At 56.4% G+C, this 45019-nt stretch carries 25 protein-coding genes; 12 read left to right on the top strand and 13 right to left on the bottom strand.

Features of this window, described 5'->3' with window-relative positions; all coding sequences use genetic code 11:
• On the bottom strand, window positions 1–565 hold a 565-nt coding region (locus RSSM_RS12215), incomplete at its 3' end, for a helix-hairpin-helix domain-containing protein (RefSeq protein ID WP_008678752.1).
• A 424-nt stretch (window positions 566–989) separates the two neighbouring features.
• Window positions 990–6248 carry a PAS domain S-box protein gene (locus tag RSSM_RS12210; protein ID WP_008678750.1) on the bottom strand — a complete coding sequence of 1753 codons (5259 nt, stop codon included), beginning with the start codon at window positions 6246–6248 and terminating at the stop codon, window positions 990–992.
• A 703-nt stretch (window positions 6249–6951) separates the two neighbouring features.
• Between RSSM_RS12210 and RSSM_RS12200 the strand changes: the two genes are divergently transcribed.
• Window positions 6952–8910: an ATP-binding protein gene (locus tag RSSM_RS12200; RefSeq protein WP_008678744.1), complete on the top strand. Its 1959-nt coding sequence runs from the start codon at window positions 6952–6954 to the stop codon at window positions 8908–8910.
• 322 nt (window positions 8911–9232) lie between these two features.
• On the opposite strand, the gene RSSM_RS12195 is transcribed toward RSSM_RS12200, so the two are convergent.
• From RSSM_RS12195 to RSSM_RS12185, 3 genes are read right to left on the bottom strand one after another with little or no spacing between them, the layout of a single operon-like run.
• Complete coding sequence (locus tag RSSM_RS12195; protein ID WP_008678742.1) at window positions 9233–10636, bottom strand: hypothetical protein; 1404 nt, start codon at window positions 10634–10636, stop codon at window positions 9233–9235.
• A complete protein-coding gene (locus RSSM_RS12190; protein ID WP_008678740.1) occupies window positions 10633–13146 on the bottom strand; it encodes a serine/threonine-protein kinase in 2514 nt (837 codons plus the stop codon). The genes RSSM_RS12195 and RSSM_RS12190 overlap by 4 nt, the downstream gene beginning before the upstream one ends.
• A 44-nt stretch (window positions 13147–13190) precedes the next feature.
• On the bottom strand, window positions 13191–13850 hold the full coding sequence (locus RSSM_RS12185) for a sigma-70 family RNA polymerase sigma factor (protein WP_008678739.1): 660 nt from the start codon (window positions 13848–13850) through the stop codon (window positions 13191–13193).
• 342 nt (window positions 13851–14192) lie between these two features.
• Between RSSM_RS12185 and RSSM_RS12180 the strand changes: the two genes are divergently transcribed.
• Window positions 14193–14768 carry a hypothetical protein gene (locus RSSM_RS12180; protein WP_008678737.1) on the top strand — a complete coding sequence of 192 codons (576 nt, stop codon included), beginning with the start codon at window positions 14193–14195 and terminating at the stop codon, window positions 14766–14768.
• A gap of 102 nt (window positions 14769–14870) precedes the next feature.
• Here RSSM_RS12180 and RSSM_RS12175 read toward each other — a convergent pair whose 3' ends face one another.
• The 5 genes from RSSM_RS12175 to RSSM_RS12155 all read right to left on the bottom strand — a co-directional run bounded on the left by RSSM_RS12175 (window position 14871) and on the right by RSSM_RS12155 (window position 21532).
• Window positions 14871–15593: a YebC/PmpR family DNA-binding transcriptional regulator gene (locus RSSM_RS12175; RefSeq protein WP_008678734.1), complete on the bottom strand. Its 723-nt coding sequence runs from the start codon at window positions 15591–15593 to the stop codon at window positions 14871–14873.
• A 143-nt stretch (window positions 15594–15736) separates the two neighbouring features.
• Window positions 15737–16171, bottom strand: a complete 435-nt coding sequence (locus RSSM_RS12170; RefSeq protein ID WP_236621104.1) for a response regulator — start codon at window positions 16169–16171, stop codon at window positions 15737–15739.
• A 26-nt stretch (window positions 16172–16197) separates the two neighbouring features.
• Window positions 16198–18219 carry a sensor histidine kinase gene (locus tag RSSM_RS12165; protein WP_236621103.1) on the bottom strand — a complete coding sequence of 674 codons (2022 nt, stop codon included), beginning with the start codon at window positions 18217–18219 and terminating at the stop codon, window positions 16198–16200.
• Window positions 18220–18353: 134 nt separating this feature from the next.
• Complete coding sequence (locus RSSM_RS12160; RefSeq protein WP_008678727.1) at window positions 18354–19631, bottom strand: ABC transporter substrate-binding protein; 1278 nt, start codon at window positions 19629–19631, stop codon at window positions 18354–18356.
• 503 nt (window positions 19632–20134) lie between these two features.
• Window positions 20135–21532 carry an SAM-dependent methyltransferase gene (locus RSSM_RS12155; RefSeq protein ID WP_008678725.1) on the bottom strand — a complete coding sequence of 466 codons (1398 nt, stop codon included), beginning with the start codon at window positions 21530–21532 and terminating at the stop codon, window positions 20135–20137.
• Window positions 21533–21841: 309 nt separating this feature from the next.
• Here RSSM_RS12155 and RSSM_RS12150 point away from each other — a divergent pair, with 309 nt between their 5' ends.
• From RSSM_RS12150 to arsJ, 5 genes are all read left to right on the top strand, one after another.
• Complete coding sequence (locus RSSM_RS12150; RefSeq protein ID WP_008678722.1) at window positions 21842–27796, top strand: hybrid sensor histidine kinase/response regulator; 5955 nt, start codon at window positions 21842–21844, stop codon at window positions 27794–27796.
• Between the two features lie 318 nt (window positions 27797–28114).
• The gene (locus RSSM_RS12145) at window positions 28115–29026 is read left to right on the top strand and encodes a dihydrodipicolinate synthase family protein (RefSeq protein ID WP_008678720.1); all 912 of its coding nucleotides are present in this window, start codon (window positions 28115–28117) and stop codon (window positions 29024–29026) included.
• Between the two features lie 198 nt (window positions 29027–29224).
• Window positions 29225–29596, top strand: a complete 372-nt coding sequence (locus RSSM_RS12140; protein WP_044302394.1) for an ArsR/SmtB family transcription factor — start codon at window positions 29225–29227, stop codon at window positions 29594–29596.
• A 5-nt stretch (window positions 29597–29601) separates the two neighbouring features.
• Entirely contained in the window at window positions 29602–30615 is a 1014-nt protein-coding gene (locus tag RSSM_RS12135) for an ArsJ-associated glyceraldehyde-3-phosphate dehydrogenase (RefSeq protein ID WP_008678714.1), read from the top strand.
• 246 nt (window positions 30616–30861) lie between these two features.
• Window positions 30862–32064, top strand: a complete 1203-nt coding sequence (arsJ, locus tag RSSM_RS12130; protein ID WP_008678712.1) for an organoarsenical effux MFS transporter ArsJ — start codon at window positions 30862–30864, stop codon at window positions 32062–32064.
• 93 nt (window positions 32065–32157) lie between these two features.
• Here arsJ and RSSM_RS12125 read toward each other — a convergent pair whose 3' ends face one another.
• Window positions 32158–32679 (bottom strand): hypothetical protein, encoded by a 522-nt coding sequence (locus tag RSSM_RS12125; RefSeq protein WP_044302398.1) that lies wholly within the window; start codon window positions 32677–32679, stop codon window positions 32158–32160.
• Window positions 32680–33097: 418 nt separating this feature from the next.
• On the opposite strand from RSSM_RS12125, the gene RSSM_RS12120 reads away from it, so the two are divergent.
• Both RSSM_RS12120 and RSSM_RS31635 read left to right on the top strand, forming a co-directional pair.
• Window positions 33098–34162 carry a lipid-binding SYLF domain-containing protein gene (locus RSSM_RS12120; protein ID WP_008678707.1) on the top strand — a complete coding sequence of 355 codons (1065 nt, stop codon included), beginning with the start codon at window positions 33098–33100 and terminating at the stop codon, window positions 34160–34162.
• Window positions 34163–34398: 236 nt separating this feature from the next.
• On the top strand, window positions 34399–37689 hold the full coding sequence (locus RSSM_RS31635; RefSeq protein ID WP_081613759.1) for a peroxidase family protein: 3291 nt from the start codon (window positions 34399–34401) through the stop codon (window positions 37687–37689).
• Between the two features lie 318 nt (window positions 37690–38007).
• On the opposite strand, the gene RSSM_RS12110 is transcribed toward RSSM_RS31635, so the two are convergent.
• Entirely contained in the window at window positions 38008–40215 is a 2208-nt protein-coding gene (locus RSSM_RS12110; RefSeq protein ID WP_081613758.1) for a caspase family protein, read from the bottom strand.
• Between the two features lie 227 nt (window positions 40216–40442).
• A complete protein-coding gene (locus tag RSSM_RS12105) occupies window positions 40443–40829 on the bottom strand; it encodes a hypothetical protein (RefSeq protein WP_008678699.1) in 387 nt (128 codons plus the stop codon).
• A gap of 335 nt (window positions 40830–41164) precedes the next feature.
• Here RSSM_RS12105 and RSSM_RS12100 point away from each other — a divergent pair, with 335 nt between their 5' ends.
• From RSSM_RS12100 to RSSM_RS12090, 3 genes are all read left to right on the top strand, one after another.
• Window positions 41165–42325 carry a transposase gene (locus RSSM_RS12100; protein WP_008678695.1) on the top strand — a complete coding sequence of 387 codons (1161 nt, stop codon included), beginning with the start codon at window positions 41165–41167 and terminating at the stop codon, window positions 42323–42325.
• Between the two features lie 936 nt (window positions 42326–43261).
• Window positions 43262–44491 (top strand): DUF1559 domain-containing protein, encoded by a 1230-nt coding sequence (locus RSSM_RS12095; RefSeq protein ID WP_008678693.1) that lies wholly within the window; start codon window positions 43262–43264, stop codon window positions 44489–44491.
• 242 nt (window positions 44492–44733) lie between these two features.
• The gene (locus RSSM_RS12090; RefSeq protein WP_008678691.1) at window positions 44734–44913 is read left to right on the top strand and encodes a hypothetical protein; all 180 of its coding nucleotides are present in this window, start codon (window positions 44734–44736) and stop codon (window positions 44911–44913) included.
• Window positions 44914–45019 lie beyond the last annotated feature (106 nt).

Raw genomic sequence — 45019 nt, 5'->3', positions numbered from 1 at the left:
CGGCATTCGTTTTCGTGTCTTTCTCAGTTGCGGCGTCGGACATGCCTTTGGCGAACCTGATCGCCAATGCGTCTTTGATTGATTGGACGCGTTTGGCGCCGATCCCGGGAACCTGTTCGAGTTTGCCTTCCCAGGCCGCGGCGTCGAGTTCACACAATGTTTCGATGTGCAGGTGTTCGTGAATGCGGTGGGCCAATTCACGGCCGATCCCCGGCACGGTAGTGAACAAGGCCTCGCAGTGCGATTCGCCACGCAGCCGATCCAACAGAGACATGTGTCCGGTTTGGAGGTACTGATGAATCAGGTTCGCGATTGATTTGCCGATGGTTGGCAATGCGATCAATCCTTCGATGCCGTCGTGTTCGACCATCGCTCTGAGCGAGGTGGGCAAACTGCGAATCGTGTTTGCGGCGGCGTGATAGGCACGCACGCGAAACTCATTCGCCTTTTGGTCGTGCAGCAGTTGGGCCGTTTCGTCGAGCGCTTTCGCCACGTTCTGATTTTCGTGAAGCGACTCGATCTCGGTTCCCGCGTGCAACGGGTCGGAGGAGTTAATGACCGCCATGACGTTTCCCTCGAGTGAGAGTTTGGCCTCGTTCGCCTTATTCGGGCGATACAGAAGTCAACCGACGATGCAGTCGAGGGTGTGTGCGGTTTGACACAAACCAAACGAGAGACCGATGCGGTTGTCTCCGATTGGGCATATTGGCACGTCCGCCGGAGTACCTTGGCTGTTCGTCGACAACGGGGGTTGTCGCCGAGTCCGCCGTTAAAGGTGTCCATCGCGGGTTTGTGCGAGGGTAGCGAGTGTTCGCCGCCCCTATATGCATTGTTGCCGTCGCGTGAGCGAAAGGCAAATCTTCGTTATGCATCTGGTCTATGCAAACGTTGTACCGCCGCATCCAAACGCTGCATCAGGGCGATGTGTCACGAATGTGTGCCACCGGGGCGCGCCCTAGCGGTCTCAAACGCACCGTTTGTAAAGAAATCTAACCGCCGGTCAGTTTGGCCACGCGGCTGACCAAATCGACCGCATCGACCGGTTTGGCGACGAACTCGGTGCAACCCGATGCGAGGGCGTCGTTGATTTCCTCCGACGTCGCACCCGCGGTGAGTGCGATGATCGGGATGGTGATTCCGTGGTTGCGAATCTGCTGCGTCGCTTGTCGTCCGTCGAGTTCGGGCATTTGCATGTCCATCAAGACACAAGCAAACGGACGCCCTTCTCGTTCAGCATCGCGTACCGCTTTGATGGCCTCGGCACCGTTGACGACTTCGGAAACGTCCGCGCCGGCGCGTGCCAGGAATCGTGTCGTCACGAGCCGAATGTCACGTGCGTCATCGGCAACGAGGATGCGAGCGTTGATCCTGTCGAGGTTCATGCCACCGGCGCGGCGAGGTCGCAAGTCCGCTTCGGTGGGTCGGACCATCTCTTCGGATTCGTCGACCGGTAAGGAGAGCGTGAATTCGCTGCCGCGACCTTCGACGCTGGTCACCGTAATGTTTCCGCCGAGAAGGTTCGCGAGCCGTTGGCTGATCACCAATCCCAGCCCGGTTCCCTCCATGCCGACGATCTTTCGATCGTGCACCTGAGTGAAGGTTTGGAAGAGACGTTCGACGTTCGCGGGCGAGATGCCGATTCCGGTATCGATGACGCGGAAGCAGACCGTTGTCGGGTCGTCCTGGTCCATTTCGGTGACGACCCGGACGCTCCCTTGCGGGGTAAATTTCAGCGCGTTGCCGATCAAGTTGACGAGGATCTGTTCGACACGCGATCGATCGCTCCGCAGCCGTTGTGGGATCTCGGCAACGAATTCAAAATGGAGCGGAACGCCAGACGATTCGCTGCGGTGCCGCATCAGCTCGTTGATGTCGGCCAGCATCGGGACGAGTTTGAAGCGAGAACGTCGTACGTCGAGCTTGCCCGCCTCGACTTTCGACAGGTCAAGAATGTCGTTGATGATCCGCAACAAGAAACGGCCGTTTCGGATAACGGTTTCCAAGTGCATCGCGTCGACCGGTTTTCCTTCGCGGAGGTCGCGGAGCGAGAGGTCGGCAAATCCGAGAATCGCGGACATCGGAGACCGGATCTCATGACTCATATTGGTCAGGAAATTGCTCTTCGCTTGGCTGGCTTCTTCCGCCGCGATGCGTGCGGCTTCCAGGTAGGCCTCCGTTTCCTTGCGTCCGGTGACGTCGGTCATGTAAACCGCGGCACCGTCGTCGACCGGGAACACGCGAGCGTCGTACCAACGCTGCAGTTCGCGTGAATAGTACTCCGTGGTTTCGCCCTTCTGAGACAGGTGAACTCGCGCGAGGGCTGCGACCAACGGTGCTTCGGCGTGATTGGAAAAGAGCTCGGAATATTGCATGCCGACGAGGTCTCTCTCGACGCCCGAGAGTTGCCGCGCGGCATGGTTGGCGAACTGAATCACGCCTTCTTTGTCGAAACTGATGAACGGGTCGTGGCTTTGTTCGATCACCTCGGTAATGATCGCACGCGACGCGGCGAGTTTCTGTTCGGTCAGTTTGCGCTCGGTGATGTCCTCGACCAACGAGATGCAGCATTCGAGTTTGCCTTCGACGTCACGGCGCAGCGACGTGGTCAGATTGGTCCAGACGGTTTCGCCGTCAGCCCGGATGTAGCGTTTCTCGAGCGTGTAGCCTGGGATGTCGCCACGCTTCATCTGTGCGAACAGATGCATGTCTTTTTGAAGATCGTCGGGATGCGTGATGTCTTGAAACGTCTTCGACTTCAGTTCCTCGAGCGGGCGGCCGAGGATTTGACAGAGTTTCTCGTTTGCGTGGATCCATTCTCCATCGAGACCCACGTGGGCAATACCGATCGCGGCGTTCTCGAAAGTGGTGCGATATTCGATCTCGCTGTTTCGCAGCGCGATGTTTGCTTCGACGACTTCCGTAACGTCGCTTTGGATGCCAACGAAGTGCGTGACGCGATCGTTGACATCGCAAACCGGGGTGACGATCAAGTCGTTGTAGAACGGCTCTCCGTTGCGACGATAATTCAGAATTGTCACGCGACAACTCTCCTGATTCGCGATCGCATCGCGAATCTTCTGAACGTCGGCAGGGTCGGTTATGGGCCCTTGAAGGAAGCGGCAGTTCCGTCCCGTGATGTCTTCGAGTCGGTAACCCGTCAGGGTTTCGAACCCTTGGTTGGCGTACACGATCGGCATGTCATCACGCTGCGCGTCAACGATCAGGAACCCGTTGCTAGCGGCATCGATTGCGCGAGTACGCAGCCGCAGTTGCTCTTCCGCCATTCGCATTTTGGTGATGTCGTAGAGCGTGATCGCGGCGCCGGAAACCCGTTCGTAATCATCCAGGATGGGCGTCGCACGAATTTGCAGGGTGAGTTGGCGGTCACCGACTTTCGTGTTTAGTTCCCTTTCGCCGGTTACACCCTTGCGCAAAAGTTCACGAAGCAAAGCCTCGCAAACGTCGCTCACGTCTTCGGGCAACACATCGCTGAGTTGCATCTGATGGGATACCTGAGCGTCCAGGTCGAGATCGACGTTGAACAGACGACTGGCTCCCCGGTTCCAACTGGTGATCGTGGATTTCAAGTCGACACCGATGATCGCGTCGGTGCTGTCTTGGACGATCGACGTGAGTTTTCGAAGTTTGTCGGCCGTTTCCCGAACGCTCTTGAGATTCGTCATCGTCAAGATGAATCCCTCACGCTCTCGGTACGGGGCTGCACGCACGAGGATTGGGTCATTGCGTCGATCGACTGCCTCACACTCGACCGGTCGGTTCTCGGTCTCAACCCTGCGAATCATTTCGACCAGATTGATGCCCTCAAACGCGCGTGCGTAGTCAGAGAGTTTCTCGCCGTCGACTTCGTTGCGCCGGATGAGAAGAATGTCGGCGGCTGCGGGAGTCACACGGCGGATATTCAATTCGCCGTCGATTAGAACGATCCCGATGTCACTTTCCCGCATCACGTTCTCGAGATCGCGGGTCATTTCGGTCAGCAACTGCAGTCGCCGGCTGCTTTCGGCGTTGGTCGTGTGCAGTTCCTCGTTGAGGCTGTGTAGTTCCTCGTTCGTGCTCTGCAGTTCTTCGTTGCTGCTGGTGAGTTCCTCGTTGCTCGATTGCAGTTCTTCGTTGGTGGTCTCAACTTCTTCGATCGTTGCCTGCAGGTTTTCTCGAGTGAAATCGAGATCCATTTCCAGCATGCGGATCCGTTCTTCTGACAACGTGCTGCGTTGAAACGCGGCCGAGTCGATCTTGCCTTCGCCGTTTGCTTCCGGCGTGGGATCGCCTTCGGCCGGCAAATTCGCAACTGGCCGGATTGTTTGCACCGCCGCCGGAAGCTGACGCGACTCCTCGGTGAACGAGATGAAGTAGTGAGTCTCCGACTGTGTCGGGTGATGCATCGAACGAACCGATACCGTTACCCGCTCGCCGTCAACGACACCGCTCTCGGTCATCATCGCAGCTTGCTGGAACCGAAGACGTTGCACCGTGACTGCAACGGGAAGGCGGAGCGATTCGATCAGCAAATCGTCGATCGTTCCATTGAGTCGCCCGGCACGTGTTTTGGTGAACCGCGAAACGTCTCCAAAAATTTGCAACGGCCGCATCGAATCGTCGATCAAAATGCCCGCCGGGGCATACTGTTCGAGCAGGCGGTCGTACGAACTGATCAACGCCGCCGACGGTGCTCGCGAGGACCGTGTCCGCAACGACAACGATGCGTTCGTCGGCGGACGTTTCCGCAGTCGGAGGTCGAGCGGCAGACGTGTCTCGCGCTCTTTTTGAAAGATCCGCCATTGTTTGTCCAACACCGCGAAGTCATCGTCCAGGTCGCCGGGCGTTTCGCTCGGTCCGAGCCATAGAACCCCACGCGACCGCATCGCATGGGTGAACATGTTCAGTACCCGAGACTGTGCGTCGTCGACCAAATAGATCAGCAGGTTCCGACACGAAATCAGGTCCATGTTGGTGAACGGCGCATCCTGCAAAACATCGTGCCGGGCGAAGACGATCGAATTGCGAATTGTTGATTCGATCTCAAAACCCTCGTCGAGTTGCACCAAATACTTGTCGCGAAACTCGATGGGGATTTCCGCGAGAGAACTGTCGGGGAAAATCCCTCGCTGAGCGAATCGGATGGCGTCGGGATGCACATCGGTGGCAAAGATTTTGATTGCGAAATCGATTCCCAGTTTCTCGCGTTCATGATGGATCAACATCGCGATGCTGTAGGCTTCCTGCCCGGTTGCGCATCCCGCGATCCACGCCCGGAATTCGTCGCCCTCGGCTTTGCTGCTCGCCGCGGTTCGGATGCAGCGGTTGGCAAGGCGATGGTAGCCGTCGGGGTCACGAAAGAACCGCGTCACACCGATCATCAGGTCGTCCGCCAAACGCGAAAGCTCCGCCGGTTCACGTTCGAGGTAATCGACATACTGATCGAGTTGGTCGATCTTCGATAACATCATCCGCCGCGACAGCCGACGCGTGAACGTGCCGTGTTTGTACTGGCCGAAGTCGATGCCGCATGCTTTCTCGAGTTGTTTGTAAACCGGTGCGAGATCATTGCGTTCGATCGATGGGGCGGTTTGCGCGACCACCGAATCCACCGCAGCGCCGCCGAGATACTGCACCAGTGAATCGGCGAGCTCGGGGACCGGTGCGACGACGTGAACGGACCCAGTCCTGATCGCGTTGAGTGGCATGCTGTTGAACTGAGCACTGTCCTCGTCCTGCGAGATGACCAGTCCACCTGCCTTGCCAACGCTGACAATTCCTTCGCTGCCGTCGCTGCCGGTGCCGGATAGCACGACGGCTGCGATTCGTCGCTTGTCTTCGGCGGCGAGTGAATGGAAGAACTTGTCGATTGGCAAGTTCAACTCGCCGTCATCTTCCCGTTCCTGCAAACGCAACATCCCGTTCTGCAACACCACGTGCTTGCCGGGCGGCAGCAGGTAAACCGTGTTCGGTTCGGGGATGGTTCGCTCGGCCACCTGGCACGTGTTCATTTTGGTGCGCCGGCCGAGCAGCTCGCTCATGTGGCTTTGGTATGCCGGCGATAGATGCTGGACCACGACGAACGCGCCGCCTGTGGTCGCCGGCAACTGCTCGAACAGGGTTTCCAATGCGTTCAAACCGCCAGCCGAGGCACCGATGCCAACGATGGGAATTTTCACGGGCGTCTGATCATTGCCGCCCTCGGTTTCCGGGGCGGTGATGGAAGCATCGATCGTGCTGGAATCTGCCATGGGCGGTGACTTCGGCGTCTCTGCGCGTCGGCGAGACGTATCTATGATCAGCGGGTGAGTTAGTTGAAAAATTTACAGGTAAACAATGAATCGGGAAACAGGCGAGCCATTCGGTGAACAAGCTAGACACCTGTTCGTTTCGCTGGTTCCGCGTGGATCTCGCGAATCGTTGCAACGACACTAGGAAGACGCGATCGCGTCTTGGCACGTTGCCACCGCAAGGGGGGGGGCTGATCGTTCGCCGAGCAGTTTGGTGGATTAGCGATCGTCCCTGCGATTGTACAACGGTTGGGTTGGAGAAAACGATGTTTTTCATGCGGGAACTGTCGATAGGGGATGATTCCGGCGAAAATCTAGACACCATTGAAACACTGCCGGACATCGAACAAGATGTTCGCAGCATTGGGAAAACACGTGTGTCTGCGCCGTGCCGGTACCTCGCGTCGTAGGCTTAGCAAACTCGATGCCAGTGTGGCTTTCGGGCAATTGTCCGTGTCGATGCAGGTCTGCGGCGGGACGTGCTCAGCGATTGTTTTGAGTGGCATTGCTGAATGATGGTCGTCGCATATTCTTCCATGTGTTTGTTTTCCCTTTGGCGACTCGTCTGCCCCGTCGTGTTTTCGCTCCGGTTCTGATCGATTGTGTGGTCGGATCGGGCAACTTCGCAATCGCTTTGAGTTCCGATCAGATCTAGGCCATATTCGTGAGATCCAATAACACGAGCGAAGAACGTTTACGGCTCGCCGTTTCGGTCGCCGAATTCGGCATCATCGAGATCGACTACGACGACAACACCGCCGTCGCGGACGCCAAGGCGGGCGAACTGTTTGACATCATCCCGGATACCAGACTGACTCGCGAAGAGGTCCATCAGCGGATTCACCCAGAGGACGTCGCCGAGGTGGAGCACCGTGTCAAAGAATCGCTGCGTGCGGACGGAACCGGTGAGTTCACGATGCAGCACCGGGTCGTACACCGTGACGGGAACGTCAAGTGGGTGAACGTTCGCAAACGAATCTTCTTCGAAACCGTGGATGGCAAACGAGTCCCGGTCAGCGGGATGGTTGCGGCGGTGGACATCACCGAGCAACAGATCGCCGAGGAAGAGATTCGATCGAAAGAATACCGGTTGAACGTCGCCGCCAAGGCTGCCGAGTTTGGAACATACGATCTCGACGCCCGGACCAGCGAAACGGTTTGGTCGGATGAAATCTATCAGATCTTTGGTGTCGACAGCGCCGACGTGTTCACGCGTGCCGACATGTTCGAACTGATCCATCCCCACGATCGTGACCGCTATCGAGATCTGTTTCAGAGTTTGCTGTGTACTGACGCACCCAAAACTTTCAAACTCGAACATCGAGTCATTCGACCGAGTGGCGAGATCCGGTGGGTCGTGAACTCGGGGTGTGTGATTTTCGGGCAAGGTCAGTCGAATCGTTTGCCGTCGCGGGTGATCGGGACGATGCAAGACATCACCGATCGAAAGCTGTTCGAACAATCGTTGCAGCGTGCGAAGCGGGCGGCAGAGGCGGCGAACCGATCCCGAGGTGAGTTCTTGGCGAACATGTCGCATGAGATCCGAACTCCGATGGCGGCGATCATTGGCCACGCGGACATCCTGCGAGATCACTTGAAAGATCCTGATAACCTGCAGGTGGTTGAGACGATACGCAGAAACGGCAATTTTCTGCTCGGTATCATCAACGACATTTTGGATCTTTCAAAGATCGATGCCGGCAAACTCGAAATCGAGCGACAGCCCGTTCGTCCGGAGGCGATTGTCGCGGAAGTCCGTTCCCTGATGGACGTCCGTGCGGCCGAAAAGAAGCTGCCGCTGCGGGTGGCGTTCAACGGTCCGGTGCCGGCCAGTGTGAACACCGATGCGATTCGAATTCGTCAAATCCTAGTCAACCTCGTGGGCAACGCGATCAAGTTCACGGATGAAGGTCACGTGAAGTTGACGGTGGATTTTGACCAGAAAACCAACCGTCTGCATTTCGCGGTGGCCGACACGGGCATCGGAATCCATGAGGAAGATCACGAGACTTTGTTCAACCCGTTCGTGCAGGCCGACAATACCTCAACACGATCATTCGGCGGTACCGGATTGGGGCTGGCGATTTGCCAACGACTCGCCAACGCACTCGGCGGTGAGGTAACGGTGGAAAGTTCACCGGGTGTGGGCAGCGTGTTCACGTTGTCGATTGAGGTCGCCAATGGGGTTCCTCTGATTCAACCTGATCTGTCGCTCGACATGACATCGGAGGAACGGGGCGACGAAATCGAACTGTCGGCGAAGGTGTTGGTTGTTGATGATCGGCGTGATATTCGATACCTGGCTCAGCACTTCATCGAAAAAGCGGGCGGCGAAGTTTTAACAGCCACCAACGGCAGGGAAGCGGTCGACTTTATCTCGAACGAATCGAAACCCGATGTCGATTTGATCGTGATGGATATGCAAATGCCCATCATGGATGGCTACGACGCGACGAGCGAACTACGCCGACGCGGCTGCGACCTGCCAATCATCGCCCTGACGGCCAACGCGATGAAAAGCGACCGTGACGCATGTCTCGCTGCGGGGTGCACGGACTACACGACCAAACCACTCAACAGTCAAAAGTTGATCGGGATGATTGATCGATTGGTCAATGCCTAGATCGATTTGAAAAACAACGTAGCCGATATCAGCTCTGTGTCCGGGTAGGCGGTAGTGGATCTTGTGAAAAATCCTGGTTACCCACAAGTCTCTTTACGCCGAGGGCATTTTCGCAACTGGCAGGCGGTCGAGCGAAGCGATCACCTTCGGGGCCGTCAGAACTGCGTATGTTCGATCTCCCCGGGTGCGTTGACGCGACCTGGGGCGAATGGCGTGAAATCCCTCCGGGATAAACACCCACCTATGGGCAATCGATCGTTTGTCAAAGATCCCGCAGCATGAGGATCTTTAACAAGATCCGCCACAGATCGTGGGCGACCGTTTACGACCGAGTTGCTGTTGCTTCGCTTTGAGTACGGTGTTTGAAACGTTGTCTCGCTGCGACCGCGGTTGCGATCGACACGGCGGCCGCGATCGCCGAGTAACCCGAAATTCGAATGCGCGTTGGGATGGCGTCCGCGATTGGTTGCTGTGGCAATTCAGCGGCCGCGTCGATCGATGCCATGATCGCATCGAGGACTGGCCCCGATAAAGGTGGTACCGAACCCGTGGCGACCATTGCGAGCGACCGGTGTAGCATCACTGCGGATTCCAACTGCACGTCGATCGAAAGGTTTTCAACGGAAACCGATGGTGTCGGCAGAAGGACTCGGTCGAGCGAGATCAATCCACCCGGACCGCTGAACCAGTTTCTCATCAAATCGTCCGCAATTTCGACTCGCTCGCTCGGAGACGCTTCGACAATGCTGCGCAGCAGCGGCAGCGTGGCACGTCGCAGTTGCCAGGGCGATTGATCGACGGGATCGCTTGTGTCGGATTGACCGAAGCTCCAAAGCGGTACCCACGGTTGCCATCCACTTTCGCCCTGCGAATCCTCTTCGTTGTTTTCGTAAAAGGAATACTCGGACGTGTTCTGATCGTTGTTCTCAACCGTTTGATCGGTAACGATTGCTTCTTCGTCGACGGTCGTTACCGAGTCCTGCGAAGAAACGATGTTTGTCCCCGCAGACGATTCGGCGTTTGTCAATGAACTGATCGCCGCATCGGTCGCCGCGAGTACGCGTTCGTTAACGAGCGGCGTCTGTTGAGCGATCGGCTCAGACGCTGCGGGGCTGTTGAACACCGTGCCGCCACCGCTGTTGCCTCCCGTCGCGACGGTGAATGTGAGTCGGTTGTCGCTCGTCGAAGGAGTCTCAGAAACCGAATCCGACGGGTTGCTTTGCAGTGAGTTGCCCGTAGAACCGGATGCCGACGTGCTCGACGTCGTGCTATCGCCGACCGTTAAATTGTCGGAGATGGATTCCGCTGTCCCGCGATCATTGGTTCCCGAACGGCGATCGCCGGAACGCTGCACCGGGTCGTGACTACTACGTCCTTGGACGCCGCGTGGGCTTCGTTCGCCGGCCTCACGTTCCTGTGATGGACGTGATTGTTGCCCATCGAAACTGCGGATTTGATCGTTGGTCGACCGATCGGTACCGCGGTCGTTGGACCGTGCGGCTTGATTGTTCGATACGCGACGCCCCTCAGCGGATCGCGACGCGGCATCGTTGTTGTCTGCGGTCTGACGAGATGAACTGGATTCGATCGCAGTTGCATCGTCCGACGATTGCGTGCGATCAACGGAGTCCAAACCGGAATCAAAGCTGACCAGGTCGCCTGCGAACAGGGTACGCGATTCCAATCGCTCGAGTCGCAGTATCCGCGAGTCGTCTTGCGTGCTCATGATTCGCCTCCTAGGTCGTGCAGGTTGGTTTGGTGTTTTTGTAAGAATGCTTGGTATCGGGGAACCTGAGGAGCCAACGAGACCGCTTTCTTTTGTTGTTCGATCGCCCGAGCGAAATAGTCGCGAGCATTCTGTCGTTCTCCGAGTTGTTCGCTCAGGAAGCCGAGATTGTTCAGTATGCCGCCGCTCATACTGCGAATTTCTGCATCGTTGGGAAACGATTGCTGCAGCACGACCGCGTGTTCATTGGCCCTGTCGAACGCTTCGAGTGCGTACTGCAGTTTCCCAATCGCGGCGAGCGAGAGGCCGAGATGGTTCAAGCTAATCCCTAGGTCGCGTCGGTAGATCGGTTGTTCCGGCCATCGTGCCCGCAACTGCTGCGAAACGTCGATCGCCTGCCGCAGCGTCTCGATCGCTTCGCGGTGCTTGGATTGTTTGGCTTGCGACGTCGCGAGCGTGTTGAGCGTGAGGATAACACGCGTGGCTGCCTCAGCGTCGCCTGGGTTTTTCTCGAGTCGAGCGATTTGCGCGTCGAGAGAACGTCGGGCGAGGATACAGGCCTGTGCCGGATCTCGTTTGCTGATCACACCGGCGAGGTTGGATTGAATGGTTCCTCGTAGTTCAGCGAGTTCGGCGTGCCCATCGAGCAAATCGATCGCACGCCGGTAAACCGACTCGGCTTGTTCGACGTTCTCGGTGTCGCTGAGCAGTTGTCCGAGGTTGTTCAGCGTTGTCGCGAGTTCTTTGGTCACACGAACGTTGCCATCGGCCTGGATTCGGGTTTGGTTGATGATCGCCTTGCCGAACCAGTCCGCTGCTTCTTTTAAATCACCACTGACTGCGTATTGCTGGGCCAAATTGTTTTGACTGATCGTCCACTGCAACACGACGTCGGCGTCACCCGGACGGGATGCCGCGATGGTAGAGAAGAGTCGTTCGGAACGCCGTAGTGATTCGATCGCTCGATCGTTCTCGCCGAGGTCGCCTTGGAGTTCACCGATCTTTCCGTACGTGGTTGCCAAGTCGATCCGTCTTTCGAAATTTTGATCGTCGCCCGTGTCGGTTTGTGCGGCGAGTCGTTCGTAGTAGAGAAGCGCCTGCATCAGCAGTTGCTGCCGTTCGGAACTTGCCGCAGGGATGTCAGCGAGCAATTCCGCAACCTGGGACCCGAGTCCGAAAACGGCTTCGCGAGCGGTCCTTTCGTTCGCCATGGCACGCAGCGCGTTCACGTCCGAGACACTCTTCTCAGCAGCGAGCAGGAACGTACCGATGGCGAAACCGGCGATGGTCAACATGCCAATCACGCTCGCGATAGCCACCCAGCCGCGATAACGCACGGCGTAGCGGACACAGTGATCGAGCAGCGACGGTGGCCGAGCGACGGTTGGTTCGCCATCCAAAACACGTTGCAGATCGTCGGCAAAGTCACGAGCAGTTTCGTATCGGTCGTCGCGACGTTTCGACATCGCCTTTGCGATCACGGTGTCGAGGTCTCGCGGGATTTCGCGGAACCGGTTTCGCAGCGGAACTACCGCATCCTCGTCGATCTGCCGCAGGATCGCGGGAGCGTCTTCGCCGTCGTGAGCGGGATGGCCGCAGAGGACTTCGTAGAGCGTCGCGCCGAGCGAATAGACGTCGGCGCGGCCGTCAACGAGTGCGGATTCTCCACGCGTTTGCTCGGGACTCATGTAACGCATCGTGCCGATAACGTCACCCGACTGAGTCAACGAAACATTATTCTGCACACGAGCGAGCCCGAAGTCGCTGATCCAAACCTTGCCATCCTGGTCAACGATCAGGTTCGATGGTTTGATGTCACGGTGAACGATGCCGAGTTCGTGTGCCGCATGCAAACCGTCGGCGACGGCGATCGCTTGTTTGACGACGGTTCGCCAGGAACTCGACGCACGTCCACGGTTGACGCGGTGAATGACCTGATCGAGAGAGTCGCCGGCAATGAATTGCATCGCATAGTAGTGTGTCCCTTTTTCGCATCCGACCGCGAAGATGGGCACGATGTGAGGATGCTGCAGGCACGCGGCGGCTTCGGCTTCGTGACGAAATCGCGTTAGCTTTTGCTCATCGAGCATCGATCCGAGAGGCAGCAGTTTGATGGCAACGTCGCGTCGCAGCGAACGCTGAGTCGCGCGGTAGACGACCCCCATCCCACCTCGTCCGATTTCCTCGTGCAGTTCAAAGTCGCCGAGCAGGTTGGCGTCATCGACAAACCGTTCGTTCGTCGTTGCGACCGGTTGATCGAAGGCGAGTTGATGCAGGTTCTGCAGTCCATCAACGCACTCACGCAGCGCCTCACGCAGTTCCGGATTGGCTCGCGTGAGTGATTCGACCGACGGAGCGACACCGCGTTCCATCTCGGCCATGTACTGCTCGAGCATCTCAGCAAGACGGTCTTTTTGCTGATGCGATAAACGCCGCATCACCAACGGCTCATCGTCCGACCAATCGCTGCTGTCGGTTTCGAACGAAGACTCGTGTTCGGATGGTGACACTGTATCGGAGCGAGGCACTGTATCGAAGCGAGGGAGTGGCGAGATCACGACAAGTCACCCGCGATGTTGATATCGCAAACTTCTTTGAACTTAGCAATCGCTCGCAACCACAGCATGCGCGCGGCACCGGGTTTGATATCCATCTTTTGCGCGATCTCGTCGAACGAGTATCCTTGCAAATTCCGGTAGACGATCACATCGTGATACCGGGTTTTCAATTTGGCGAGTTGGTCAGAGAGTTCCGTCGCCAATTCCCGTCGGCAGGCGATCTCGCTCGGCGTCGCCATGGGATCGGGAAGCAAGTTGGACAATCCCGCGATGCTGTCGTCGATTCGTTTGGCGACCCGGTCGAATGACACTTCCCGGCGAATGTCTCGCTTTTGCGCGTAGACGTTTCGCTCAATCGCATGACTGAGATGATGGCTGAGGATTTGACGCAGCCACGCGAGCAGTTCGCCTTCGCTGCGACCTCGAAATTGGTCAAAGTCACGATGGGCGGCGAGCATCGTCTCTTGCACGAGGTCCGACGTGCTCATCCGACGACGAAGGCGTGCGTCGAGCTGCGTCGTCGCGAGCACGTTGAGATAGTTGCGGTAGAGCTGCAGTAGTTCCCCGAGTGATTGTCGTTGCCCACTTCGGATCTGCAGAATCAGTTCCGAGATGGAGACATTGGCGGACGCGGCTTCGGCGGGGGCGGAAGACATGCGGGAACCTTCGAGAAAGAGAAAAGAGCAACCGTCCAGGACGATCGGCGAGCAGGGTCGCTATATCGAAAGAGCGATTTTCTGTCGCAGTGTCACACCGTAATGCGTGAAATCCGAGGAAATGGGGACAAATTTTTGACAATTTCTGTGACACAGCCTCCGAGGATCGCCCTGTATGGCAGGGTTTTGTGTCGCCAAATCGCTCGATACACCGTTCGACGCGTCTCATGACGTGCGATCTGCCACGCCAAGTTTGTAATTCTTTGGCCCTTCGAACGTCGTGGCGACGCATTGAATTTCGTAAGCGTTTCTACTCAAACCTTTCAGGAAAAGGAATTTCCAATGACATCCATTTCATCCACAGCGGCATCGTCGCAAAGCTATGCCACCTCGTCGGCGGGACGATCCCAGGCGCGGCAAAGCCCGGCGGAGCGTCTCGAGCAATCGCTGACATCGTTTCTCGATGAACAAGGCGTATCGAGTGACGACCAAACCGCGATCAAATCAGAACTCAGTGACGCCGTCGCCGAGTTAGCGAGTTCGGGAAGCCAAGTCAGCCCGAGCGACGTCAAATCGGCGCTCAGCGAGATCTTGTCCAGTCGCGGCCTCGACGGCGAAAGCTTCGTCAGCCAACTCGGGACCCCCGGTTCCGGCGGCGGACAGGGGCAGGGCGTCGAGGGCGGGTCGGGGCGTGGTCCTCGCGGTGCGGGCGGCCCTCCTCCCGGTGGCGGCCCACCTCCTTCCGATGAAACTTCGGAAACCTCATCGACGTCAGAGCTGACCGACATCGAAGCGTTGATGGAGCTGCTCGAAGAACAGAGCAGCGAGAGTGGTTCGGTCGGGCAGAACTCTCAAGCCGACATCTTTCCGGGGATTTACATCAAGCGTGGCGGCGGCAATCTCGACGCCACCGCTTAGCTACCTTCTACTGGAAACGCCGGAGGGTGTTGGTGGCGGCACTGCTTGCCCCGTATGCCGTGCCAGCACCCGATGGCTTTGGGATCGCGACCAGACGCAGCCTTAGGCAGGCAGTTTCGCGTTGTGATAGATTTCCTGCACGTCGTCGCAGTCATTCAGCATGCTGATGAATTTCTCGAACATGGGAACATCATCTTCCGGAACGTCGGCGCTCGTTTGTGGGATGAATGAAATTTCATCGACGGCCAACGTGGTGCCCGGAAACGCATCGAGAATTGCCTGCTTCGTTTTGGCGTACTCGGTCGTTGGCGAGAAGACGAGGATTTGACCGTTCTGTTCTTCGACATCCGTCACGTCGACGTCCGCCATCAAAAGCGCCTCGAGCACATCGTCCACTGACGAACCTTCGAACGCGAACACGGCCAAGTGATCGAACGAGTGAGCAACCGATCCGGGGGCTCCGAATTTGGAACCGGTCTTGGTGAAGCAGTTCTTCACGTCCGTGATCGTTCGCATGTTGTTGTCGGTGAGGCAGTCGATGATGACTGCGCATCCGCCCGGTCCGTATCCTTCGTACCTCGCCGCGACGTAGTCTTCGCCGCCGACACCTTTGGCTTTCTCTAACGCTCGTTCGATCACGTGCGCCGGGACTTGATCCCGTTTGGCTTTATCGATCAGAGCACGCAGCGACGAGTTGTTGACGGGATCGGCACCGCTGTTCTTCGCCATCACATAGATCTGTTTGCCGTACTTCGAATAGACTTTCGTTTTCTGGCCGGCCGTTTTGGCCATCGATACCTTGCGGACTTCGAAGCTTCTACCCATCGGTTGATTCTTTTCGCCTGTGCTGTGTTGTTATGTGGGGTGATTGTGCAGCGCTAGATGGCTGTGTTGCCTGACTAAGCAGTGTGACTGGAACGCGTGATCGTGTTTTTGTGCGTGACCGTGCCACGAGGGAACGTGGCGAGCTACTTCGTGTCGGTGCGTTTCTTGTCTTCTGGTGCGACCGGAGGCAGGGCCACACCTGAGACGTAGGGTTTGATGGCTTGCATCAAGTAGTCGATGTTCGATTTGGTGAAGTAGCCGGCAACGTTTTTGGCGTACGCGAGGCGGAGATCGCGTTCGTGTTCTGACGTCGTCAGGATAAACACGACCGCTGACTTCAAATCGGGGTCGGAGCGGATCTCCTCGAGGAACTCATGCCCGTTCATGCCGGTCATGTTCAGATCGAGAAACACGATGTAGTCGCTGCGTGATCCGTCGACGAACTCGTCTCGCAGGAGGCGAATCGCTTCGTTGCCATCACGCGCGAAACGCATCTCCTGTTCGATCTCGTGCTTTCGCAACGCGCGACGGAACACCTCCATGTCCAGTTCATCATCTTCAACTAATACGAAGGTCATTTCCTTGCTTTCCATAATTTCTGAATTCAAGCACTGGTTGGGACGCTAGCACTACGTGCTTTTGTGGTGACCCGGCTCGGCCATGTGAATTGGAATGTGCTGCCTTGACCCTCGGTGGATTCGAGCCGAATCTCCCCGCCGACCACCTCGACCTGTTTTTTAACAATGGCGAGTCCCATGCCGCTGCCCTCGACGGCGAGGGAGGAGGCGCGTTGATACATTTGGAAGATACGCTCGTGGAAACGCGGTGCGACTCCGATTCCGTTGTCGATGATAGAAAACTCCACCATACCACCATTCGGGCTGCATGTAACCAGGACGCGGCCGTCGGCGCCTTTGTCGTTGTACTTGATCGCGTTGGCGATCAGGTTGAGAAGCACCTGTTGCAGTGGCGTTTTGTACGTCTCTATCTCGGCAACATCGCATTGCATGTCGACCTTGATGCCGCTGGAGAGATCCATCAGATCGATCACGGAGCGGACTAATTCTTCAACGTTGACTTTTTCAACATGTTGCTCGGTGCGACCGACACGTGAGTAGCTCAGCAAGTCGTCGAGCAGCGACTCCATCTTGTTGACCCGGCCCTGCATCTGCTCGAGGTGCTTTTGCGACTCGTCGCTAAGAAGTCCTTCGCAGTCTTCCTGCACCCATTCGGCGAGGCATCGAAGTCCCCGTAGAGGTGACTTCAGGTCGTGGGAGGCGACGTAGGCGAAGTTATCGAGCTCCTGGTTGGATTCCTCGAGCATCGTTGCCTTTTGCGACAACTCATCGGAAAGAGTTTGCGAACGTTCGAGCAATTCCTCGGTCTGTTGGTTCTTTCGGCTGAAGACCTCCGCCGCGCGGGCCATCCGGCCAATTTCGTCATTGCGATCGACCGCGGGAATCGAGTCGATCGTTTCACCCTCAGCCAAACGCAAGAAGGTTTTCGTCAGGCTCGAAATCGGTCCGAAAATCACCTTCGTCAAACGAAACGCCAACACCGCCGCGATCAGGACCGCGAGCACAGCGGATGCGATCGCGAGCATTCGGCCCTGCGTGACTGCCCATTGCCGGTCGACTCGGTTGGATTCTCTGCGACGGTCGACGAGTGATTTGATTTCATTGGAGTAATGCACGAACTCGGAGATTTGTCCGGCCATCACGACGTTGACATAAAACATGTATCCCCGCGTCGCCTGAATCGCACGCACTCCGAGCGACTGGAAGTCTTTCAGCGCGGATTGAACACGCTGTTTGGCGGTCCGCTGACTGTCGTTGTTCTCCGCCAGCTCAATGCGGCGGATTTCACCTCGAGCTTGGGTGAGGTTGTCGAGCATCTGCTCGTACAGTTCCGAGCTCGGTTGGATGAAATATCGGAGCATCCTTTGCCGAGCTGTCGCGTAGCCGCTGACCGCCATCAACAACGCGCGAGATGCTTCGTCGTTGTCACCGAGTGCGTCTTCAAACGCGGCGAGTGACGCGTCGACCTCCGCTTCCTGCGCGAGGAGTTTGTTCTGCAACAAATCCGTTCGCACGTTTCGTTCGGCAGAGGCCAACTCCAATTGATCACCGAATGCGGCAATCAGATCGTGCATCTGGTCCAGCATTCCGTGCAGCGGATCGTCGGTGTCGACGGTGCCTCGAACCACATCGATTTCATGGATAAGGTTCGACTGCAATTCCTCGGCGGCGGTGAATTGTGACTCGGCTCCGGTTTGAGCGTAGTTCTCCGACCGAGCCTTCAGTTGCAACGCACCCTGGTTAATCTGGAGCACCGATGTCGCGATTTGATCGGCGGACTCCATCGAACGAAAGTTCGACAGCAACACTTCCTGTCCGATCCACCCGATCACATTGCTCAATAGACAGATCGCGACCAGCAAACCGGTGCCAATGTGCAATCGCCGTTTGAGGGAACTTCCCTTGCTCGTTTGGATCATGATGTTGATCTCATGGAAGTCGACCGTGTTGTCGGTGTTCCGTTCCATCGCGTCATGCACGTTCGTACGCCCCAACACTCGATCTGATTCGAGGGCGTCAGCGAGTATCCCGCAAAGGTGTCGTGGCACCCAATGCAAAATCGCGTTGAAGGGAACGTGTGTAGAATCAAAGGAGCAGTCTTATCGAGCGTAGGTGCCTATCGAGCTTTGGTGGTATCGTCGTGATGTCTGTTTGGCAGAGTTGTCGGTATCGTCGAGTTGTCTTACGCGGAAAGGAAATCGTTCCATCTTCGCAGGCTGTATTCATAGGTGTTCATGACGGTGTTCCATACCGCGATGTTACTGAACCGTTTCATGTACGACCCACCGTCCCGGACGCGTCCCTTGGCAACGACTCGGGCCCCGCTCGTTCCACTCAAGTCCGTTGCGGCGGGCTTCCCACGGTACCAGTAATCCCATTCGGCCTCGGACAATTCCGATTTCGAACGTTCGGGGTTTGAAATGTAATATCCTTGGCGAGCGATGAATGCCCCCGGCCATCCCGATAGCCACCAATTCATGTATTCGTATGCTGCGTCCTTGACCGGGCCGGTCGTTGCCGACGACAAACACATCACACCGTGCCAGGCGCGATAGCCTTCCTTGGGTGACGCGTAGATGCAGGGGATGCCTTTCGCGTTGAGGTCGTAAACGGCCGGAGAGAACATGCTCTCGATGACCGTTTCGCCGCGCTGCATCAATTCGACCGACCGAGGAACGCTGCTCCACACGCCGCGGAAATGTCCTTCCCTGCGGTACTGGCCCAAGATCGAAAACATCTTGTCCAGTTCGGTGCGTGTCAGGCTTCCGATATCTTCAAACTGCATGAGTCCTTTGCCTTGCAGTGCGAGCGCGAGATCGAACAAGCCGATGGTCGGTTCATTGACAATGGCGACCTTCCCCGACCACTTCGGATCGAGCAACCATGCCCAGCTCTCCGTCTGATACGGTTCCCCTTTCGGAACGATGTTCGGGTTGTAGCCGAACGAATCGACGTTGTGAACGTAGGGAAGGAAGCTCACGTTTGGCGTGGTCTGAGGGCCCAGTTTACCATCCGACTGCACGTAAAGAATCTTGTTAGGGGCGTCGCCTGCGCCGAGTTTGGCTTGGGGCGACAAGCGTCCGTTTTTCGTCAGCGGATTGATCTCGTCCCAGTAGCGGATTCGATTGACGTCGATCGACTGAATCGCATTGGCCTGCCAAAGAACCCGAATACTGTTGGACCACTGTTCGTAGAGATCGAAGGACTCCGGATGCGTGGATGCTTTGTGAAGAACCTCGGCGCTGCCTCCGGGTGAGAAGACCAGTTCAATGCCGAGTTCTTTCTGCGCCCGCTCGCGGATCTGTTCCTGTAGTGTGACGTGCGTCCCCAACACGCGGACCGTCGTCCGACGCTTCACATGGATCACCGGTCCCGCGGAGTGTCCGACGTTCGGCTTTGCGCAGAAACTCGCACCGAGTGCAGCGGCACCTTGGAGGCATTCGCGACGGCTGAGTTTCATGGGACGTCCTAACATTCGAATGAGAATGTCCGGCGAGAAGGGAGGAGGGAGGTGTCTCTCGGTGGGAGCAGGGATAATAGGGCTGTGTCACTTTCGCGACCATTGGAAATCTGAGCATCACAAACAGTGCACGTTTGTTTGCTCATTTGACGCCCTCCTTTCACGATCAGCACTCCGTCGCGATCCTGCCTTGCTTCGCACCACGACTGCAATCTTGTTTTTGCGCAATACCTATTTTCGCAAGTCCCTGGCAATCGATTCAGCATTGGCTCACCGGCTGTGACAGATCAACACAGGTATCAAAAAGAGCGGTACTGCATGCGGTGGACACCGCCATATCGGTTTCCCGTTTTGGCTTTCACCTACCTGAAACCTATACACAAAAAAACGGTGCGGTAAGGGAATCCCTTACGCACCGTTGGCAACGCGGCGGAAGGACTGGCGCGTTCAAAATGTCATACCAAATGGCAGACCTGTTGCCGTTAGTTCTTGTCAGATGTTAATCATCGACGCACTGGTGCCGAAGCTTGGCTGACCGTGAACTGATAAGTCGAGAACGATCGGTCGGACAGGCTGAGATGCTCGCCGGCGGTGATCGATTGCGAATCATCAAACCCGCAACTCTTCATAAATTCGGTCGGATCATCGTCACCGAAGATGAATCGCTCACCGAGCTCCTCCATCCCTTCGACGAACTTCAAAATCTCTTCGTGTTCGGACGTTCCGTCGACGACACTTCGAGTGACGATGTCGCACCACAAACGGCTCTCAGGATGTTGGCAGAGGCTTCTCGCCATCGTCAAGATTTCACGGTTCTCCGCGTCTGTGAAATACATCGAGCAGCCTTCGTAAACGATCACCGTCGGAACGGTCGGATCAAAGTCCGGATGCTCGAGCAATAAACGAGAGATATCGTCGGTCTTGAAGTCGGCCGCGATCATCCGCCGACTGACCATGGGCCGGTCGGTCATCTGAGAGATCACCCGCGTTCGCTCTTCGAGCATCTCGGGAAGATCGAGTTCAAAGAAGGTCGGATGTCCGAGCGTTTCGAACATGCGGAATGGACGCATGTCGAGCCCGACGCCGAGGATCACCACCTGTGCCAAGTCCGGAACGCTTTCGATCGTTTGATCGATGTGAGCCGTTCTGGCTTTGACCATGTTTTGCAACTGTGGCAAAACGCCTTTGAGCCGGTTGGCGAGCAGGGCACCGTGCGGTCCGGCGGCTTCGCGTTCATGCGATACGTCGACACGCATGCCACGATCGTCAAACGAAGCACGCAGGCCGGCGATCATCCGGGCAGAGGCTTTCAGTTTGTGAGCAAACAACGGCGAGATTCGCGGTTGCTGTTTCGTCGGTAGCAATTGCTTCGACGGTTGAGCGAAGTACTTCATCTCGGCTTCGGCAACCACGTCGTCATTGGACGTGAAGGTCACCTTCAACGTGACGAGCACCCGTTTACCCGCAAAGTAACGCTGCTGAATTGTCTGCCGGAGATTCTCCGGCACCTCACAGGTTGCTTTGAGGTGTCCCGTGCTCGGACTGCGATACTTCACGTCCATCGCGGCGAGCCACAACGAAGCTGAGTTCTCTTCCTTGCATCGGTGGACACCCGCGAGCGGAATCCCCCGCAGCAAAGTGGCCAACGCCAAACCACCGGTATAATCGGCAGAAAGCGAAATGAGTGCGGCTTGATGAGTGCCGTGTTGATTTGTCGATTCGAAACACAGAGGAAGCACCGACGTGCAGACTCCCTCGCTGACTTCCGTTACTCGCCAATCGACTGACTTGAGCACCGGAATCGCATCATGCAGCAAACCTGTCATGAGTTCCGGGTTAACCCGGGTGCTGTAGTCTTCTTCCCAACTGATAGAAAGATCTTTGTATTGTGACGCTACCATGTCTTGCCCCAACTAGTAAACGCAAGAAAAGAAATTGAAACCTGCGGGAGTTTCTATGCTGTGTGCGATATGTCGCAAAGCAAATTCTGATTGGGTCAATGAATTTCTTGGCAGAAAAGTTCGCAAAGTTTCGGTCAGGTAGAATAGAGCAACCTAGTGTTTGCCGGACGCTACATAGTCGCATTTACTCGATGAAAATGTCCATCACACACCTTGCGTTTCGGTTTGCCCCTCCGGAGCGCTGCGGTCACTTACCAAGCCGTTGAAACTAGGACAGGTTTCCACGGCGTTACTCAAGAGGGCGTATTTTTGAAACCCGTTGTCACACCTGTCGAAGAACCGAACGGCGATGATCGCTTTCGCGTTCTAAGAGAGCTTTCCGATGCGTCGATAGTGTCATGCTATCTCGCCGTGGATCAGCTCTCGCTCGGTCGTGTGATCCTGCGTGAGGTTCCAAAAAGCTTTTTTCATCACGGCGGTTTGACGCGTTTTGAAAACGAAGCCCGGCAAACAGCGAGTATCCGGTGCGAAACCTACTCCAGCCCGATCGAATACGAGGTCCGCGACGAGAAGTTGCGGGTCGTTTACGAATACGTCGAAGGTGAACCTCTCGGCCAGCAATTTCGACGCAACGGATTTGATGCGCGAAAAGCGATGCTGTTGGCAAAAGATTTGTTGACCGCGCTGGCGCACGTTCATGAACTCGGCTGCATCCAAAAGGATATTCGTCCATCGAATATCATCATGCGGCCCGACGGACGAGCGGTTCTCTGCGGCTACGTTCCGCTTTGGTGTCCCGATGTTTTTGGGAGTGATTCACGGTTGGGACGCGAATGCGCCTCATACACCTCGCCGGAACTCTCTGGGATCATCGACCACGACATCGGCGAAGCCTCCGACATCTACTCGGTCGGTTATGTCTTGCACGCGGCGATCACGGGCCAGCCCGCGTTCGACGGCGAGATCAGCGAGATTCTCTACCAGCACATGACGGCGGATCCGGAATTCGGTTTGTATCCGAAGGACATGCCGGAGGTGATCATCCGGTTTGTCGAAAAGATGATCCGGAAAGAACCTCGCGAACGTTATCAATCCGTTCACGCTGCTCTCCATGACGTCGAGCAGATCCTCGGCTATCTAGAGTCCGGCTCCGATTCGCACGGGTTCGTGATCGGAAGTGCAGACAAACGAACCGAGTTGACCGACCCCGCTTTCGTCGGTCGTGACGATCAACTGATGGTGCTCGAGAACGGCTTGGATCGAACGATCGCCGGCCAATCGAGCAAGATCCTGCTGCGTAGCGAATCGGGGATGGGCAAGACACGTTTGCTCAATGAGATTTCGCGGATCGCGGCCCGCAAGGGCTTCTTGTTGCTCGGCGGTCGGTCTTCGCAACACGCCGCGCAGCAGCCCAACGCACCGTGGCTGCAGATGATCGATCAGTTGTCCAAAATGATCGCCACCGACGAGCAGCTTCGCGCTGAAACGGCGGCCCGCATGGAGGGCTATCGCGAAGAAGTCGCGACGGCAATGCCCGAACTGGCCAAAACACTCGGATGGTCGAGCGTACAAATTTCTGGCCCCGAAGAGCTCGGGCAGAAACGGGTCATCATGGCGTTCCGCACCCTGATCACGGGGCTGGGTACGGAAGATCGCTGCGTGATGGTGACGCTCGATGATTGCCAGTGGATTGACGACCAATCGATGCGAATCCTCGCCGGTATCTGCGAGAGTGAAACAAAACACTTGTTCCTTTTCGCCGTCGCGCGGCCTGAAGGAAACAGCACCTCTGCCGAACTCGATGATCTGCTTGTTTCAGAGACGTTGACGTTCGAACCGTTGACTGATGCGGCGGTTCGTCAACTCGCCGAATCGATGGGCGGGCAGTTGCCCGATGTCGCAATCAACGTGGTGACAAAGTACGCCGAAGGCAGCCCGTTCATGGCGGCGGCTGTTTTGCGGGGAATGGTTGAGTCGAACATTCTCACGGTCGACGGCGATGGGTGGGAAATCGACAACGAGAAACTGTCTAGCTTCCAAGCGGCCGACGATGCGAGCGAAATTCTCGTCAGTCGGTTGTCGCAGTTGCCCGCCGAGGCACGAAAACTACTCTCTGCCGCCGCGGTGATCGGGAAGGATTTCAGTCTCGACGCGGCCGCGGACTTGGCCGGCGTTACCATGGTCGAGGCACAGGCTGCGATCAAACCGGTGCGTCACCATCGACTCGTTTGGAGCCGTCCCAACAACGTCGTTTCGTTCGTGCATGATAAGATTCGCGAAGCGGTGCTGAGCAATCTGTCCGACCAAGCGGTTCGGTCGATGCACGGACAAATGGGACGCTATCTCGAAACAAACACACCGACGAAGTATTTCGAACTCGCGTATCACTTCGATGCGGCACAGTTGCATCAGCAGGCTCTGCCTTACGCACTCAAAGCCGCCGAGGCGGCACGGAAAAGTTTCTCACACGAGAGCGCCGAAACGCAGCTCCGCATCGCAGAACGTGCGATCGCGTTTGCGGACGTTACGACACGCCATCACATCCAAATGATGATGGCCGACGTTTTGATCCTGCAGGGCCGCTATGACCATACTGACGTTTGGTTGGATCGTGCGTCGCGTACCGCCGGCGATGACACTGCGAACGCCAAGGTCGCATTGAAACGTGGCGAACTGTCGTTCAAACGTGGCAACAAGGACCAAGCGGTCTCGTATTTCGAAGCCGCTCTGACGCAGCTCGGTCAACCTGTCTGCGATTCGCGTTTGCAGTTGTGGTGGAACCTCGTGGTGGAGGTGCTTCGTCAAACACGTAACAGTGTTTTTCCGAAACGCTGCGGCCGCAATCACCAGCCGCTGACCGAAGCGGAAAAGATGTCCTTGTCGCTGTATAGCCAGATCGCTCACGCGTACTGGTACACCCGCGACAAATACTACACGCTGTGGGCACACCTCCGCGGCATGAACCGGTCGGAGAACTATCCGGTCAACCGCTACGTTGCTCAGTCGTATTCCGAACACGCTCCGGTGATGACGTTGCTGCGGTGGGAGAGCCGCGGTGTCAGCTATGCCAAACGCTCACTCGAAATGCGTCGTGAACTCGATGACGTTTGGGGCCAAGGGCAATCGCGTAACTTCCTCAGCATCCTGTTGTATTCGTTCTCGCGTTTCGAGGAGTGCGTCGACCAGGCTCGACAGGCCGTCGATGTTTTGGAACGGACCGGCGACTACTGGGAAGTGCACATCGCGCGTTACCAATTGGCCGCGTCGCACTACCGGTTGGGCAATCTCGGTGAAGCTGTCCGGCTCGCCAAAATCAATTATCAATCCGCCGTCAAACGCGGTGACTTCCAGGCGACCGGGAACATCGTCGATGTCTGGGCTCGCGCGGCGATGGGCGACATTCCCTACGATGTCATCCAAACGGAACTCGAACGTGACGTGTTCGATCCTCAACGAAGCTGCGAAGTGCTGCTTGCAAAAGGCGTTCGGGAATTCTACCAAGACCGTTACACGAACGCGGTGGGGCTGTTTGAAAAAGCGATCCTGACCGCCGAAGAAGCCTCCGTCGAGAACACGTACATCAGTCCGTGCTACGCATGGTTGTGTTCAGCGATGCGGCGTGTGTTCGAAACGAAACCGTGTCGAACGCGAAAAGCGCGACGGCAACATATCATTGCGCTCATCAAAGCCGCGAAGAAGGCGGTCGCGATCGGAAATCGTTACACGAACGAACTGCCACATGCACTGCGTGAGTTGGCGGCGGCCTATGCGATTGCGGAAAAACCAAAATTGGCGTTGGCCTATTATCATCGCAGCGTCGAGGAAGCGAGCCGGCAGGACGCGACGGTCGAACGCGCTTTGTCGGTCGTCAAAATGTGCGAGTTCTGCATCGAGCAGTCATTGCCATACGACGATGCCGATTACAAGGCCGCGTTGGATTTGCTCGCCGGTGTGCGTCAATCCAAAGAGCTCGTTAACGAACAGGCATCACTCTCGCTGATCGACCGATTCGACTCTCTGCTCGCATCAGGACGACGGATTGCAACCACCGTCGTGCCGGATGATATTCACGTCGAGGTTTGCAATGCGGCGAAACGCATTCTCCGCGGTGAGAACGTGTTCATTGTCTTTGAAACGGCACCCCACGAAGCACCGTTGACGAGCCCGCCCGGGCAGCTCTATGACGAGAAGCTCGTCGCCGAATCGCGTACTACCCACGCGACCGTGATCCGTGACGTCGAGAACATTTCCGAACGAGGAGTGACGTCGGTTCGCGAAGGCACGTTCCTGTGCAGCCCGATCGACATCAACGGTGAGGTCGTCGCGTACCTGTATCTGACGAACCAACGCTTCTCGGGTTTGTTCGACGACGACGAAGTTCGCATTGCCGACTACCTGACGTCCGCCGCCGGTGCTGCGTTGGAAAAGGCGGACAGTTTTCAGAAACTGCAAGACCTCAACCAGACTCTCGAAGCCCGAATCCATGAACGGACAATGACGGTCGTGCAGCGTTCGAGGGAACTCGAGCGAACCGCGAGTCAGTTGCGGGCGACGAAAGACAAACTCGAACTCGCCAAGGAAGCGGCCGAGGAGGCGAACGCGACCAAGAGCGAATTCCTGGCAAGAATGAGCCATGAGATTCGAACACCAATTACCGGCATCCTGGGCTTTGCCGAGTTGCTGCTGCGTGGCGTCGTCACCGACGAAGAAAGCCGGAATTCGCATCTGCAAACGATTCACTCCAACGGAACGCACCTGCTCAACCTGCTCAACGACATTCTTGATATCTCGAAGATCGAAGCCGACAAGATTGTTCCCGAGTATGTGCCATGCAACCCGTCGAACTTGGTCGGTGAAGTCGTGACATCGCTGCAATCCAAAGCGATTCAAAAAGAAATCGACCTGCAAATCCAAGTCGACGCTCCATTGCCTTCGGAGATGATCAGCGATCCGACGCGATTCCGACAAATCATCAGCAACCTCGTCAGCAACGCGATCAAGTTTACCGATGAGGGCGGCGTTTCGATCGTGCTCGATACCCAAGGCTCGGCGGAATCGCCCACGCACCTTGTCGTGTCGGTCAACGATACCGGAACCGGCATGACCCCGACGCAGTTGCAGAAGATCTTTGAACCGTTCACTCAGGCCGACACATCGACGACTCGCAAGTACGGCGGCACCGGTCTCGGTCTGGCGATCAGCAAACGACTCGCTGACGCGCTCGGCGGGGAATTGACGGTTTGGAGCCAACTCGATGTCGGCACGCGGTTTAGTTTGCTGTTGCCGCTCGAGGCTGCCGAAGGAGCCGAAATGTTGTCGCCTAACGAAGCGATGGTGATGGCCAAAGAGGGAGTCAAGAAAGAGTTCGCTCGCGTTGCGTTGCCTGCCACACGAGTTCTCGTCGTCGACGATAGTGAGACCAACCGTAATCTGATCACGCTGTTGCTGGAAGATTCCGGCGGAGTTGTCTTTACCGCAGCCAACGGGCACGAGGCGATCGATCAGTTGGTCTCAGATCAACTCGAGGTGGACGTGGTTTTGATGGATATGCAGATGCCGGTCATGGACGGCTACACCGCAACGAGCCAACTGCGTGCGATCGGATTTAGCAAACCCATCATCGCGATCACCGCAAACGCTATGCAAGCCGACGAGGCACGTTGCCGTGAAGCAGGCTGCACGGGATACCTCGCCAAACCGATTGACCTGAACGCCTTGTTGAACCTGGTTCACGACGCATCGGCGGGCGTGGACAACTGTGAGAGTGTCGCGTCGTTCGGATCGGACGGTAGCGACGTGCCGATGAGCATGGCCCCGATGATGCATTCGCCGAAATTCGAATCGATCGAGAAAACGCCTCAACGCGACTGGCGATTCAGCGAAACAGTGTTGCCGGACGATTGGTTGCGTAGCTTTGCGTGTGAATTCGTGGACCGCGTGTCCGAAAAACTTCCCGAGATTCTGCAGGCTAACGACGCCGGAGACCTCGACGAGGTTTCACGGAGTTTGCACTGGATCAAAGGAACAGGCGGTTCGGTCGGGCTCGATCCACTCTCGCAACTGGCCCGCAATGGCGAGTTGGCGGTGGCGAACTCCGATGCCGAACAGTTGTTGGATACGCTTCAAGAAATCAACGGTTTTCTCGCCAGGGCGCGTAGCGAGCAAAAGGAAATGCCGCCACCGATCGACGACACCGAGGTTGCATCCGGCTCAAATGCGATCCATCAGGATCATCCGGTGGAGGACAGAACGGTTCATCACTGAGTGTCGGCATGGAGCCCACCGTCGGTATCTTGCGGTGAACAATTGGCGAGCGAATCCAGGCCGCTCGGCAATTGTTTGTGCTTCGCGAGAGGTGCGGTGGGAAAGCCGACAGACTGTTAGGGGATCCGGCAACGGGATTACGGCGTTCGAACGCCAATCACATGAGCGATCACGTTGACCGTGCCGGTCCCTAGCAGTCGTTTCTCAAGATCGGTGTATTTCATTCACCGGTAGATCGGCTGGGCAGAATGCGCGATAACGTTCGATTCTGACGTTCGCGTTGAATTCTTCCGCCGCCTCTCATGTCGATTCTTACACGTGCTCACACCGACTCTCTCTTTACGCGGGATCGTTCCCCCGCTGATCACTCCGCTGTCCGATCACGATCAACTCGACCATGACGGGCTGCAGCGTTTGCTGACGCATGTGATCGAAGGTGGTGTCTCTGGCGTGTTTCTGCTTGGGACGACAGGCGAAGCGCCGAGTTTGAGTTACCGGTTACGCCGTGAATTGATTGAACGCTCCGTTCGGATCATCGACGGCCGCATTCCGATTCTTGTTGGGATCACGGACACCGCGTTTGTTGAAACGGTGGAGTTGGCGCGGCACGCGAAGGAGTGTGGTGCTCAAGCTTTGGTGCTGACCACGCCTTACTATTTTCCGGCCGGGCAGACAGAGTTACTCGGTTACGTGCGGAAGGTTGTCGAGTCGGTAGACTTGCCGGTCGTTCTCTACAACATGCCGCAGCTCACCAAGGTTTGGTTTGAGATCGATACGCTGCAACGCCTCGCAGAGTTAGATCGCGTGATCGGGGTGAAAGACAGCAGCGGTGATTTGGACTATTTCAAACGTCTGTGTGAATTGAAGTCGGTGCGGCCGGATTGGTCGGTTCTGATCGGACCGGAGGCTTTGTTGGCGGAAGCCCACGCGTTGGGAGGCGACGGCGGTGTCAACGGAGGAGCCAACGTGGCACCGACGTTGTTTGTCGATTGCTATCGTGCGTTGCAGTCCGGAGACGAGCAGGAACATGCAAGGTGCCAGGCAAAGATCCACGCATTTCAATCCATCTATGAGATCGGCAAATACGCGTCGCGTCACATCAAGGCGACCAAGTCGGCGGCGTCGTTGATGGGGATCTGCAGTGACCTGCCGGCGTTGCCCTTCCATCGGTTTCTGCCGCCCGAGCGTGAACAGGTCGCCGCGATCCTGCGTGACCTCGGGCTGCTGTGATCTCGCCCGTCTTCACGTTAATTTAACATGCGATGACGCCGGACGTTCGGCGATCGAGAGCCGCGAACCTCGCAGAAACGATCGTAAAACGCGGGCTTTTCGGCGAAATTTGATTTTCGTCAGGATCGGACTCTTGCTGTATTCAGAGACTGCCGATACCGGTAGACAATTCAGAAACACTTAGATAGTTTTAGAAGCATGGAAATAAACGAGGCCGTTGTGGCGCTTTCGGCGCTTGCACAGGAATCGCGGTTGATGGTCTTTCGGATGCTCGTCAAGGCGGGCGAAGAGGGATTTCCTGCGGGAGAGATCGCGGAGCAACTGGGCATCCCTGCGGCGACTTTATCCTTTCATCTCAAAGAGCTCGCCAACGCTGGTTTGGTGACATCGAGGAAGGACGGTCGCTCGATCATCTATTCAATGAACCCCCGAGGCATCAATTGTCTGATGGGGTTCTTGATCGAAGATTGTTGTCAGGGACAAACCGAATTGTGCATTACGGCAGAGTGTTGTGAAGACGTGAAAGCGTCCAAACGGCAGAACAAACCCCCGGACACGAAAAGAAAGTAAATCGGATGACGGTTCGAGTCGGAATCAATGGCTTTGGTCGAATGGGCAGGCTCGGGATGCGGGCAGCCTGGGATTCGCCTGAGATCGAGATTGTTCACATCAATGAAGTCAAAGGTGACGCGGCAACATGCGCTCACTTGTTAGAATTCGACACCGTTCATGGGCGTTGGGACCGTGGCATTGAATCGCATGATGACGCGATCTCGGTAGGCGGATCGAAGGTAACCGTCAGTGGCTTCGCAGCGCCGCAGGACGTCCCTTGGAAAGAGATGGGCGTTGACATCGTTGTCGAATCGTCCGGCAAGTTTCGAACGCCCGAAACGCTCAATCCTTATTTCGATCACGGCGTCAAGAAAGTCGTCGTGGCCGCGCCGGTGAAGGATGGTGCGTTGAATGTCGTCATGGGGTGTAACGACGACCTGTACGATCCCGACACGAACCATATCGTCACCGCCGCATCCTGCACCACGAACTGTCTCGCGCCGGTCGTGAAGGTGATCCATGAGGGAATCGGCATCGAACACGGTGTGATCACGACGCTGCATGATGTGACCAACACGCAAGTCGTTGTGGACGCTCCGCATAAAGACCTGCGTCGTGCCCGGTCGTGCCTGAACTCGCTGATTCCGACGACGACCGGATCGGCAAAGGCGATCACGATGATCTACCCGGAACTGCAAGGCAAGCTGAACGGGCTCGCTGTTCGCATTCCTTTGCTCAACGCATCGCTCACCGACTGCGTCTTCGAGCTGAAGAAGAAGACGACCGTTGAAGAGATCAACGCAATGCTGAAATCGGCCGCCGATGGTCCGCTCAAAGGCATCTTGGGTTTCGAAGAAAAGCCACTCGTATCGGCTGACTACACCAACGACATTCGCTCGGGCATCGTCGACGGACCGTCCACGATGGTCGTCAATGATACGCAGGTGAAGATCCTCGCTTGGTACGACAACGAGGTCGGCTACGCCAACCGAATGATGGAGTTGGTCCAGAAGGTCGCGACGTCGCTTCCCGCGTAATTCGGTATCTCCGGGACGCGTGGTTGCGTGGTGGGTTGCATTGTGTGCTGCGTGGTATGTCTCGCGAAGTACTTGCGCGTCGCTGTGATCGCTGCAGCGTCGACCGACTGTTATGAAAAATGATTGGGTCTCAGTCGTATCTGCAGGGTTTGCGGATCGGGTTTAGGAGAATGAGATGGACGTTCGAAACTACGCTCTCGTAACGGCAGCCTACTGGGCTTTACGCTGAGTGATGGCGCGTTGCGAATGTTGGTGCTGTTGTATTTCCATGAACTGGGATACACACCGGTTAGCCTCGCGTTTCTGTTTTTGCTGTATGAGTTTTGCGGCATTTTGACGAACCTGTTCGGCGGTTGGATCGGATCGCGGATCGGGCTTCGCATCACGTTGTTCGCGGGTCTCGCAACACAGATCGTTGCGTTGGTGATGTTGTCGTTCGTTCAGCCGACCTGGGCGGCCGGGTTGTCGGTCGCGTATGTGATGACGAGCCAAGCGTTGTCGGGGATCGCGAAAGACCTGACAAAGATGAGTTCCAAGAGCGCCGTCAAGTTGCTGGTCAAAGGAGGCTCGGATGCGGAAAACGAAACGGCGTTGTTTAAATGGGTCGCGATTCTGACGGGATCAAAAAACGCTTTGAAAGGGCTCGGCTTTCTGCTCGGTGGTGTGATGTTGACCGGGCTCGGTTTCGTGATGTCGCTATGGGCGATGGCGGGTGTGCTCGCGGTGATCCTGTTGCTCGCCTTGTTCATGCTCGATGCGGACATGGGACGTTCGAAGGCGAAGACGAAGTTCACTCAGTTGTTCGCCAAGAGTCGCGAGATCAACGTGCTTTCGATCGCACGGTTTTTCTTGTTCAGTTCACGCGATGTCTGGTTCGTCGTCGGATTGCCGATCTTCCTGGCCTCGCAGCTAGAGTGGGGCTTCACCGGTGTGGGGGCGTTTCTCGCCGCATGGGTGATCGGGTATGGATTCGTGCAAGCCTTCGCGCCGCGGATGATTCGCAGGGATGGTGGCGTCGCAACGAAAGCACGAGCGGCTCAGATGTGGGGATTCGCTCTCGTGATCGTCTCCGCGGCGATGGCGTTGGCGATTCAAACCGACTTCTATCCGACGACGAGTATCCTGATCGGTTTGGCGTTGTTCGGGATCGTCTTTGCAGTGAACTCGTCGGTGCACTCGTATTTGATTTTGGCGTACACCGATTCCGACCAAGTCGCATTGAACGTGGGTTTCTATTACATGGCCAACGCGTGCGGACGCTTGTTGGGAACGTTGCTCTCCGGCGTGACGTATTTGTACGCGGGCTTGCCGGGATGCATGTGGACATCGACCGCGTTGGTGGTGGCTGCGGTGATCTCAACGTTGTGGCTGCCTACGAAAGAAGAGCAGGGCAGTAGCGAGCAAGAAACAACCGCCGGTGATCTCGCGGTGGAAGCGGCCGGAGCATGAGACGGCCGGGGCATGAGGCGGTTGGGAGTGAAGCCGATGGGCATGTAGCCGCTGAGTCTTGATCGGTCTACGAAGGACAACGCTACGGGTTGGCTACCGCTGGAAGAGTTCCGAGGGCACGACGAGTGCTTGTTCGACGGCGGGTTCGGGCAGGCTGGTGTGCGGTTGTCCGCCGTACCGGCGGGGCGGCTTTCCGGAGCGGTTCCACAGCTCGATCTGTTTCTCTTTCGCTTCGTCGAGACTCTCGCCCATCTCGGTCGCGTTGCGTTGGGCGTCGGCGAGCAAACGTGAAACGGAGTTCAGACGTGGATCGGCTTGGAAGGTGTTCTGTTGCGTTAGGGCTTCGAGCTGAGTTTGCGCGGCGAGCAGTTGTTGTTCGAGCTGGGCAACCCGGTCGCCCGCGTTTTCGACTTCGACCAAAGTATCTTCGTCAAACTCCACGCCCGCAAACGACCGGATGCCTGCGTCCTGCAAGACATCGCGGACGGTCGTGGGGCTGAACAAGAGAACGAGTAAAGCGACTACCAACATGATCTCACGGATCGCCGTGAACGCGTCACGGATTGATGTGATCGCGTTGACAGATGAATTTTTGTCGTCGACGGGTTCGGACATGATCGCATCCCGGTATTTTTGAGGCACTTTCCGCGACTCGATCCGACTTCCCGTCGTGCCTCGGACGCCCATGGTCGCCCCGGGTTTCTGCCTCGGGCGTTGAGTTTGGGGGCGGGCCTTGGCTTTGCTGGCGAGCCTTGGACTTGCTGGCTGGCCTCGGTCTCGTGTTTTACTAAGACCGTGGCGAATGCGGGCCGGTTGAGCAATTCGTGGAGAGGTGCTTTGTTTTGGTAGGTTTTGTCTTTCGCTAATTTGGTTCGATCGTGTCCAGACCGGTTCGAATCTGCGTGACTCGCGAGATCCTCTTGGATGCGAGATTTGCGTAGGGGCGGATCGGTCTTCTGTCGTTTCCCGATTGCCCATAGACTGCTCGTTCGCGCCCGCTGCGTTTGTTTTTGAATGATATAAGGAAAGTCCGATGGATCGTGCTGGTTTTTGTTTGATTATGTTTGCTTTCGCCATCGCGGTCACGCCGAAACCGGCTTCGGCGCAGGTCGTTCAGGAGCAAACCGTTCAAGCCGCTTCGGTGGTTCTCAACGAGGTGCTCGTCGGTCCGCTGAGCAAAGTGCCGCATGCGATGTTGAATGATGCTCATGGCGTGGCGATTATTCCGGACGTGATCAAAGGCGGCTTCATCGTCGGGGCACGACACGGCCGTGGGTTGCTGTTCGTGCGAGAAAAGGACGGTGTCTGGCACGCCCCGGTATTCATCACCCTTACGGGAGGAAACGTGGGCTGGCAGGCGGGCGTGCAGTCGTCGGACATCGTTCTGGTATTCAAGACTGAACGCAGCGTGCAGAACATCTTGGAGGGCAAGATGACCCTCGGTGCTGATGTGGCCGCGGCGGCGGGCCCGGTCGGTCGCCAAGGTGCCGTCGCGACCGATGCGATGTTGAAGGCGGAGATCTATTCTTACTCGCGCAGCCGTGGGTTGTTCGCCGGTGTGTCGATCGACGGATCGGTGCTAAGTGTGGACCAATTGGCGACGGGGGATTACTACCGGCCTGCGGTCCCGGGTGGCCCAGTTGTCGTGCCGGAATTGGCCCAGCAATTGACTTTCGCGGTCGCATCGCTAGCGACGCCGCCCACGACGGTGCCGCCGGTCGACAACGCAAACGCGGTCCCGAGTACGCCTCACGCGTCCAACCCAGGCGCGTTGGCTCAACAGTATGGTGCGCAGGAGACCGACGTCCTGCGGAACCAGCTCGAACAACTCGCCCCGCAACTCGACGTGCTGCTCGATCCGCAGTGGCGATCGTATCTCGCGTTGCCGCCGAGTCTGTTTGTCGGCGGTCCCCATCCGTCTGCGGAGGAGTTGCAGGAGGTTGTGTTGCGTTTCCAAACCGTCGCGAGCGACGTACGCTACAAAGATTTGTCGTCGCAACCGGCGTTTCAATCGGTTTTCGGCCTGCTGAAGCACTACCAGGTGGCTCTCACGGCAGACGCTTCGACGTTGAACCTGCCACCACCACCGGCCCGCTAAGGTATGTTCCCGACGATGGTTGTCGATGACGCCAGAATTCGGTGACCGGGAATCGGGCGAATTCAGCAACAAGGAACGGACACGCCAAATCGCAGATTTTGCGTATGCGTGACGCACGAGGTGTTGAGGTTGCGTGTGCTCGGGGCGGTGAAAATCAACGCCCCCTGCTTTGTGGGCGACTATATTGAGGGGCTCCCGCCCGGGAGTCTGACCTCCACTCCACACGACGAACTCTCATGTTTCAAAGTTTCCGTAGGCACGCCGCGATAGCGAACCGCTCGAGTCGCAAACAGGCAGGCAAAAAACGTTCGGGCACGCCCCGGTCGAATTCGTACCCGCTTGAGCCGCCGATTGCATTGGAGCCTCGTCTGATGCTCGCCGGTGATGCGGGTGTCGCCGTCGACGCGGCGATACACGGCGAGCCGGCTTCGACGACCGGTTCAATTACCGATGGTGGAGATAGCGCGGGGACTACGGTTGATTTTGTCGCGCGGCAGGTCGTGTTTATCGATAGCCGCGTGGAAGACGTCTCACTGATCGAAGAGGCTGTTTCCGCGGACGCCGACGTGGTGCTGTTGTCTGCGGACGAGGACGGGTTGGCTCAAATTACCGATGCGTTGAGTCAGCGCCGCGATGTTTCCAGTGTGCATATCATCAGCCATGGTGACGACGGACGCATCGAGATCGGCAACCGGATCGTTGACCGTGACGCGTTGCGGCAGAACGCGGCGAGCGTTCGTCGTTGGGCCATGTCGCTGACCGAGGATTCGGACATATTGCTTTATGGTTGCAATGTGGCCTCGGGCGATGAGGGCAACCGATTGGTTGCCACGCTCGCGGAACTCACCGCTGCCGATGTGGCTGCGTCCAACGATGTGACTGGCAATCGTCAACGTGGCGGCGATTGGGTGATGGAGACGCAGGTCGGCGACATTGAAACGAGCGTCGTGCTGTCTAAAGAGTTTCAAACGCGGTACGCAGCGGTTCTTCCGATCACGGTCTTCGCCGCCGGGCACACCGGCAGTGAATCCATGCAATTGCAAATCGATGGCAACACTGTCGCAGAGTGGTCGAACATTGGCGGCGACGTTCAAAACAATGAGTTCGCGGCCTACCAATACGAAAACGACTCACCGGTATCGGCCGATCGAATTCGAGTCGTTTTCAACAACGACCTCTACCTACCCGGTCAACTCGATCGCAACCTTGTCGTCGATCGGTTGGTCGTTGACGGGGTAGAGTATCAAACCGAATCGGACTCGGTGTTCTCCACCGGTACATGGCGTGAAGGTGTCGGCATCGAGCCCGGCAATCCGCAATCGGAGTGGTTGCACGCCAACGGATATTTCCAATACTCCGAGTCCGCTCGCAGTGCCGATCACTTCGTCACCATTTACGCGGCGGGTCACACCGGCACCGAAACGATGCAGTTGTCGATCAATGGCGAAGTCGTGCAGGAGTGGCAGAACACCGGCGGCGACGTCGCGTCACGAGACTTCGGCACGTTCGTTTACGCGTCCGAGACAGCCGTGGATGCGAATCAGGTTCGTGTACATTTGCTCGACGGCAGCGTCACCGACCAATTCGACAAGAATCTGATTGTCGACAAGATCATGATCGATGGGACCGCCTACGAAACGGAGGCTTCCGATGTGCTTTCAACGGGCACGTGGAAGTCGGAAGACGGAATCGTAACGGGGTATCGCGGCGACGAATGGTTGCACGCGGTCGGCTATTTCCAATTTGCCGCCACGACGCGAACTTATGATGGGGCCAACAATCATTTGCAGCATCTTGATTGGGGAGCGAACGATTCCCAGTTGTTGCGGATGGCAGACGCTCGCTATGCCGACGGTGTCTCAACTCCGGTGAGCGACGGGCTGCCGGGGGCTCGAGAAATCAGCAATGCGGTTGTGTCGCAGGCAGCCGATTCGTATGGAAACCCCGAAGCCATGTCGGCGCTCGTTCACGTTTGGGGACAGTTCATCGACCATGACATGGATCTGACCGAGCCTCCTGAACACGGCGGCGAAGCGATGCCGATCGAAGTTCCATTGGGTGACCCCTTCTTCGATCCGGCGGGTACCGGAAATGCGACGATCGGCATGACGCGGTCTCAAACTGTTCCTGGGACAGGCACCGACACGTCAAACCCGTTGCAGCATCCGAACATGATCTCCGCCTATATCGACGGATCGATGATCTATGGCAGTTCGGTCGAACAAGCCCGATCGTTGCGGGAGTTTTCCGGGGGCAGGATGCGAGTCAGCGGCGACGATTTGCTGCCGGTTGACGAAGACGGCGGGTTCCTCGCCGGCGATATTCGTGCGATGGAAAACGTCAGCCTGACAGCCATGCATACCTTGTTTGTTCGCGAACACAACTATTGGGCAGGCCTGTTGCAGGCGAATGCACCTGAACTCATCGACGAGGAACTCTACCAACGGGCCCGCGAGATTGTCATCGCGGAAGTTCAATCGATTACGTTCAATGAGTTCTTGCCTGCGTTGCTCGGCGGAGATTTTATCGACGCCTATACCGGGTATCGCCCCGAGGTGAATCCGGGAATCGCGACGGAGTTTTCCACCGCCGCGTATCGGGTGGGGCACACGATGATCAACGACTCGCTCGAATTCATGGACACGTATAGCAATCCGGTCCACGACGAGATCACGTTGGCCGAGGCGTTTTTCAATCCGTCCGTTCTGCAGCAGTACGGGATTGATTCATCGCTGAAGTTTGTCGCTTCGACGCAAACCCAGACGATCGACAATCAGATCGTTGACTCGCTGCGAAATTTCCTCTTCGGTGCACCCGGCAGTGGCGGTTTTGACCTAGCTTCATTGAACATCAATCGCGGCCGAGATCACGGGCTCGCCGACTACAATTCCACACGTGAAGCCTACGGTCTCGCACGCGTCGATGACTTTGCGGATATCACCAGCAACGTCGAACTCCAAAACACGCTGCGGAACCTTTACGGCAGTGTTGATCAGATCGATCTCTGGGTTGGCGGCCTCGCCGAAGACGCCGGTGAGAATCGTTCGATCGGAGAAACGTTCACGACCATCATCGCCGATCAGTTCACGCGAACACGTGATGGAGATCGCTTGTGGTACGAGAATTCACTTCCCGAGGATGTCATCAATGTCGTTCATGCGACTTCCTTGAGCGACATCATATCGCGCAACACAGGACTCCACGCACTGCAAGAGGATGTCTTTCATATGTGGGGTGTGGTGCGTGGGCAGGTTGTTGTCGACGGCGGCAGTTTGTCTCCGGCCATACTGAGTGATCTCGATGTCGAACTGTACAACGGCGGCGGACAACTCGTCGCCACGTCGTCGCTCGCGAGTGACGGCAGTTACGAGTTCACGCAAATTACCAAGACCGGCGCCTACCGCGTCCAGGTACGCTATCACGGCGGGACAGCACTCAGCGGCGGAACCTACCAAGACGTGTGGTTCTTCGAAGGAAACCAAGTCTTAGAAGAAGTCGACTTCCAATTGGTTTCAAGCCTAGTTTAACAAAGCTAAATGGTTCGAAGCCCGCACGTCCAAAGACCTAGAACCAACAAGAAAACGTCGGCAAACCAATTAGCCGGAAGGCGGCAGCCCGGGTTGCCACAACGAAACCGCGGCTAACGCCATTCGGCTGATGAGTTCTAATGGGCTCTTGCGTCTTTACAACGAGATGCCCCCTGAAAATGCGTGATTGAGTGCGGTTTCTGTGGAGACCTCTCGCTCTCACTGCGAAATGAACCGGTCAGTGTCGCCGCACTCCGCCGAGCCATTTAATGAGCCTGCGGAGTAAACTCGTTCACACATGCCCCGTCTTTCCTGGTGTCACTTCCCGAAGAAATCATTCCAGCGCCGTTGTCGCTGTTCTCGGATCTGATTGTTCTCGCGGGTGATCGCTTGTTGATCCGCGCCAGGCAGCCATCGACGGGCATTGTTTCGATCGATCAGTTTCTGCGACTGACCCAATGTCATGTTGCGAACATCGGAATAGTTGTTCGAACTGGACGAATTGTTTCGAGACGATTGATACTGGTTCGAATAACGCTGGTTGGTGTTGTTTTGGTTGGAATAGTTCCGTCCGGAATTGTTCCTGGTCTGGCCTTGGTAATACTGGCCTGACTGACCCGATTGAACTGTTCGCGGTTGTGGGTACGTGCGTTGAGATTGCTGATAGGGTGATTGCGTTTGCTGGATGGGCTGTTGGGACGAAGGGTAAATGGGCTGCGCTGTGTTGGTGTTATACGGCGTTTGTTGTATTGAGCTCGATGGGATGTGCGGTGTCATTTGGCCTGTTTGGACTTGGTACGGCATGACCGTCCCGGACGGCGTCGGGGAAACGTTGGTCGGTTGAGGTGTTGCGGTAGAACCATTCCAAGGCTGAGCGGAGTTGTCGACGATCGTCCCGTTTTTCTCTTCGGCTACGGGCCGAGACTCCTTTGGCGCTTTAGCTGGCTCGACCTTGGTAGGTGCCGGTTCGACGAATGCGGTCAGTTTTGTCCAGCCATGCCGAGAACTGTCGCCCTGGACCGCTTTGACCCAAATCCACTTGCCGTTAATTCGATCCACCGTTGCGACTTGATTTCGCCGGATGGTTCCCTGTTTTTTCTTGCCGTCCATTAACGAAGATTGGTCGACTCGGACGGAGATCTGCATGTCCTTTTCGCCGCACGCTAACTTGTCCATCAACGCCATTTTGAGGTCTTCGACTCGTCCGCGAGTGAGGCAGATACTCGCTCGCTTGAGCCGTGCGGAACGTTTGTCGTAGGTGGTGGCACGATCGAGCGTCAGGATCGTGCTGCAGATATCCATCGCGTCATCGAACGCACCGTTGTTCTCATACGTGCTCGCCTGCCGGAGTAACTCGACACAGTTCATTGAGTGATCGGATGGATCGGTCGACGGGGATGACTCAGCCGGCATCTTGATTGCACCTAGATCGGTCGACTGCATCTGAGGCGTTTCGTTTGCAATCGTCGGTTGAGGCCCACCGACGGATGCCATTTGGGATGTTGTTTCGTCGTTCGCTGGTGGAACCAGGTAGATTTCCGGCATCGCGACGTCGATGTTGAGCCACGGTCGTTGGCCGGTTGCTTGTTCTAATAGTTTGCCAGTGTCGAAGATCACGTCGCGGAGCAACAACCCAGTGCGTGGTCGCTTGGACATGGTCTCGACGAGAGCTTTCGTGTAGGGCGAGTTGTCGCCACGACCGTCCAATGCGGTCAAGCCTTCGTGCGTAGCATGAAAGATCACCATGTTTTCACGTGTGCCGCCTCGAGTTTCCGCCAGTCCACGTTGGATTGTGCCGCGGTGTGTTTGCACGCTGCGGGTGAACGGGTTGTTCTGGCAGCAATCCAACGCGACACATTTCGCCTTGCTCAACGAGTCGCCAAGCGAATCCAAGACATAGTCCAGTGGCAACGTGCGATACCGAACATCGGCTGCGGTTTTCAATTTTGCGTCAACCGGAATGAGATAATTGTTCTTGTCGAGCTGCATCCCGTGGCCGGCAAAGAAGAAGAACGCCAGACTCTCTTTGGGCAGTTCGTAGGAGAACTTGGAAACGGCGTCCATCATTTCCTGGTGATTCAAATTTTCATGCTTGGTGACCTGGAACTCCAACGCAGTAAGCACATGGCTGATCGCGTTTGCGTCATTGAGCGGGTTGCGAAGAGCGCCGACTTTGTAGTTGGCGTTTCCGATGACGAGGGCATGACGCGGTAGCTTGGCAGATTGAACAACCGAACTCGTTTTGGCTTCGCGTGTCAATTCAGCCGATTGTTGTGACTCTTTGATCGCTTTGGCGAGCGGTTCGGGCTGGTGCCGTTCTTCCTCAATGACGTCGCCGGCAGGATCTATGATTCCGATCGCTCGCGTGGAATCACCCGCCTGCGGGGACATGGATTGTTCGATCGCGGGTGCCGCTTGATCCAGGGCGACCTGCGGATTTGGAGTGGCTTCTTGCCCGCAAACGGCGGAGGCCGCGATGGCGAAAACTGACAGCGGCAAGGTTAACATTCCAACGTGTTTAGCCATGGGAACGCTTTCTCTGGGATACGATCTAGTCCTTCAATAGTCTCTATCGTACCCGTCGAGGGAGGGGGCGTGCAAGCGGCATTCCCTGTCGACGCGGCCATGCTCGAACCGCAGTGCATTGCAGGTTTGCTTGGGCGCGAGATGAGCTTCCGTTTCCGCGGACACCGAAGGTGACGAAACCGGTGGCGTGATATTTCGGTTTAGACGAACGATCGAGGACGTTGTGGTTAGACAACGCTCAACGAGATCGCTCCGATATACATGAGAGAAATGAGAGTGACGATGGAGCAAACGGTGACCCCAATAACCCGCAGGCCGGCGAGGCGTGGTGGGGTGGATTTTTCTAGTTCGCTACCAAACATGTTGGTCGTGATCGATTTCATGGCGAACGCATAGCCCGCGCCGATCAAAACACCAAAATGCCCCGGGATCAATTCGCCGACTGCTGCTGCGAGCACCAGGACTGCGATGCTGAACGAAAAGCCGCACAGAAGGACAAAAACTGCTTGTCCCCTGTGGCCGCATTGTTGCGCGTTAAAGGCGAGTAACGCGGCACCGGCGAGCGGTGTCCCTAAAAAGCTAGCCATCGCGACGTGATTTTCATTGAACAACACAACGTCAGAGCATTCCTGCGACTGCGGAGTGGCAGTACGAGTGGCGTTAGGTTGATACGGATTAATGCGATGATTGGGGCTAACAGTGCTCATGACGAGGCTCTTTCGCAGAAAACGTCTATCAGGTCTCGAAGGCGGCGGATAGCAGGCCGCTTGCGAATATCCAAGCGAACAAACACATCGACCGCTTATCTAATGCGAAACGAACAAATTCATCGGACAGTTCGTTCAAACAATTCCACATCCTCTCTGGATGGTGCCACCCACCATCCATTGACGCTTCGTCCGGATGGGGATAGATTGGGTGGGTCGCTGTTACGTATTTGGAGCCTCAGATGCCTCGTCCTCAACGATCCGAACAGTTTGATCCCGCTGAAGTTTGCGTCGTGCATGTCGTCCAGCGTTGTGTGCGGCGGGCGTTCTTGGCCGGAGTCGATCACCAGTCGGGCAAAGATTTTTCGTTTCGAAAGGAATGGATTCGCAGGCGGATGGAGGCTCTGGCGTCGGTTTTTGCCGTCGACGTGCTTTCCTACGCGGTGATGAGCAATCACATGCATCAAATTCTGCGAAATCGACCGGATGTCTGTGCAGAGTGGACCGACGAAGAGGTTGCGATCCGCTGGCTGCGTGTCTTTCCTGGTCGCAGGTTGGAGGAGCATCTGGCTGAACCGACGGGAAATGACGTCAAGATGCTGACTCGTGACAAGGAACGACTCGCCGAGGTCCGAAAGCGTCTGTCAGACATCTCGTGGTTCATGCGAGCTTTGGCGGAACCGATTGCCCGAATGGCCAACAAGCAAGACGAATGCACTGGCCGCTTTTGGGAAGGACGCTTCAAGGCCCAGCGAATCGTTGACGAGGCTGGGTTGCTCGCGTGCAGCATGTACGTCGATCTCAATCCGGTTCGTGCGGCGATGGCGGAGACTCCTGAGGAGGCGATGCACACGAGTGCTTACGATCGTGCTAAGGCACGCCGAGGTGAAAAGCTTAACTCGGCAGCGTTTGACCTCAAGCCAATCCCAACGGACGAAGCCGGGCGGAAGCTTCGCGAGACGCCCGTCGACGAACTTCGCGAACAGCGAAAGAAGAAACGCAGGAACCCAACCGGTCGAAAGATCCTAAGAGATGGTTGGCTCAGTCCGTTGACCATGGCGACCGACAAGCTGGCCGATGAACCGGAGGTTCATAGCGACGGTGTTCGTAGCAGCGACAAGGGATTCCTACACCTTTCATGGAAGAACTACTGGGCTCTGCTTCGTTGGACAGCCCAGCGAGCAACCAAAGACAGCAAGACCGAGATGCCTCCGGTAGTGCGTGACGTGCTGACGAAAGTCGGCATTGATGTGTCGATGTGGCGGGACTTAGTGTGGGACTGGCAGAGATACTTCGGCAATAACTCCTGCATAGGCCGACCGGAGTCCATTAAGGAACACGCGGCAACATCCGGTCGCCATCACTACCGAGGCCAAGCCAGCACAGCGTGCTGCTTCGCGTAGGTTCACCGTGTGTTCTCTGTCGTGAAATAACGTCTCGAAATAACGCACGGTGAAGGTTGTCTGCTGCGCCGACCGTCACCTCAAAACACATCATTGCTTCAAAGTGCAAGTTGGACGCGAATTCAACGTATTGATGAGCGTCTCAGCACTTTGCCCTCACAACGATAATAGGGCGTTCTAGCCTACTGCCCGTTGGCCTGGATAAATAAAACCAATGAACCGGTTCGGGAATCCGCATCAGGCCGCGTTTTCGCTATTCTTCCTCACTAATGAATCGTTGCCGGAAGGTGGGTGGCACAATTAACAGGTGATTAACAGCACGGGTGGCACAATTAACAGCACGGTCGACAAATATGAAAGAGCCTAAGTGAGTCGACCGACCGCGGGTGGATGATATCACCACCATAGTTCCGAGATCAATGAAGCAGGTCGGAGGATGAAGAACGCCGAGTTTTTGAACGAATGTCAGCGGACCACGTGCGATTGGCCCATTGGGTTTCAATTTTTTCGAGGAATTTTTCTTGGACAAAAGGACACCACCTGCGTCGGGGTACGGCCCGGTAACTGCGTGCAAAGCCGTTATCCCGCCCCAAGCGTGCTATTGAAGAAAAACACCAGGCCTCAGCCCCCATCGGAACGGCGAAACCGGGACTCGCCCTACGGGGGCTCACATTCCCTTGATGGCCGTGAGGGGCTGCTTAATGTGGCGTTCTTCCCTGTTGTGCGCATCCGTCTCTGATCGCAAGGGTTTCGGCCAATAGGCCTCGATAGCGTCCCCCTATTATTGGTCTCAGACGCGAATTGGAGGGTTCTGTGTTATTGCGACTCAATACTTCGCCCCACGAGTTGTATGGTCGCTCGCAGGCATCACAAGCGTTCGCGTCAGAAAGAGCAATTGCTCATATTCTATTTAGCTTCTGTGCAAACAAAGAGAGAATGATGTTTAGGGAAAAACGAGATGGTGGTTTCACGTTGGTGGAACTGCTCGTGGTGATCGCGATTATCGGTGTACTTGTCGGTCTCTTGTTACCTGCTGTTCAAGCGGCAAGGGAAGCGGCCCGCCGAATGAGCTGCAGCAACAATTTTAAGCAACTCGGCCTAGCCGTTCACAACTATCACTCTGCCTATAAGATGCTTCCGACACACGGAGGAGGAACCTCCGGTGGAAACACGACGACGCCAATTACGGCCATTCACTGGCGAAACAGTGCGACGACGAAGCACAACAATTCGCGACTCAGTGCCTTGGTGGCAATCCTCCCTTTCGTCGAGCAACAAGCGGCGTGGGAACAAATCAGCAACCCCCGCGATGACAATGGTGATGGAACGCTTGACTACCCGCCAATGGGCACGACACCAGACTTGGCGGCTTACGATCCTTGGGCCACCGAGTTCCCAACCTTCCGCTGCCCCAGTGATCCTGGTGAAGGATTGCCTTCGCTCGGTCGCACCAATTACGGAGCATGTTTGGGAGACTCTCTCTGGGCGACAATGCTTCGCCGCACCGCTGAGTTTAATACTCCCGAAAAAGCTTCCGAACAAAACCGAGCCTCTCAGCGCGGCTTCTTTAAGTTCGGCAACAACAAGCTGAAGTTTCGCGATTGCCTCGATGGCTTGTCCAACACCATCGCAATGGGTGAGTTTGCGACCTATCTCGGTGACGGAGACAAGCGAACGAGCATTGCAAACACCACCACCAGTGGAGGTGAGAAATGGATGAAAGCGATGCGTGATAATCCGAAGTATTGTCGTGATCAAGGTCTCATTGATACCGAGCGGCCTAACTTCTGGAGCCCGACCGCCACGATCTATGACTTCTCGGCCACCGGACGATACACCAGCGCTTCACGCGGCTTCCAGTGGGCGGACTGCCACACAATGCAATCCGCTTGCTTCACCATCCTGCCGCCGAACGCGGAGCTTTGTGGCCATGCATTGTTCAAAGAATTCAGCGTGCAAGCAACCATGTCCAGCCAACACCCGGGTGGGTGCCATGTATTGATGGGTGACGGTGCCGTTCGATTTGTCACCGATTCAATCGAGGCAGGAGATATTAGCGCGGGCAATATTTACCTGAGCAACAACCCAGGTGCAGGAAGTCCTTACGGCCTCTGGGGAGCACTCGGCACCGGAGCATCACGCGAAATTATCGACAGCGAATTCTAAAAGAGTTTCGCAGACGTTTCAGCCTGTATTTTATCAAGACGGGAGTTCGTGGAAAAGCTTGTCTCTACGACTCCCGCCTTCAAACGATTAATCAGAATCCTGTTGGTCTGACTAATTCACGCCCATTTGGGTTGGGATTACCAGCAATCAGCAAATCCGCCGACGCAAAGCGTAAGGACAATCAGAACGTCCGACGGCGAAAGAGTCTTAAACATCTTCGCACTATCTATGAGCCTAATAACATGAAGTTTCATCGCGCGTACTCATCCTTTCTAGTTTGTTTCCTTCTCGGAACATTGTTTTGCTTGCCTGGTTGCGGTGGCGAAGAGCCAAAAGTGGTTACCGACGGCATGAGCGCCGAGGAAATCCAAACAAGAGACAACCTCACGATCGCGAACAGTCAGCCACACGACGATGACTGAAGGCGAGAATTGGTTACTAAGGGACCGTACGGAAGCTTACTGTCGTAGCGAAACGCGCGGAGCCTTTGGGGGAAACAAGGGAAACCGAAAGCCTTGGCGATTTGTC

The sequence above is a fragment of the Aporhodopirellula sallentina SM41 genome (assembly GCF_000346505.1).
In the GTDB taxonomy this organism is placed as follows: domain Bacteria; phylum Planctomycetota; class Planctomycetia; order Pirellulales; family Pirellulaceae; genus Rhodopirellula; species Rhodopirellula sallentina.
This window is presented reverse-complemented; position numbering and strand designations above follow the sequence as displayed.

What these genes read in the sequence shown, in the direction of transcription:
- RSSM_RS12210 (WP_008678750.1), bottom strand. Translation starts at nt 6,248, where the DNA reads ATGGCAGATTCCAGCACGATCGATGCTTCCATCACCGCCCCGGAAACC.
- RSSM_RS12195 (WP_008678742.1), bottom strand. Translation starts at nt 10,636, where the DNA reads ATGAGCACGCAAGACGACTCGCGGATACTGCGACTCGAGCGATTGGAA.
- RSSM_RS12185 (WP_008678739.1), bottom strand. Translation starts at nt 13,850, where the DNA reads ATGTCTTCCGCCCCCGCCGAAGCCGCGTCCGCCAATGTCTCCATCTCG.
- RSSM_RS12180 (WP_008678737.1), top strand. Translation starts at nt 14,193, where the DNA reads ATGACATCCATTTCATCCACAGCGGCATCGTCGCAAAGCTATGCCACC.
- RSSM_RS12175 (WP_008678734.1), bottom strand. Translation starts at nt 15,593, where the DNA reads ATGGGTAGAAGCTTCGAAGTCCGCAAGGTATCGATGGCCAAAACGGCC.
- RSSM_RS12170 (WP_236621104.1), bottom strand. Translation starts at nt 16,171, where the DNA reads ATGACCTTCGTATTAGTTGAAGATGATGAACTGGACATGGAGGTGTTC.
- RSSM_RS12160 (WP_008678727.1), bottom strand. Translation starts at nt 19,631, where the DNA reads ATGAAACTCAGCCGTCGCGAATGCCTCCAAGGTGCCGCTGCACTCGGT.
- RSSM_RS12155 (WP_008678725.1), bottom strand. Translation starts at nt 21,532, where the DNA reads ATGGTAGCGTCACAATACAAAGATCTTTCTATCAGTTGGGAAGAAGAC.
- RSSM_RS12140 (WP_044302394.1), top strand. Translation starts at nt 29,225, where the DNA reads ATGGAAATAAACGAGGCCGTTGTGGCGCTTTCGGCGCTTGCACAGGAA.
- RSSM_RS12135 (WP_008678714.1), top strand. Translation starts at nt 29,602, where the DNA reads ATGACGGTTCGAGTCGGAATCAATGGCTTTGGTCGAATGGGCAGGCTC.
- arsJ (WP_008678712.1), top strand. Translation starts at nt 30,862, where the DNA reads ATGTTGGTGCTGTTGTATTTCCATGAACTGGGATACACACCGGTTAGC.
- RSSM_RS12125 (WP_044302398.1), bottom strand. Translation starts at nt 32,679, where the DNA reads ATGTCCGAACCCGTCGACGACAAAAATTCATCTGTCAACGCGATCACA.
- RSSM_RS12120 (WP_008678707.1), top strand. Translation starts at nt 33,098, where the DNA reads ATGGATCGTGCTGGTTTTTGTTTGATTATGTTTGCTTTCGCCATCGCG.
- RSSM_RS31635 (WP_081613759.1), top strand. Translation starts at nt 34,399, where the DNA reads ATGTTTCAAAGTTTCCGTAGGCACGCCGCGATAGCGAACCGCTCGAGT.
- RSSM_RS12110 (WP_081613758.1), bottom strand. Translation starts at nt 40,215, where the DNA reads ATGGCTAAACACGTTGGAATGTTAACCTTGCCGCTGTCAGTTTTCGCC.
- RSSM_RS12100 (WP_008678695.1), top strand. Translation starts at nt 41,165, where the DNA reads ATGCCTCGTCCTCAACGATCCGAACAGTTTGATCCCGCTGAAGTTTGC.
- RSSM_RS12095 (WP_008678693.1), top strand. Translation starts at nt 43,262, where the DNA reads ATGATGTTTAGGGAAAAACGAGATGGTGGTTTCACGTTGGTGGAACTG.
- RSSM_RS12090 (WP_008678691.1), top strand. Translation starts at nt 44,734, where the DNA reads ATGAAGTTTCATCGCGCGTACTCATCCTTTCTAGTTTGTTTCCTTCTC.